Source organism: Streptomyces sp. NBC_00461 (assembly GCF_036013935.1).
Lineage (GTDB): Bacteria > Actinomycetota > Actinomycetes > Streptomycetales > Streptomycetaceae > Streptomyces.
Window position 1 is genome coordinate 9,706,074 of the sequence record NZ_CP107902.1, and the last position, 56,313, is coordinate 9,762,386.

Annotated in this window: 52 protein-coding genes (2 of these 52 running past the window's edge); 21 read left to right on the forward strand and 31 right to left on the reverse strand. The window is 71.1% G+C overall.

The features are described 5' to 3' along the window. Nucleotides 1-360 carry the final stretch of an L-glyceraldehyde 3-phosphate reductase gene (mgrA, locus tag OG870_RS44875; protein ID WP_266841950.1) on the forward strand. It extends 633 nt beyond the left edge of the window, so 360 of the gene's 993 nt are visible here — the last part of the coding sequence; its start codon lies beyond the left edge, outside the window; it ends in the stop codon at nt 358-360. A 171-nt stretch (nt 361-531) separates the two neighbouring features. Here the strand turns inward: mgrA and OG870_RS44880 are convergent, their stop codons facing one another. Then, complete coding sequence (locus OG870_RS44880) at nt 532-819, reverse strand: DUF1905 domain-containing protein (protein WP_266530930.1); 288 nt, start codon at nt 817-819, stop codon at nt 532-534. 71 nt (nt 820-890) lie between these two features. Further along, nucleotides 891-1,277 (reverse strand): nuclear transport factor 2 family protein, encoded by a 387-nt coding sequence (locus OG870_RS44885; protein WP_266587701.1) that lies wholly within the window; start codon nt 1,275-1,277, stop codon nt 891-893. A gap of 321 nt (nt 1,278-1,598) precedes the next feature. Here OG870_RS44885 and OG870_RS44890 point away from each other — a divergent pair, with 321 nt between their 5' ends. Genes OG870_RS44890 through OG870_RS44905 form a run of 4 tightly spaced genes read left to right on the forward strand, consistent with a single transcriptional unit; the run spans nt 1,599 to nt 5,950 of the window. Further along, complete coding sequence (locus tag OG870_RS44890; RefSeq protein WP_266587703.1) at nt 1,599-2,009, forward strand: hypothetical protein; 411 nt, start codon at nt 1,599-1,601, stop codon at nt 2,007-2,009. Between the two features lie 59 nt (nt 2,010-2,068). Next, nucleotides 2,069-4,417, forward strand: a complete 2,349-nt coding sequence (locus tag OG870_RS44895) for an ABC transporter ATP-binding protein/permease (RefSeq protein ID WP_266530936.1) — start codon at nt 2,069-2,071, stop codon at nt 4,415-4,417. Between the two features lie 8 nt (nt 4,418-4,425). Next, a complete protein-coding gene (locus tag OG870_RS44900; protein WP_266530940.1) occupies nt 4,426-4,971 on the forward strand; it encodes a hypothetical protein in 546 nt (181 codons plus the stop codon). After that, the gene (locus tag OG870_RS44905) at nt 4,961-5,950 is read left to right on the forward strand and encodes a serine/threonine-protein kinase (protein ID WP_266587705.1); all 990 of its coding nucleotides are present in this window, start codon (nt 4,961-4,963) and stop codon (nt 5,948-5,950) included. Before OG870_RS44900 ends, OG870_RS44905 begins: the two co-directional genes overlap by 11 nt. Here the strand turns inward: OG870_RS44905 and OG870_RS44910 are convergent. Beyond that, nucleotides 5,947-6,096 (reverse strand): hypothetical protein, encoded by a 150-nt coding sequence (locus OG870_RS44910; RefSeq protein ID WP_266587707.1) that lies wholly within the window; start codon nt 6,094-6,096, stop codon nt 5,947-5,949. The genes OG870_RS44905 and OG870_RS44910 overlap by 4 nt on opposite strands. Then, on the reverse strand, nt 6,096-7,373 hold the full coding sequence (locus tag OG870_RS44915) for a streptophobe family protein (protein WP_266587708.1): 1,278 nt from the start codon (nt 7,371-7,373) through the stop codon (nt 6,096-6,098). Before OG870_RS44915 ends, OG870_RS44910 begins: the two co-directional genes overlap by 1 nt. A 162-nt stretch (nt 7,374-7,535) precedes the next feature. Here OG870_RS44915 and OG870_RS44920 point away from each other — a divergent pair, with 162 nt between their 5' ends. Both OG870_RS44920 and OG870_RS44925 read left to right on the forward strand, forming a co-directional pair. Then, complete coding sequence (locus tag OG870_RS44920) at nt 7,536-8,717, forward strand: DUF6777 domain-containing protein (RefSeq protein ID WP_266587710.1); 1,182 nt, start codon at nt 7,536-7,538, stop codon at nt 8,715-8,717. Between the two features lie 145 nt (nt 8,718-8,862). Further along, nucleotides 8,863-9,318, forward strand: a complete 456-nt coding sequence (locus OG870_RS44925) for an ATP-binding protein (RefSeq protein WP_266587712.1) — start codon at nt 8,863-8,865, stop codon at nt 9,316-9,318. A gap of 54 nt (nt 9,319-9,372) precedes the next feature. Here the strand turns inward: OG870_RS44925 and OG870_RS44930 are convergent, their stop codons facing one another. Next, entirely contained in the window at nt 9,373-10,260 is an 888-nt protein-coding gene (locus OG870_RS44930) for an RNA polymerase sigma factor SigF (RefSeq protein ID WP_266530949.1), read from the reverse strand. A gap of 116 nt (nt 10,261-10,376) precedes the next feature. After that, on the reverse strand, nt 10,377-11,162 hold the full coding sequence (locus OG870_RS44935) for a class I SAM-dependent methyltransferase (protein ID WP_266587714.1): 786 nt from the start codon (nt 11,160-11,162) through the stop codon (nt 10,377-10,379). A gap of 81 nt (nt 11,163-11,243) precedes the next feature. Here OG870_RS44935 and OG870_RS44940 point away from each other — a divergent pair, with 81 nt between their 5' ends. Continuing rightward, complete coding sequence (locus OG870_RS44940) at nt 11,244-11,669, forward strand: helix-turn-helix domain-containing protein (RefSeq protein ID WP_266530953.1); 426 nt, start codon at nt 11,244-11,246, stop codon at nt 11,667-11,669. Nucleotides 11,670-11,690: 21 nt separating this feature from the next. Here OG870_RS44940 and OG870_RS44945 read toward each other — a convergent pair whose 3' ends face one another. The 3 genes from OG870_RS44945 to OG870_RS44955 form a co-directional block, all read right to left on the reverse strand. Then, nucleotides 11,691-12,293 carry a ClpP family protease gene (locus OG870_RS44945; protein ID WP_266530955.1) on the reverse strand — a complete coding sequence of 201 codons (603 nt, stop codon included), beginning with the start codon at nt 12,291-12,293 and terminating at the stop codon, nt 11,691-11,693. A gap of 1 nt (nt 12,294) precedes the next feature. Further along, entirely contained in the window at nt 12,295-12,933 is a 639-nt protein-coding gene (locus tag OG870_RS44950; protein WP_266587716.1) for a ClpP family protease, read from the reverse strand. A 108-nt stretch (nt 12,934-13,041) separates the two neighbouring features. After that, entirely contained in the window at nt 13,042-14,322 is a 1,281-nt protein-coding gene (locus OG870_RS44955) for an epoxide hydrolase family protein (RefSeq protein ID WP_266841956.1), read from the reverse strand. A 124-nt stretch (nt 14,323-14,446) separates the two neighbouring features. Between OG870_RS44955 and OG870_RS44960 the strand changes: the two genes are divergently transcribed. After that, entirely contained in the window at nt 14,447-14,929 is a 483-nt protein-coding gene (locus tag OG870_RS44960; RefSeq protein WP_266587720.1) for a VOC family protein, read from the forward strand. A gap of 52 nt (nt 14,930-14,981) precedes the next feature. On the opposite strand, the gene OG870_RS44965 is transcribed toward OG870_RS44960, so the two are convergent. The 6 genes from OG870_RS44965 to OG870_RS44990 all read right to left on the reverse strand — a co-directional run bounded on the left by OG870_RS44965 (nt 14,982) and on the right by OG870_RS44990 (nt 23,634). Continuing rightward, on the reverse strand, nt 14,982-17,510 hold the full coding sequence (locus tag OG870_RS44965) for a beta-L-arabinofuranosidase domain-containing protein (RefSeq protein WP_327692154.1): 2,529 nt from the start codon (nt 17,508-17,510) through the stop codon (nt 14,982-14,984). 222 nt (nt 17,511-17,732) lie between these two features. Continuing rightward, nucleotides 17,733-18,647 (reverse strand): SGNH/GDSL hydrolase family protein, encoded by a 915-nt coding sequence (locus tag OG870_RS44970; protein WP_327692155.1) that lies wholly within the window; start codon nt 18,645-18,647, stop codon nt 17,733-17,735. A gap of 232 nt (nt 18,648-18,879) precedes the next feature. Beyond that, nucleotides 18,880-19,761 carry a geranyl diphosphate 2-C-methyltransferase gene (locus tag OG870_RS44975; RefSeq protein ID WP_327692156.1) on the reverse strand — a complete coding sequence of 294 codons (882 nt, stop codon included), beginning with the start codon at nt 19,759-19,761 and terminating at the stop codon, nt 18,880-18,882. 57 nt (nt 19,762-19,818) lie between these two features. Beyond that, complete coding sequence (locus OG870_RS44980) at nt 19,819-20,868, reverse strand: family 2 encapsulin nanocompartment cargo protein terpene cyclase (RefSeq protein ID WP_266530969.1); 1,050 nt, start codon at nt 20,866-20,868, stop codon at nt 19,819-19,821. 14 nt (nt 20,869-20,882) lie between these two features. Continuing rightward, nucleotides 20,883-22,325 (reverse strand): family 2B encapsulin nanocompartment shell protein, encoded by a 1,443-nt coding sequence (locus OG870_RS44985; protein ID WP_266530971.1) that lies wholly within the window; start codon nt 22,323-22,325, stop codon nt 20,883-20,885. A gap of 295 nt (nt 22,326-22,620) precedes the next feature. Next, nucleotides 22,621-23,634: a zinc-binding alcohol dehydrogenase family protein gene (locus OG870_RS44990; protein ID WP_266531010.1), complete on the reverse strand. Its 1,014-nt coding sequence runs from the start codon at nt 23,632-23,634 to the stop codon at nt 22,621-22,623. Between the two features lie 152 nt (nt 23,635-23,786). Here OG870_RS44990 and OG870_RS44995 point away from each other — a divergent pair, with 152 nt between their 5' ends. Together OG870_RS44995 and OG870_RS45000 are read left to right on the forward strand one after the other, a co-directional pair. Then, nucleotides 23,787-24,581: a VOC family protein gene (locus OG870_RS44995; protein ID WP_327692158.1), complete on the forward strand. Its 795-nt coding sequence runs from the start codon at nt 23,787-23,789 to the stop codon at nt 24,579-24,581. A 77-nt stretch (nt 24,582-24,658) separates the two neighbouring features. Further along, entirely contained in the window at nt 24,659-25,354 is a 696-nt protein-coding gene (locus tag OG870_RS45000; protein ID WP_266530974.1) for a ribonuclease H family protein, read from the forward strand. A gap of 44 nt (nt 25,355-25,398) precedes the next feature. Here the strand turns inward: OG870_RS45000 and OG870_RS45005 are convergent, their stop codons facing one another. Beyond that, nucleotides 25,399-25,851: an SRPBCC family protein gene (locus tag OG870_RS45005; protein ID WP_266530975.1), complete on the reverse strand. Its 453-nt coding sequence runs from the start codon at nt 25,849-25,851 to the stop codon at nt 25,399-25,401. Between the two features lie 195 nt (nt 25,852-26,046). Here OG870_RS45005 and OG870_RS45010 point away from each other — a divergent pair, with 195 nt between their 5' ends. Beyond that, the gene (locus OG870_RS45010) at nt 26,047-27,528 is read left to right on the forward strand and encodes an MFS transporter (RefSeq protein ID WP_266530977.1); all 1,482 of its coding nucleotides are present in this window, start codon (nt 26,047-26,049) and stop codon (nt 27,526-27,528) included. Further along, nucleotides 27,525-28,178, forward strand: coding sequence for a TetR/AcrR family transcriptional regulator (locus OG870_RS45015; protein ID WP_327692159.1), 654 nt, complete (start codon nt 27,525-27,527; stop codon nt 28,176-28,178). The genes OG870_RS45010 and OG870_RS45015 overlap by 4 nt, the downstream gene beginning before the upstream one ends. On the opposite strand, the gene OG870_RS45020 is transcribed toward OG870_RS45015, so the two are convergent. Both OG870_RS45020 and OG870_RS45025 read right to left on the reverse strand, forming a co-directional pair. Further along, nucleotides 28,147-28,995 carry an alpha/beta fold hydrolase gene (locus tag OG870_RS45020; protein WP_327692160.1) on the reverse strand — a complete coding sequence of 283 codons (849 nt, stop codon included), beginning with the start codon at nt 28,993-28,995 and terminating at the stop codon, nt 28,147-28,149. The genes OG870_RS45015 and OG870_RS45020 overlap by 32 nt on opposite strands. A gap of 40 nt (nt 28,996-29,035) precedes the next feature. After that, nucleotides 29,036-30,754, reverse strand: coding sequence for a cholesterol oxidase substrate-binding domain-containing protein (locus tag OG870_RS45025; protein ID WP_266842296.1), 1,719 nt, complete (start codon nt 30,752-30,754; stop codon nt 29,036-29,038). Nucleotides 30,755-30,905: 151 nt separating this feature from the next. Between OG870_RS45025 and OG870_RS45030 the strand changes: the two genes are divergently transcribed. After that, nucleotides 30,906-31,889: an aldo/keto reductase gene (locus tag OG870_RS45030; RefSeq protein WP_266530985.1), complete on the forward strand. Its 984-nt coding sequence runs from the start codon at nt 30,906-30,908 to the stop codon at nt 31,887-31,889. A gap of 15 nt (nt 31,890-31,904) precedes the next feature. On the opposite strand, the gene OG870_RS45035 is transcribed toward OG870_RS45030, so the two are convergent. Beyond that, nucleotides 31,905-32,267: a hypothetical protein gene (locus OG870_RS45035; protein WP_266841970.1), complete on the reverse strand. Its 363-nt coding sequence runs from the start codon at nt 32,265-32,267 to the stop codon at nt 31,905-31,907. Nucleotides 32,268-32,410: 143 nt separating this feature from the next. Here OG870_RS45035 and OG870_RS45040 point away from each other — a divergent pair, with 143 nt between their 5' ends. Then, nucleotides 32,411-32,926 carry a DUF6328 family protein gene (locus OG870_RS45040; protein ID WP_266531012.1) on the forward strand — a complete coding sequence of 172 codons (516 nt, stop codon included), beginning with the start codon at nt 32,411-32,413 and terminating at the stop codon, nt 32,924-32,926. Here the strand turns inward: OG870_RS45040 and OG870_RS45045 are convergent. The 3 genes from OG870_RS45045 to OG870_RS45055 form a co-directional block, all read right to left on the reverse strand. Continuing rightward, nucleotides 32,850-33,557: a DUF2238 domain-containing protein gene (locus tag OG870_RS45045; RefSeq protein ID WP_266841971.1), complete on the reverse strand. Its 708-nt coding sequence runs from the start codon at nt 33,555-33,557 to the stop codon at nt 32,850-32,852. The two genes, OG870_RS45040 and OG870_RS45045, sit on opposite strands and share 77 nt — an antisense overlap. A 91-nt stretch (nt 33,558-33,648) precedes the next feature. Next, a complete protein-coding gene (locus OG870_RS45050) occupies nt 33,649-34,674 on the reverse strand; it encodes a hypothetical protein (protein ID WP_266841972.1) in 1,026 nt (341 codons plus the stop codon). Nucleotides 34,675-34,782: 108 nt separating this feature from the next. After that, the gene (locus OG870_RS45055) at nt 34,783-35,754 is read right to left on the reverse strand and encodes an LLM class F420-dependent oxidoreductase (protein WP_266841974.1); all 972 of its coding nucleotides are present in this window, start codon (nt 35,752-35,754) and stop codon (nt 34,783-34,785) included. Nucleotides 35,755-35,829: 75 nt separating this feature from the next. Between OG870_RS45055 and OG870_RS45060 the strand changes: the two genes are divergently transcribed. Next, complete coding sequence (locus OG870_RS45060) at nt 35,830-37,269, forward strand: serine hydrolase domain-containing protein (RefSeq protein ID WP_327692161.1); 1,440 nt, start codon at nt 35,830-35,832, stop codon at nt 37,267-37,269. Here the strand turns inward: OG870_RS45060 and OG870_RS45065 are convergent. The 7 genes from OG870_RS45065 to OG870_RS45095 form a co-directional block, all read right to left on the reverse strand. Next, a complete protein-coding gene (locus tag OG870_RS45065) occupies nt 37,261-38,916 on the reverse strand; it encodes a serine/threonine protein kinase (protein ID WP_327692162.1) in 1,656 nt (551 codons plus the stop codon). The two genes, OG870_RS45060 and OG870_RS45065, sit on opposite strands and share 9 nt — an antisense overlap. A gap of 184 nt (nt 38,917-39,100) precedes the next feature. Beyond that, nucleotides 39,101-40,060, reverse strand: a complete 960-nt coding sequence (locus OG870_RS45070; RefSeq protein ID WP_327692163.1) for a threonine/serine dehydratase — start codon at nt 40,058-40,060, stop codon at nt 39,101-39,103. Between the two features lie 109 nt (nt 40,061-40,169). After that, nucleotides 40,170-41,207 carry a polyprenyl synthetase family protein gene (locus OG870_RS45075; protein ID WP_266841980.1) on the reverse strand — a complete coding sequence of 346 codons (1,038 nt, stop codon included), beginning with the start codon at nt 41,205-41,207 and terminating at the stop codon, nt 40,170-40,172. Then, entirely contained in the window at nt 41,204-42,244 is a 1,041-nt protein-coding gene (locus OG870_RS45080) for a tetratricopeptide repeat protein (RefSeq protein ID WP_266530998.1), read from the reverse strand. Before OG870_RS45080 ends, OG870_RS45075 begins: the two co-directional genes overlap by 4 nt. A gap of 237 nt (nt 42,245-42,481) precedes the next feature. Further along, nucleotides 42,482-43,159 carry an AIM24 family protein gene (locus OG870_RS45085; RefSeq protein WP_266531000.1) on the reverse strand — a complete coding sequence of 226 codons (678 nt, stop codon included), beginning with the start codon at nt 43,157-43,159 and terminating at the stop codon, nt 42,482-42,484. A 65-nt stretch (nt 43,160-43,224) separates the two neighbouring features. After that, nucleotides 43,225-44,616: a CAP domain-containing protein gene (locus tag OG870_RS45090; protein WP_266841983.1), complete on the reverse strand. Its 1,392-nt coding sequence runs from the start codon at nt 44,614-44,616 to the stop codon at nt 43,225-43,227. Nucleotides 44,617-44,702: 86 nt separating this feature from the next. Beyond that, nucleotides 44,703-45,899 (reverse strand): serine hydrolase domain-containing protein, encoded by a 1,197-nt coding sequence (locus OG870_RS45095; protein ID WP_266841985.1) that lies wholly within the window; start codon nt 45,897-45,899, stop codon nt 44,703-44,705. 286 nt (nt 45,900-46,185) lie between these two features. Between OG870_RS45095 and OG870_RS45100 the strand changes: the two genes are divergently transcribed. Then, nucleotides 46,186-47,967 carry a M4 family metallopeptidase gene (locus OG870_RS45100; RefSeq protein ID WP_405623177.1) on the forward strand — a complete coding sequence of 594 codons (1,782 nt, stop codon included), beginning with the start codon at nt 46,186-46,188 and terminating at the stop codon, nt 47,965-47,967. Nucleotides 47,968-48,048: 81 nt separating this feature from the next. Here OG870_RS45100 and OG870_RS45105 read toward each other — a convergent pair whose 3' ends face one another. Beyond that, the gene (locus OG870_RS45105; RefSeq protein ID WP_327692164.1) at nt 48,049-48,789 is read right to left on the reverse strand and encodes a hypothetical protein; all 741 of its coding nucleotides are present in this window, start codon (nt 48,787-48,789) and stop codon (nt 48,049-48,051) included. A 159-nt stretch (nt 48,790-48,948) separates the two neighbouring features. On the opposite strand from OG870_RS45105, the gene OG870_RS45110 reads away from it, so the two are divergent. Genes OG870_RS45110 through OG870_RS45125 form a run of 4 tightly spaced genes read left to right on the forward strand, consistent with a single transcriptional unit; the run spans nt 48,949 to nt 55,682 of the window. Continuing rightward, a complete protein-coding gene (locus tag OG870_RS45110; RefSeq protein WP_266531691.1) occupies nt 48,949-50,136 on the forward strand; it encodes an ROK family transcriptional regulator in 1,188 nt (395 codons plus the stop codon). 26 nt (nt 50,137-50,162) lie between these two features. Further along, nucleotides 50,163-51,998 (forward strand): alpha-galactosidase D, encoded by a 1,836-nt coding sequence (locus tag OG870_RS45115; RefSeq protein WP_327692165.1) that lies wholly within the window; start codon nt 50,163-50,165, stop codon nt 51,996-51,998. 19 nt (nt 51,999-52,017) lie between these two features. Next, nucleotides 52,018-54,384: a glycosyl hydrolase family 95 catalytic domain-containing protein gene (locus OG870_RS45120; RefSeq protein ID WP_327692166.1), complete on the forward strand. Its 2,367-nt coding sequence runs from the start codon at nt 52,018-52,020 to the stop codon at nt 54,382-54,384. Further along, nucleotides 54,381-55,682 carry an SGNH/GDSL hydrolase family protein gene (locus tag OG870_RS45125; RefSeq protein ID WP_327692167.1) on the forward strand — a complete coding sequence of 434 codons (1,302 nt, stop codon included), beginning with the start codon at nt 54,381-54,383 and terminating at the stop codon, nt 55,680-55,682. The genes OG870_RS45120 and OG870_RS45125 overlap by 4 nt, the downstream gene beginning before the upstream one ends. On the opposite strand, the gene OG870_RS45130 is transcribed toward OG870_RS45125, so the two are convergent. Beyond that, on the reverse strand, nt 55,637-56,313 hold the final stretch of the coding sequence (locus tag OG870_RS45130; RefSeq protein WP_327692168.1) for a helix-turn-helix transcriptional regulator. Its footprint extends 2,311 nt past the window's final position; only the last 677 of its 2,988 coding nucleotides appear in the window; the start codon falls outside the window, past its right edge; it ends in the stop codon at nt 55,637-55,639. The two genes, OG870_RS45125 and OG870_RS45130, sit on opposite strands and share 46 nt — an antisense overlap.

Genomic DNA, 56,313 nt, shown 5'->3' on the forward strand with positions numbered 1-56,313 from the left:
GACGAGCTGCAGGTCGGCTCGATCGTCTTCTCGCCGCTGGAGCAGGGTCTGCTCTCCTCCCGCTACCTCGACGGCATCCCGGAGGACTCGCGAGCGGCGAGCGACAGCCCCTTCCTGAACTCGGACGCGGTCACCGAGGACCTGGTGGGCAAGCTGCGCGCACTCGACGAGATCGCCAAGGGTCGTGGCCAGACCCTGGCCCAGCTGGCCCTGGCCTGGGTGCTGCGCGGCGGCCGGGTGACCTCCGCACTGGTCGGTGCGAGCAGCCCGCAGCAGATCGAGGACAGCGTCGCGGCCACGCGCAACCTGGATTTCGACGCCGACGAACTGGCCCGCATCGACGCGATCGTCACGCGGTAGGGCGCCCGCTGACGCCCCGGAGGCGGGCTGCCGCCTCCGGGGCGGCGGGGAGGGCAGTGCGCAGGGCGTCCGCACGCCCTCGTACCACGGCGGGACGCCGCCGGGACCGGCCGCCGGCTGTCGGCGCCGCACCCCGGCGCTATCCGGAGGCCGCTAGGAGCTGGTCGGCCGCTAGGAGCTGAGCCGCTCCTCCAGATGCACGGTGACCGTGTCGCCCTCGCCCTTCCCGATGGTCTTGCGGAGGTCGGCCTTCACCGGCAGCTTGTGCGTGCCGTCCCCCAGGGCCATGAACGAGCTGCGGAACGGGTGTCCGTCGATCGTGCCGCGGACCTTGACGAGTCCCCGGGTGCCGAAGAACTCGACGCTCCTCGGCCAGACGAGGTAGGTCCAACCGCCCTCGTTCGAGCTCTTCCGCAGGACGGCGGTGAACTCCTCGTCCAGCTTGGCGGTCGTGGTCATGATGGCTCCTTCGCTCGCGGTGGCCGGTCACTTCTGGAGACCACCGCGAGCGCGGAAACTCATCGCGGAACTCAGGCCCCTGCGGGCACCCGGTCCAGAAAGCCGAGCACGGACCGGATCCGGCCGTCCGCCTCCAGCGTGATCACATCGAAGCCGGCGACGGGCGCGGCGCCTGTGCCGGCCTCGCTGACCAGTTCCCAGGAGAAGCGCGCCGTGTCGTGGTGGCCGTCCACGGCGCCGGTCTGCCGGAAGGCGAACCCCGGGAACTGCTCATGCGCCGCCACGATCAGGGCGGCGATCTGCTCGTGCCCGCCGACGTCGGCGAGCGGGTCGGTGTAACTGCCGTCCGGAGTCCAGGCGGCGGCCACCGCCTTGGCCAGCTCCTCGGGCTCGCTCGCGTTCCAAGCCTCGAAGTAACGGGCGACGGCGCTTTCGTAACGGTCGGTGTTCGCGGACATGGCGATCAGCCTCCATCGAGGTCGTCATTGCTGGTCAGGTCCCGGATTCGCGCTCCGGCGACCCGGTACGCCAACCATGCCCGCAGCGCCGCGCACCGTCGATTACCCCTCGGGTAATGGCGGCACTCGCCGGAATTCGGCCAACTGCCCTGCTGAATATGCCAGGAGACTGGCCGGAAAGTTGTGGTGACAGTGTTTCAGTAGTGAACATACTCAACACTGTGGAACTTCACGGCGAGCAAAGGCGCCGTCACGCACAGCACATGAGCCGCATCGAAAGTGAGGACAGCCGACAGGCGAACGAGCAGCGGGGGAGAGAACGTGCACGACGAGTTCTTATGCCACGTCACAGCGTACGGCGCCTGCGGAGGCGAGCGTATAGGGGTGCCTTTAGGCACGTACCGGGCCCCGACCCTCGCCCTCGCCCTGTGGTGGCTGCGCGATCGCGCGAACTGGATCGCCGATCGCCTCGATCCGCAGCCGGAGGCGGAGCACTTCCCGGCGAGTTCGCTCGTGCCGGTCGCCCACACCGTGCCCGACGTGCCGGCCGTACTGCGCGCGTGGTGCACCAGTGATGACCAGCAGGAGTCAGTCGCCTACGAGTTGGCGGCCGGACGCCTGATGCGCGTGGTGACCAACGATGACACCACCGAGTACGAACTCCTCGCCGAGTCCGTCGACGCCCTGCGTATGCAGCGGACCGCACCGGGGCTCTTCCTGCCCGTCGGCTGACCGATGGCTGCGCCAGCCGCATCAGGCGCACATGTGGACGAATCGGTAGAATCCCGGTCATGACAGAGCGGCCGGTCGCACCGTCCGCGCCCGAACTCGTCGTGGAGACCGAGGCGGGCTCCACGGTGATGAGTCCGGGCCGCGACTACCGCGTCGGACGCGACCCGTTGTGCGACATCGTCATCGACGATGCGAGGGTCTCGTGGCACCACGCGGTACTGCGCCCCGACGCCGATCACTGGACCCTGGAGGACGAGAACAGTACCAACGGCACCTTCACCGACGGCCGCCGCGTCCGGGCGTGGGGCGTGGGTCCCGGCAGCGTGATCCACTTCGGCAACCCGTCCGACGGCCCGCGCGCCGTCCTGACCCGCGCTGCAACGCCGGCCCCCGAGCGCCCCTCGGCGGCTTCCGCGGTGTCGATGCCGGGCCTGACCGGCACCTTCCGGCGGCCGACCAGCGTACGGCCGCTGCCCGCCCGCACCGTCCGCATCGGCCGCGCCGCCGAGAACGACCTGGTCATCGACGACCTGGTCGTCTCACGCCGGCACGCCGAACTGCGCGCCCTGCCCGAGGGGGCGTACGAGATCGCCGACCTGGGCAGCCACAACGGCACGTTCCTCAACGGCTCGCCCGTCACCGTCGCCCCGATCGGCCCCGGCGACATCGTCGGCATCGGCCACTCGGCGTTCTGCCTGGTCGGCGACCAGCTGCAGGAGTACGTCGACACCGGCGAGGTCTCCCTGGACGTCCAGGACCTCACGGTGGCCGTCGACCGCGGCCGCAGGACCCTCCTCGACCACGTGTCCTTCCCGGTGGGGCAGAAGTGCCTGCTGGCGGTCGTGGGCCCGAGCGGCGCCGGCAAGTCCACACTCCTGAACGCCCTGACCGGCCAGCGGCCCGCCGACCACGGCACCGTCCTCTACGACGGCCGCGACCTCTACCGCGACTACGCCGAGCTGCGCCAGCGCATCGGCCTGGTCCCGCAGGACGACATCCTGCACGCCCAGCTGACCGTCCGCAGCGCCCTGTCCTACGCCGCCGAGCTGCGCTTCCCGCAGGACACAGCGAAGGCCGAGCGCCGAGCCCGGGTCGACGAGGTCATCCGCGAACTGGGCCTGGAACAGCGCGCCGGCCAACCCGTGCACAGCCTGTCCGGCGGGCAGCGCAAGCGGGTCAGCGTGGCCCTGGAACTGCTGACCAAGCCGTCGCTGCTCTTCCTCGACGAGCCGACCTCGGGTCTGGACCCGGGCATGGACCGCTCGGTGATGCACATGCTGCGCGGCCTCGCCGACGACGGCCGGACCGTCATCGTCGTCACCCACAGCGTGCTCAGCCTCGACGTCTGCGACCGGCTCCTCGTACTCGCCCCCGGCGGCAGGATCGCCTACTACGGCCCGCCCGAGGACGCCCTCGCGTTCTTCGGCTTCGAGCAGTGGCCGGAGGCCTTCGAGTCCTTCGAACGGGACCACGACCGGGACTGGGCGGGCGACTTCCGCGTCTCGCCCTTCCATCGCCACTACGTCAGCGAGGCGACGGCACAGCCCCGCGTGTCCCGCTCGGGCCCGGTCGTCATCACCGCACCGCCCCGCCCGCGCAGCCGGGGCGCCCAACTCGGCACCCTGGTGCGCCGCTACGCCAGCGCGCTCGGCGCCGACCGCACCTTCCTCGCCATCATGATCGCCCTGCCCTTCGTGATGGGCGCCATGGCCCGCGCCCTGGCCGGCAGCAAACTGACGCAGTCGACGGCCATGAACGCGTTGCTCATCCTCTGCGTCGGCGGAGTCCTCACCGGCGCCGCGAACGCCGTGCGCGAACTCGTCAAGGAACGCACCATCTACCAGCGCGAGCGGGCCGTCGGCCTGTCCAGATCGGCGTACCTGATGTCGAAGGTCGTCGTGCTGGGCACGATCACCGTGCTGCAGGCCGTGGTGCTGAGCCTGGTGGCCCTCCTCGGCGTCGACCTCAACGCGCCCGGCGGCGAAGGCGTGTTGATGCCGCCCCTTGTCGAAATCACCGTCGCGGTCGCCCTGCTGGCGTTCACCGCGATGATGCTCGGCCTGCTGGTGTCCGCGCTGGTGCGCAAGGAGGAGGTGACGATGCCGCTGCTGGTGCTGCTGGCCATCGTCCAAGTCGTCTTCTGCGGCGCCCTGTTGAAGCTCAACGGCGTGCCCGGTCTGGAGCAGCTGTCCTGGCTGGTGCCCTCGCGGTGGGCGCTCGGCGCGATGGCAGGCACGGTCGGGCTGGCGCGGATCGTGCCGGGCGACCTGACCGGCGATCCGCTGTTCAGGCACTCGGCCGGGGTGTGGCTGCTGAACATCGCCATGCTGGTGGTGCTCTCCGCGGTCTTCGGCTTCGGGGTGTCCCGGCTGCTGCGCCGGCACGAGCCCGTCGTGATGCGGAAGTAGGAGCCGCGATGACCAACCCCGGCTTCCGGCCCACCCACGTCGTCCCCCAGCACGGCATGCCCGCCTGGGAGACCCCCGATCCGGCACGGCCCGCCGTGCCCCTCGACCCGCTCCTGCCGGTCCAGCTCGTCGAGCGGCGCGGCGACTGGGGTCACGTCCTGTGCGCCAACGGCTGGTCCGCGTGGGTCGACGGCCGCTTCCTGGTCGCCGTACCGCAGGACCCGCCCGCCACCGGCGGCCCCCAGGCCCGCACCGCCGACCCCCGGCCCCTGCTCGCGGGCACGGAACAGACCCTGGCCCGCTACCGGGCCGCCGTCGAGGAACTGGCACGCGGCAGTCTCGACGGCGAGTCCTTCCGCGCCCGCACGCAGGGACTGCGCGTCGGCCTCGTCGTCGACGGCGAGTCCGTCTGGCTCTACGACACCGACCGCAGCCAGTGGGTGTACGGCGACGGGACCCGCCTGAGCACCTACGCCACCGACGACGAACCCCGCGCCGCGGCCGCGGACCCCGGCCACGCCCCCACCCAGGTCGTGACACCCGATGGCCCGTGACACGAGCCTCTTCTCGGGCCGCCCCTCCGAACTGCTCGGCAGACAGGTCGCCGGCTACCGCATCGAGCGCGAGATCGGCCGCGGCGGCATGGCCGTCGTCTACCGCGCCCGCGACCTGCGCCTGGACCGGACGGTCGCGCTCAAGCTGCTCGCGCCGGACCTCGCCCGCAACGACACCTTCCGTCTCCGCTTCACCCACGAGTCCCGGGCAGCCGCGGCGATCGACCACCCGCACATCGTGCCGGTCTTCGAGGCGGGCGAGACGGACGGCCTGCTGTACATCGCCATGCGCTACGTCGAGGGCAGCGACCTGCGTCATCTCCTCGACCGGCGGGGCCCGCTCGCGCCCGCGACCGCGCTGCGCATCGCCGCGCAGATCGCCTCCGCGCTCGACGCGGCCCACGAGCACGGGCTGGTCCACAGGGACGTGAAGCCCGGCAACATCCTGGTCGCCCGCGGCACCGACAGCGACCACCCCGAGCACGCCTACCTCACCGACTTCGGCCTGACGAAGAAGTCGCTGTCCCTGACCGGCTTCACCAGCGTCGGCCAGTTCGTCGGCACCCTCGACTACGTGGCTCCCGAGCAGATCTCCGGGCGGCCCGTCGACGGACGCTGTGACGTCTACGGTTTCGCCTGTGTCGTGTACGAGTGCCTGGCGGGCCGTCCGCCCTTCCTGCGCGACGACGACATGGCCCTGCTGTGGGCCCACCAGTACGACGAGCCGCCCCGGCTGACGGAGTCCCGCCCCGACCTCGCTCCTGAGGCCGACGCCGTGTTCACCCGGGCCCTGGCCAAGACCCCGGACGACCGCCACGACTCCTGCCTGGCGTTCGTCGCCGCCCTGCGCACCGCCGTGACCGGCACGCCGGGCACCGGCCATCCGCCGACGGAGGTCGACCTGCGGGTGGCCCGCGCGGGCGAGGGCCGCCCCGAACCGCCACCGCACTGGGCGGAACCGGTCTTCCCGAGCCGCTAGCTCTCCCGGCCGAGCCCGCCGAGCAGCAGGCGGCGTGGCACGGCCTTGCGCCGGCCGACGCGCCGGCCCACGGCGACTCGTGCGACGACGTCCTCGTACGTGACGGATCCGCACGAGCCTTCCGCCCTGACTCCCATGTACGGCATCACGCTTCCCCCTTCTCTTCAGTCGCCCCCCGCCGCCGCACCGGCCTCGCCAGCAGCGCACCGAGGAAGCCGGTCACCAGCCCCCACAGCACGGCGAAACCCAGCGCGGTCCACACCTTCGGCTGCAGAGACAGGTCCCCGCCCAGATCTCCGCCCAGGTCCCCGATGCCGAGGACGGACAGCCCGTAGTGGGCGGAGATGCGGCCCACCAGGCAGATCATGAGCACCGTCAGCACGAGGGCGACGGCCATGTGCAGGGCGTGCTGCCAGGCCTTCGTCCGGGCCGGGGAGCGGGCCGCCATCACGAACGCGGCGGCCAGCAGCAGCACCGCGTCCACGGCCAGGAGCCACCACACCCGGCCGTCGTGCTCGGCGAGCGTGCGGAGGTTGAGCGTGGAGACGTCCTTGGTGCGCAGCACCTCGTCGAGCACATGCGGCATGGGCAGCCCGAACGGCCCCTGCACCCGCCCGGTCCAGGTGGCGCCGAGCCCGAGCGTGAGCGCCAGCCATGTCAGGTTCGGCATGCCCAGCAGGATGACCGCGAAGGTCTCCGCGGCGTGGCCGCGGGTCACCATGACGACCAGCGCGATGACGACGCCCAGGGCGACGAACGCGAGCAGCAGGACGACCATGGCGTACGCGGCCGGCCGCACCGACTCCTGGAAGCGCAGCAGACGGCCCGGCAGCGGTGCCCCGCGCGAGACCAGCAGCGCCAGCACCAGCACACCCGCCAGCCACAGCAGGCCGAAGACGAGGGTCAGCGGCACGTCCGTCCGGAAGCCGACTTTCGGGGACACCCCGAACAGGTCGCCGAGATCGCTGATGGTCCCCTCACCGAGGGAGAGCGAGAAGGTCTGCCGGGCTCCGAAGGCCAGGCCGAGCAACGCGAGCAGCCAGAGGGCCGCGACCCTGGCGGCCCAGCCCGCCAGCTCCGGGGCGCCGGCGACCGCCCGGTGGCGCAGCGGACGCAGGAACGCCGCCGCGAGGACGAGGGCCCCGGTCAGCGTGACCGACAGCGGGATCACGGTCAGTCCGGCCGCGGACTCGGCGAGCGCGCCGGCGTTCCCGGAGAGCTCGATCGTGCCGCCGACGGCCGTGACGACGGTCGCCGCGACGACCCTGGGGAACGCGCCGTCCGGGAGGTCGCCCGCGCCCGCCGCCCACAGCCCGAGGGCGGCCACCACCCCCATGGCGATGAGCGCGGCCAGTACGGCTGCGAGGGCCTGCACCCAGCCGTGGCGGGCGGCGACGGAGGCGGAGGGGGGTCGCGGGCTCACCCTCGCCACGCTAAGCAGCGCCCGCACGCCCCGCCCGCCGGGAGGGCCGTCCGCGTCGGCTTGCGGGCGGCACGGAACCGGAGCACACAATGGTTCTTCAGGTAGGGAAGCGGTGTAAAGCGGAACAAACCGCCAGGAAATCCGCGTCGGGAAGAAGAGCTCGTGAGCGTCGAACCGCCGTCCTCCGGCCGCCCCACAGGCCCGCCCTCCGGCCCGCTCTCGGGTCCCTCCCAGCCGCCCACGGGCCCGCCCTCGCAGCCACCGGGCAGCAGCGGCGGCACGCCGTCGCCGCCACCCCGCCGCCCCTGGTGGAAGTCGGCGCCGCGCGTCGCCGTCCTCACCACGCTGGTGGTCGCCGCCGTGGTCCTTGCGGTCGTGTTCACCCGGCCCGGCGGCGGCAGCTCGGCCAAGGGCGGCGAGGTCTTCCTGCAGGCGGCGGGCAAGACCGGCCCCGAGCCGTTCACGGAGTCGACGGCCGAGGACAGCTCCACCCCGTCCGTCTCCGCCTCGCCGGCCACCGAATCGGCACCGGCGAACGCGGTACGAGGCGTCGACGGCGACGCGCCCGGGCTGTACGGCGGCACCCGCAACGTCTCCAGCTGCGATGTGGAAAAGCAGATCAAGGCGCTCCAGGCGACCCCGGCGAAGAACAAGGCGTTCGCCTCGGTCGCAGGCAGGCCCCCCGCCCAGGTCCCGTCCTACCTGCGCTCGCTCACCCCCGTACAGCTGCGCATGGACACCCGCGTCACCAACCACGGCTACCGCAACGGCGCCGCCACCAGCTACCAGGCCGTCCTGCAGGCGGGCACGGCCGTCCTCGTCGACGGCCACGGAGTGCCCCGGGTGCGCTGCGCCTGCGGCAACCCGCTGACACCACCCGTCGCCCTCCAGACCACACCGAGGCGCACCGGCGACACATGGTCCTCGTACCGGCCCTCGAACGTCGTAGTGGTGACTCCCGCACCGCAGATCATCAACATCTTCGTGATCTACGACCCCGACACCGGGGAATGGATCGCACGGCACAGGGGCGACACCGGCCGGCACGACCACCGGACCGAGCCGCCGGCGAAGCCCTCCCCGTCGGTGAGCACGACCACGCCGAAGACACCGTCATCGCCGTCGTCCCCGTGCGCCTCCTCGCCCGGCACGGACAAGGGCACCCCGACCACCTGCCCGCCGACGTCCACCGCCCCGTCCTCCTCCACGCCGAGCGCCGAGCCGCCCTCCGGCGAGCCCGGGACGAGCGAGCCCGAGTCGCCTCCGTCCTCGTCGTCCGAGGCACCCCTCGGCTCCGGTACGACGACCGCTCGGACGCCGCCGAACCAGGCCGTCGGCGCGTAAAATGCTGCGAGGCCGACCTGTACATCACCGGCGCTGTACGCCGAAGCGGACAGATCGGCCCGCAAGGGGGACTGCCGGGCGTGGCTCGGGGTACGAGCACTGATGCAGCAGCGTCCGGCCAGGCCGGCTTCCGAGAGAGACATGCATGATCGAGCACGTGGGCGGGGCAGTGATACCGACTGGTTTCGACGTGCCCGTCGAACCGCTACGGCGGGCGGCGCACTACACAGGCGAACCGGGATCCATCGCCGAGGCACGGTCCTTGGCCGCGCACTTCGTGGACCAGCTCAGGACCGAGTGGTGCGCCAAGATCGCGGACCGGGCCGAGGAGGAGGTGCTGCTCGTGGTCAGCGAGCTGGTCACCAACGCCGACCGTCACAGCAACGGCCCGTACATCCTGGAACTCGAAGGCACGGACGTCTCGGTGACGGTGTGCGTCTACGACAGCAGCGCGGCCCTGCCGCGCCGCTTCCCGCGGGACCCCGAGCGCGTCGGCCGGCACGGTCTGGAGATCGTCCACGTGCTGGCGACGAGGGTCACCGTGGAGCGGGTGCCGGTCGGCAAGCGGGTGTGCGCCGTGGTGGCCCTGAACGGCGAATGATCGCCGAAGTCGCCTACGACGACTTCGGCGGCCATGAGCCGATGTCCCGGTCACTCACGCGTAGTCGAGTTCGCCCAGCATTCCCTCGCGCAGTCGCGCGATGATCCGCTTGATCAGGCGGGACACATGCATCTGCGAGCAGCCGAGCCGTTCGCCGATCTCCGCCTGGGTGGCCTCCTCCACGAACCGCATGTGGATGATCTGCCGGTCGCGTTCGCCGAGTTCCGCCATGAGCGGGGCGAGCGACTGGAAGTCCTCGACGAGCCGCAACCCGTCCTCCTCCACACCGATGAAGTCGGCGAGCACCGCCTCGCCGCCCTCCGGACCGTCGCCGGTGAGCGCGGCGTCCAGCGACGAGGAGTTGTATCCGTTGGAGGCTATCTGCGCCTCGATCACCTCCTGCTCGGAGATGTTCATCAAGGTGGCGAGCTCGGGGACCGTGGGGTCACGGTCCAGCCGGCTGGCCAGCTCCTCGCGCGCCTTGGCCAGCTCCACCCGCAGCTCCTGCAGCCGGCGCGGCACGTGCACCGCCCAGGTGGTGTCACGGAAGAAGCGCTTGATCTCGCCGACGATGTACGGCAGGGCGAACGAGGTGAACTCGACCTCGCGGGACAGCTCGAACCGGTCGATCGCCTTGATCAGGCCGATCATCCCGGTCTGGACGAGGTCCTCCATGTCGTCGCCGCGCCCGCGGAAACGTCCGGCGGCGAACCGCACCAGCGAGATGTTCATCTCGATGAGCGTGTTGCGCGCGTACTGGTACTCGTGCGTGCCCTCCTCGAGTTCCGAGAGGCGCTGGAAGAACTGGCGGGACAGTTCCCGTGCGTCACGCGGAGCCACCGAGCGTGGCTGCGTGATCCCCGGCAGTGGTCCATCACTCGTGCAGGTTTCGGCGGCCTTCTCGACGACCCTTGCCTCCGACCGTTCCACGGCGGTGTCCATTTTCCCTCTCCCACGAAAGTCACGGTTCGACGTCTGTCTGTCTGCGGCGTCTGACTGCGGCGAGTCCTTCGTGGTGCGGGTACCCTGCCTCCGCCCGAGCATGCACGCCGTTTGTGTCACTCCCCGACGCGGGTGGCCACGATCAGGTCGTGGAGGTAGCGCTTGGTGACGGTCCCGCCGTGCCGCGTCTCGATCAGCCGGCGCAGACACGTGAGCAGACCCTGCCGTGCCGTCTCCTCCAGCGCACGGTGGCCCGAGTAGGTGAGCAGTACGTCGATGTACTGGTCGGTCGTGTAGGTGATGTCCTGGATGTGGCGGGTCGCCACGACCCGCTCGAAGTGCGGGGAGCGCTCCAGCTCCCCGGAGTCCGTGGGGATTTCGGACGCCGGCAGCAGGCGCAGCCCGGGAGGTGTGGCCGGATCCCAGCGCTCGTAACAGCTCTGTGCCTGCGTGAAGAACTCCGTGGTGCCGCCGGCCACGTGGTCCGTGACGACGAGGGCGAGACGCCCGCCGGGACGCAGCGCCCGGGCCGCCTTGACCACCCGTACCGCCGGGTCGATCCAGTGGAAGGCCGTTGCGCACACCACGAGGTCGAAGGGCTCTTCGGGCAGCTCCCAGGCCTCGAACTCCGCCACCCGCACCTCCACGCGCGGGAACGCGCTCAGCCGCTGCCGGGCCACTTCCGCCATCGCGTCACCCAGCTCCACCGCGATGACACGGCAGCCGAACTCCGCCAGCGAGACGGTGAGCTGGCCGGTACCCGGGCCGATCTCCAGGACCCGGCTGCCCGGGCCGAGCCCGGTCGCACGGGTCAGTTCGTCGACCAGGGCGCGGGGATACCGCGGCCGAGCCCGGTCGTACAGCTCGGCATCCTCGTTGAACGTTTTCCGCAACGCCGTCACCGCGTCCTCCGCCTCAGCGATTCCACCCAGGGCAGAATGCCGATCTCTTCCCTTCGGGGCGAGGGAATTTAGGCTGAGGAGGTGAGCAGCCAAGCGCCGAACGAAGCCCGAGTCATTGAGCTGCGCCGCCCGCAGGGCGCGCGCCCGGTCGCCCCTCTCCCCGCGCGCCCGGCCCCCACGGCCCCCGTGCCCCCAGCGCCCAGGGAACCCCTGTGGCGTGACCTGGTCGGCGATGTCCTGCGGCGCGAACGCCTCGCCCAGGAGCGCACCCTGAAGGACGTGGCCGACGAGGCCCGGATCTCCATGCCGTACCTCTCCGAGGTGGAGCGCGGCCGCAAGGAGGCCTCCTCGGAGGTCCTCGCGGCCGCCGCCCACGCCCTGGGACTCGGCCTGGCCGACCTGTTGTCGCTCGCCCAGGGAGAGCTCACCCGGATCACTGACCGGTCGGCCAACAGGAGCCACCGGACGTCCACTTCGCCGTACAACGGACTGTGCCTGGTCGCCTGACGACCGGTCCCGGCCGGCGCCTCAGACCGCCACGAGGCGCCGGCTCAGCACCTCGTCGGCCAGCCCGTACGCCACCGCCTCCTCGGCGGTGAACACCTTGTCGCGGTCCATGTCCGCGCGCAGCGTCGGGATGTCCTGGCGGGTGTGCCGCGACAGCACCTCCTCCACCTGGGCGCGGATCCGGACCATCTCCTTTGCCTGCAGGGCGAGGTCGGAGATCATGCCCCGGCTGCCACCGCTGGCCGGCTGCCCGAGGAGTACGCGCGCGTGCTCCAGCACGAACCGTCGCCCCGGATCCCCGCCGGCCAGCAGTACGGCAGCCGTGGAGGCCGCCTGCCCGACGCAGAACGTCGAGATCGGCGCCTGCACGAACGTCATCGTGTCGTAGATCGCCATCAGCGAAGTGAACGAGCCGCCGGGGGAGTTGAGGTAGATCGCGATCTCGTTCTCGGGGGCCGACGACTCCAGATGGAGGAGTTGCGCGATGACGACGTTGGCGACGCCGTCGTCGATCTCGGTGCCGAGGAAGATGATCCGCTCGGACAGCAGCCGGCTGAACACGTCGGAGGACCGCTCGCCGTTCGCGGTCCTCTCGACGACGTACGGAATCGTGTAGTTCCCCATGTCACAGCCCCATCCGTCGCTTCGAGGCGGCCGGGCGGACGTCGGCGAGCGACTCCAGCACCCGGTCCACCATGCCGTACTGCCTGGCTTCCTCGGCCGTGAACCAGCGGTCGCGGTCGCCGTCCCGGGCGATGGTCTCCGGGGTCTGGCCCGTGTTCTCGGCGATGAGCCGCTCCATCGTCTGCTTGGTGTGCTCCAGGTTCTCCGCCTGGATCTCGATGTCGGCGGTGGTGCCGCCGATGCCCGCCGAACCCTGGTGCATCATGATCCGCGCGTTCGGCAGGGCGTACCGCTTGCCCGGCGTGCCGCCGCAGAGCAGGAACTGGCCCATGCTGGCCGCGAAGCCCATGGCGAGCGTGGAGACGTCGTTCGGGATCAGCCGCATCGTGTCGTAGATGGCGAGGCCCGCGTGCACGGATCCGCCCGGGCTGTTGATGTACAGGCTGATGTCGGTGCGCGGGTCCTCGGCGGACAGCAGGAGCAGCTGCGCGCAGACCCGGGTCGCGGACACCTCGTCGACCTGGGTGGCGAGGAACACGATGCGCTGGCCGAGGAGTTGGGCCGCGAGATGCTCGTCGAACCGGCCGGGTGGAGTGTCGCCCTCCTCGGCGCGGGGCGAAAGCGTGGTCAGTGGAGTCATGGTCTCTCCTGTCGAGTGGTGATGCCGTCGACTCCACTCTTGGCCCGGGGCCGCGCCCCGATGCGGTTTCTCTGCCCGCGGCAGATTCGCCACGGGCAGAGCCCGCGCTCAGCCCTTCTCGCGCAGCTGCCGGAAGAAGGCCCGCACATCGCCCACCAGCAGGTCCGGCTCCTCCATCGCCGGGAAGTGTCCGCCCCGGTCGAACTCCGTCCAGCGGACCAGATTCTCCGTGCGCTGCGCCTTGTGCCGCAGGGGGAGCTGCGGCTCCGCCGGGAAGAGGGCGAGCGCGGTCGGCGCGGCCGAGGGCTCGGTGGGCTGGGCGGCGCGGCCCGTGGTGTGCGCCCGCTCGTAGTAGATGCGGGCGGCGGAACCCGCGGTCCCGGTCAGCCAGTACAGCATCACGTTCGTGAGCATCCGGTCCCGGTCCACGGCTTCCTCGGGCAGCAGCTCCGAGTCCGTCCACTCCTGGAACTTCTCGACGATCCAGGCGAGTTGGCCGACGGGGGAGTCGGTGAGCGCGTACGCCGGAGTCTGCGGCCGGGTGGCCTGAAGGACGGCGTACCCCGTGCCCTCGCGCGACCACTCGCTCCACCGGCGCCACGACAGCAGCGCCCGCTCCTGCTCCTCCGTGCCGAGCGCGTCCAGTTCCTCCGGCGTCGGTTCGGTGGCCTGCTGCCCGCCCGGCAGCAGGTTGAGATGGACGCCGGTCACCCGGTCGGGGTGGGCGCGTCCCAGCTCGCGGGAGATGGCGGCACCCCAGTCGCCGCCCTGAGCACCGAACCGCTCGTAGCCGAGCCGGCGCATCAGCTCGGCCCACGCGTCGGCGACCCGGCCCGCCTCCCAGCCCGTGTCCGCGGCGGGACCGGACAGGCCGAACCCGGGGATGCTCGGCACGACGACGTGGAACGCGTCAGCCGGGTCCCCGCCGTGCGCAGCGGGGTCGGTGAGCGGCCCGACCACGTCCAGGAACTCCACGATCGACCCCGGCCAGCCGTGGGTGATGATCAGTGGGGTGGCGTCCGGCTCGGGGGAGCGGACATGGGCGAAGTGCACGGTCGAGCCGTCGATCGTGGTCGTGAACTGCGGCCACTGGTTGAGCTGCGCCTCGGCGGCCCGCCAGTCGTACGAGTGGCGCCAGTACCGGGCCAGCTCGCGCAGGTAGCCGCCGGGTACGCCGTACGCCCATCCGGTGCCGGCCAGCTCGTCCGGCCAGCGGGTGCGGTCGAGACGGTCGTGCAGGTCGTCGAGCTCGCTCTGCGGGATGTCGAGGCGGAAGGGGCGAATGCCGTCGGCGTTCTCGGCGTTCCCTGCGTTTCCTGCGTGATCTGTGCTCTCTGTGCTCCCTGTGCTCTCTGGGTTCTCAGCGTTCCCTGCGGGCGAAGACGTCATGACCGCGAGCCTATTGCGGTCGGTGGCGGGGCCGTCCGGATTAATCCGCGGCGCGACCGATGAGTTCCGCGGCGAGGATCGGTCGACAGAAGTGACCGCGTACCAAGCCCCAGGAGGAGAACACATGAGCACCGACGGATTCACCACGTGTCTCTGGTTCGACGGCCAGGCCGAGGAGGCCGCGCACTACTACGTCTCGGTCTTCAAGAACTCCAGCATCGGCAGGGTGACCCACTACACCGAGGGTGCCATGCAGCCTGCCGGCACCGTGCTGACCGTCGAGTTCACGGTCAACGGCCACAAATTCGTCGCCCTGAACGGCGGCCCCCAGTTCAAGTTCACCGAGGCGATCTCCTTCCAGATGTTCTGCCGGAACCAGGAGGAGATCGACCACTACTGGACCAAGCTCACCGAGGGCGGCGGCGAGCCCGGCCCCTGCGGTTGGCTGAAGGACCGCTTCGGAGTGTCCTGGCAGGTCATCCCTGAGGGCCTCGACGAGATGATCAGCGACCCGGACACGTCGAAGTCGAGCCGTGCGATGCAGGCGATGCTGAAGATGCACAAGCTCGACATCGCCGCCCTGGAGAAGGCATACGAGGGAGAGTGACGGCCGGCCCATCTCCCGCCCGGCGGGCGGACCGGCCGCGACCGCTCGTCGCCTACGAGGTGGAGGCCTGCGCCAGCGTCGCCACCTCGGCGGCGCTCAGCGTCCTGCCGTACACCCGGAAGTCGTCGACCGCTCCCTTGAGGTAGGGATCGGCATACTGCGACCTGCCGACGTACCCGGTGCGGATGTGGTTGCCGAAGTGGCGCGGCTCCACGGAGACGCTCGCGTTCCGGCCGGCCTCGGCGCCGTCGACGTAGAGGACGGCGGTCCCGGCGCCGTAGCTCACCGCCACGTGCACCCATCGGTCGGCGGGCAGCGGGTCGGCGTCGATGCGCTGCTCGCCGCCCGCCCCGCCGGCGGTGATCGCGTACCTCAGGGTGCCGTCGCCGCTGAGCGGGGTCAGGAACAGGTTGGCGGTGACGCCCGTGCCGACGTCGAAGATCCGGCTCCAGGCGCCCGGCCGACCGTCCAGCCGTACCCATGCGGCCAGGGAGTAGGCGGAGGCACCCGCCAACAGGTCCTCGGCGAGGGCGACATGGCCGTCCGTGCCGTCCAGTGCCACCGCTCCGCCGATGCGTCCGGATGCCGACCACGAAGCCCCACCGACCAGTTGGGCCGCCCTGCCGTTGCCGGTCGCGTCGGTCGCGGTGGTGCCCGACGTCTCGTCGAAGCGGTGCCAGGCGACGAACTCAGGGGGAGGGGGCGGGGGTTCGCCGGTGAGCCAGTACACCGAGTAGTGCTGGTGATGGACGCGGGCGATCGGCAGCAGGGTCACGTCCTCGTCGTCGGCGCGGGCGGTGAACCGCAGCGACTTCGACGATTCCTGCCGGACGGACGTGACGTCGAGGCGCGGCAGCGAGGCGTTCGCCCGGTCGCCGTAGGCTCCCGCCAGGACCACCGGGCCGTGCAGCACGGCCTGGACGTCGGGGTCGTCGGGCGTGGCCTCGACGACCGTGCGCATCGGCAGGGACACCTCCACCCGGTCGCCGGTGCGCCATGCGCGCTCCAGGGTGAGCCAACTGCCGGGCTTCGGACGGTCGGGCAGCGCACGGCCGTTGAGGGTGGCACGGGCGCCAAGGGCCCAGGACGGGATGCGCACGCGCAGTCCGTGCGTGGCGCGCCCGGCGGTCACCGTCAGCGTGGTGGTGGGGCTGTCGGGGAAGCCGGTGGTCTGCCGCCAGGTGACGCCCTGTTCCCGCCAGACGACCTGCGAGGGGATGAACAGGTTGACCAGCAGGTCGCGGTCGTCGTGCGTGTAGACGGTGTCGGCGAACTTGGCGTGCGTCTCCATGCCGGTGCCGTGGTCGCAGGAGAAGTTGTCGTAGTCGGTGGAGTACGCGTTCGGGTCGGTGCCCATGAAGGACGGCTGACGTTTGAAGGAACCGGGCGCCAGACCGGTGTAGTAGATGTTGAAGCCGTGGGCGGAGACCGGGTCCTGTTCGCCCAGCATCTGGTTGAAGAGCGTGCGCTCGTAGTGGTCCAGCAGGTCGGTGCGGTCCGGAGCGTGGAAGTGCAGCAGCCGGGTCAGCTTCAGCATGTTGTAGCTGTTGCAGTTCTCGCAGGTGCTGTCGGACAACTGGCCCGCGACGACGTCCGGTTCGTGGAAGGCCTCGCCGTTGCTGTTGCCGCCGATGACGTACGAGTGGTGGCCTGTGACGATCTGCCAGAAGTTCGCGGCGACGGTGCGGTAGCGCTCGGGCCGCCCCTCCTCCCACAGCCGCAGGGCGCCGACCATCTTCGGGATCTGCGTGTTCGCGTGCAATCCCGCCAGCCGGTCCTCGCCCCGGGCCAGCGGGTCGAAGACACGGGCGTGGGTGAAACGCTCGGCGACGTCGAGCCACTTGCCGTCACCGGTGAGGGCGTGCAGATCGGCGAGCACGTCGTTCATCCCGCCGAACTCGGTCTCCAGCACGCGCTGCATCTGCTCGTACGTCAGTCCGGCGGTGCGCGTGTCGACCCATCCCGCCTGCCGGAGCACGACGTCGAGGGCCTGGTCGTTCCCGGACAGCCGGTACTGCTCGACCAGTCCGGCCATGATCTTGTGGATCGTGTAGTACGGCGCCCACACTCCCGTGCCGGCCTCCAGCCGGTCGAAGAAACTCTCCGGGAAGGCGGACAGATAGCCCTTGCCGAACCCGGCGGCGGGGGAGGCGGCCTGGCATGCGGCGAGCTCGGCGACGAGGGCGCGGCCCTTGTCGCGCAGGGCCGTGTCGCCTGTGCCCGCGTGGGCGAGGGCGAGCCCGGAGAGCAGATGGCCGGTGGAGTGGCCGCGCAGCTCGACGTTCGGCCCCTCCCAGCCGCCGCAGGGCTGGGCGGTGCTGGGCAGGCCGACGTTGGTCCGGAAGGTGTGCAGCAACCGGTCGATGTCGACGAAGTGCAGATAGGCCGAGTTACGGCGCTGGTTGTCCCGGAAGGGACTGTCCAGCAGGGTCACCGCAGTGAGCGGGAAGGGCCGCGCCCGGGCGGTGGCGGCCGAGGGGGCGGTGGCGGCGTCCGCCGTCCCCCCGCCCGCGATGGCGAGGGCCGCGGAAGCGGTACCGGTGGCCGCGAGGAACTGACGTCTGCCGAGAGGTGGGGTCATCACCAAGTCCTCCGCATGTCGGGGAGACGGGACGACGGTGTCCCTCCGCCGCTCCGCTCATGTTCGATATGTCGAATGACGTGCGACATGCTGTGCGCGGGACACGCTATGCGTCCCCCGTGTGATGTCAACAGTGCCGGAAGGGACGGAAGTTGCCCGCGATGGTGTCAGTCCTCGCCGGCCGGCGGAGCACGGCGGAGGCCCGACGCCACCCCAACCGGCTCATCGAGCGCGAACCCGGCCCGCGATCACCCGCGTGATCTCCCGGGCGATCCGCAGGATGCCGGGGGAGCGTGCCGGGCACGGCTTCGGTGTGGAGGTGGTGGGCGCCAGGCAGAAGTGCAGGTAGTCCGCGTCGAGGTGGAGGGCGGTGCGGTCGCGGCCCGGCTGGGTGCAGTAGTCGGCGTGTTCCCGCTCGTAGCCGGTGCACGGCAGGTACTGGGCCCAGGTGTAGCGGGCCCCGGCGGGGCTCACCGCGGCGCCCGCGTCGGCGACGAGATCGCGCGAGGCGGCGGCCTGCCGCTCGTACATCTCGTTCACACGCCGGACCCGGTCGGGCGTGATCGGGTCCGGCCCCTGCAGCACCCACACGATCTTCGGCCGTCGGTCCCCGCCGGCCGCGGCGATCTGCTCGGTGAGCCGGCGCAGATCGGCCCGGTAGCGCGTGAAGTACCTCTGCTGCGAGGCGTTGTAGGTGATCCCGTCCATGCACCAGGTGTAGCCCCACGCGTTGCCCCAGAACTGCAGCACCACATAGTCCGGATGCCGCGAGCGGACCAGCGCGGCCGCCTTGTCCGCGTCCGGCACGAGCGAACGCTTCCCCGTCCCCTCCAGGTAGTCGCACAGCGTGGTTCCCGAGTACGGGGCGCTCGTGTACGTCGCTTCGAGGCTCCCGCGGAGTTGCTGCCCGAGGACGTTCTGCGCCTCCATCGCGAGCGAGTCGCCGAGGTACAGCACCCGCGGTGCCACCGCGGGCACGCCGGGGGAGGCCGGTGCCCGCTGGTGGGTCATCGTGGCGGACGCCCCCGGCACGACGGGGGAGGGCGGCGACGTCTCCGGCCCGGACGACGGGTCGCCGCACGCGCCGAGCAGCAGCACCCCGGTCAGCAGCACCCCCACGAACCACGGCTTCCGCATACGGCAACTCCAGCCCCGGCAAGCGAGAACGGCTCCCCAGGCAAGCACAGCCCGGCCCAAGGCGGAAGACACAGAGGTGAGTTCACTCGCCGTCCGGCCGCGCGCGTACGGCATGGGCGCCCGGGGGAGTTCCGGCACGGGCCCGTGCGATGCGGGATGACGAAGACACCGCGAGCCCGCGCCGGAACGTGCGCCCCGGCGCGGGCGGGTACCTACGACGTGACCGTGTGCGTCAGACCCGGTCCGCGGCGATCAGCAGGTACTGGAAGCTGCCGTTCTTGTACGCGGTCAGGAACGTGTCCTCGATGCCCGTGACCAGGTGCTCGGCCTGCCGGCGCAACTCCCAGTAAGGGATGGTGGCCGCGGTGAGGTCCTCCACATGGACGGGTACGAGACGGTGGCGGGCCATCGCCCGGAAGTACTCCGAGCGCGGGTGGATGTCGCAGATGTAGTGGGCGTTGATGAGGGACACCTCGCGGGACGCCTGTCCGTAGGTGTCGTTGTAGCAGCCGGTGACCACCACATAGCGTCCGCCGCGGCGCAGCAGCCGGGAGTGCTCGGCGAACAGCTGGTCCAGCTCGACGTACATGGTCGACTCGTTGTTCCACGACGCCGCGTAGGAGCCGGTCGTGAAGCCGGTGTCGAGCATGTTGCGGTGGTGGTAACGCACCTGGCCGTCGATGTCCCGCCTGCGCGCCTGCTCGTTGGCGAACGCGGCCTGCTTGGCCGAGATCGTCACGCCGTCGGCCTGGCAGCCGTAGCGCAGATGCGCGACGACACTGCCGCCGCCGCGCCCGCAGCCGGCGTCGAAGACCCGGTCGGTCGGGGCGAGCGGGCCGAGGCGGGTCGTGAGGAGTTCCGCCTGGGCGTGCTCCAGGCGGTGCAGTTCGGTGGTGATCCGTTCCCGCCGCAGCGCGGGCTCGGGCTCCTCCAGCACGGTCCAGTCGACGTCGCCGATGCCGTAGTGATGGTGGTAGAGGTCGTCGATTCGGCCGAGTTCGAGGTTGACCGGATTCTCCTCGGCGTTCCAGTAGTCCGCGACGCGGGTCTGGTACGTGGACTGGGTCGGCACCGGTGCCGCCGTCGTGATGTCGGCGTCGGGGGCGATGGTCAACGAAGACTCCTCGTGATGCGTGTGACGGTACGTCAGCAGAGCGGGCTGGAGCGGGTGTTACCAGTAGTTGGGCAGGTGGTAGCGGTGGGTGTTGGTGGAGTGCCACTCGTGGTTGCCGGCCACCCAGTCGGACAGGCCCCGGGCGTAGCGCTCCACGAGGGGTGAGGTGGCGGACAGGAGGGCGGACTCGTCCTCGAACGCGGCCATGATCTCGTTGTGGATCTCGACGGCCTTGAGATAGGCGGCCTTCAGCCCGCACCGCTCGTTGGCGGCGACGACCTGCGGCAGATTGAGGTGGGTGGGGTCGCTCGCCAGCTCCTTGGTGAAGGAGTACAGGTCGTTGACGATGGTGGTGGCGTTGCAGGCGAGCGCGGTGATGCGCTGGATCTCCGGACGGGCGTAGACAGCCTCGGGCAGCTCGTAGCCGTCGACGGCGTCGACGATCGACAGACAGGGGCGGAAGTTGTTGAACTGCCGCATCACCAGGTACTCCCACACCTGCGGTACGTGCCGGATCTCCGCCCAGGCGGCCTCGGCGAGATAGCCGAGGTGCAGCCGTGCGATGTCGTGCACGAACCGGTCGGTCTGGCTGGGGGTGGCGAGGACGGCGTAGTCCTTGAGCGCCCAGTGGTACGAGCGCAGCGGCCCGTCGGCCTGCACTCCGTGCAGCCACTGCTCCTGGAGGGCGGGTGGGCCGTGGAAGGGATCCAGCGCCGACTGGGCCAGGATCAGCCGGCCGCCGAGGCCACGACGGGCCCCGCCCCGGCCCTCGTCCTCCTCGCAGTAGCAGTTGTCGACGAGGTTCTCGGCCAGCAGCAGCTTGCCCGCGACGGTGAGGCGCTCCAGGTCGGCCGCCGCCGGATGCTGGAGTACGACGGCCCGGCCGAACTGGAAACCCGAGAAGTCCCCCGACCAGGCCTTCGGGAACAGGTCGAGGCCGTGGGCCCAGGCCTCCAGCCTGCGGTCGACCTCCTCGGCCTTCGCCGGGTCGGCGGGGGCCACGGACCGGTGTCTGAGCCCGGGAACCGCCCCGCCGCGCCGGGTGCGCACGGTGCGGGCCAGGTCGGGCGGCCCCGGCAGCGGATGTGAGGAAGCGGGCGCGCTCATTGCGTACTCCACCCTCAGTCGGCCGTCCGGCCGAGCTGGACGTTCTCCAGGATCCCGGCCGCGTCCGGCACGAGGATGGCCAACGAGTAGTAGGCGGTGACCAGGTAGCGGATGATCGCGGCCGTGTCGATGCCCATGAACCGTACGTTCAGGCCCGGCTGGTACTCGTCCGGGATGCCCGTCTGGTACAGGCCGACCACACCCTGGTCGCCCTCCCCGGTGCGCAGCGCGATGATGCTGCTGGTGTGCTCACGGCTGACCGGGATCTTGTTGCAGGGAAAGATCGGCACCCCGCGCCAGGCGGGAATCTCGTGCCCCTCGACATTCGCCGTGCCCGGCACCAGACCACGCCGGTTGCACTGCCGGAAGAAAGCGGCGATCGCCTTCGGATGGGCGAGGAACACCTTGGTCTTACGGCGCATCGCCAGCAGCTCGTCCATGTCGTCCGGGGTGGGCGGGCCGGTGAAGGTGCTGACGCGCTGGCTGTAGTCGACGTTGTGCAGCAGCCCGAACTCCCGGTTGTTGACCAGCTCCCACTCCTGACGCTCGCGGATCTCCTCGATGGTCAGCCGCAGTTGCTGCTCGGTCTGGTTCATCGGGTTGTTGTAGAGGTCGGCGACCCGGGTGTGGACCCGCAGCACCGTCTGGGTGAGCGACAACTCGTACTCGCGCGGGGCGAGTTCGTAGTTCACGAAGCCGCCGTTCAGCGTCGGTTCACCGACGTGGCCGGCCTGTACGGGGACGTCGGCCTCGCCCTTGCGGTTCATGGGCAGCTTCTGCCGCGCGGCGAACTCCTCCAGATGCGCGGCGAGGGACGGCACCCGGTCGGTGAACTCCCTGACGACGTCCCAGGGCAGCACCAGCAGCACGCCGGCCGTCTCCGCACGTACCGAGCTCAGCCACAGCGGGTCGGACTGCCCGATGGCCTCGTCGCCCATCTGGTCGCCGCCGGAGACGACCCCGATGATCTCCTCTTCGCCGTACTTGCCCGCCGCGTAACGGGTGAACCTGCCGTGCACGACGAGGTAGGCCTCCGTGACCGGCTGCCCCGCCTCGAACAGCACCTGCCCCGCCCGCACCTCCCGTACCCGGAACCGGGTGGCGACCTCCTTGAGGACGTCGGGGTCGGAGTAGCCGCGCAGGACCGGCAGTTCGGTGAGGGTCTGGGGGATGACCTTGATGTCGTCGGCGCCGTTCTGCTCGAACTGCACACGCCCGCGCCCGATCGACAACTGCAGACGCCGGTTGACCCGGTAGGCGCCGCCCTTGACGTCCACCCACGGCAGGGTCCGCAGCAGCCAGCGCGAGCTGATGGCCTGCATCTGCGGTTCGGACTTGGTCGTCGTGGCGAGCTGGCGCGCCGCCTGGGTGCTGAGACTGCTCAGCTGCCCCTCGGAGTCGGGTTCGGGGGCGGGGTCGTCGGTGGCGGGTCCGGGGGCGCTTTCGGGGGCGGACACATTCCCTCCCTGGGGATGTACATGGCGATGTACAGGGGTGATCAGGGGTGAGCGCGGTGGTCGGAGACGTGGTCGACGTCGCGATGGGCTGACAGTCAGGCACCGCATGTACAAGGCAAACAGCCACGTGGGGGCCCCGGTACGGCGCGAAGGGGGCGGCTTCACGTCCACGGTGTGCAAACGCGCCGATCGAGGCGGAGCACCGACGGTCTCTTGATCGCACGCCGGTCGCCACGCCTCTGGCTCCGGCGCACAGGCGGCACGGGCGGCACACATGAGGGCCCGCCGCCCCGGCTCACGACACGTCGTTCACCAGCACCGCCGCTCCGTCGAAGCGCCCCGCCTTGAGGTCGCGCAGTGCCCTGTCGGCCTGTGTCAGGGGGTAGGCGTGGGCCGTCGCGTGGATGTCGTGCCGGGCGGCGAGGGCGAGGAACTCCCGGCCGTCCTGACGGGTGTTGGAGGTGACGCTGCGCAGCTGCTTCTCGTAGAACAGCTCGGTCTCGTAGTGCAGTGCCGGTGTGTCACTGAGGTGGATGCCGGCGATCGAGAGGGTGCCGCCGCGGTCGAGGGCCCGCAGGGCGACCGGTACCAGGTCCCCGACCGGCGCGAACAGGATCGCGCTGTCCAGCGGTTCCGGCGGCATGGCGTACGCGTCCTGCGCGGAGGCGGCACCCAGACCGAGCGCCAGCCGCCGCGCGGCCGCCCCGCGCGTCAGGACGTGCACCGTGGCGCCCTCGGCCAGCGCCAGCTGCGCACACAGGTGGGCACTGCCCCCGAACCCGTACAGACCGAGCCGTCCGCCCGGTGGCAGAGCCGCCCGCCGCAGCGCGCGGTAGCCGATGATCCCGGCGCACAGCAGCGGCGCGAGAGCCACTTCGTCGACGGGGCCGGCCTCCGGCAGCCGGTACGCGAACCCTGCGGGCACGGTGGTGTACTCCGCGTAACCGCCGTCCGCGTCCCAGCCGGTGTACCGCGAGGACGGGCACAGGTTCTCGGCCCCGCGCGCGCAGTAGCCGCAGGTGCCGTCCGTGCCGCGCAGCCATGCCACGCCCACCCGGTCACCCACGGCGAAGCCGCCGACCCCCGCCCCGAACCCGGCCACCAGGCCCACGACCTCGTGCCCGGGCGTGACCCGCGCCCGGTGCACCGGCAGATCGCCCTCCGCGACGTGCAGATCCGTCCGGCACACCCCGCACGCGCGTACGTGCACGAGGAGTTCGTCCTCGGCGGGCACCGGCACCGGTTTCCCGACGCACCGCAGGCCCTCCTCCTCGACCGGCCCCGGCGTCACCACCGACCACGCGAGCATCGTCCCGTCCGCCATCCCGCACCCCGTCCGCAGCGTCGAAACCCCCTCCCTTCCAGTCTGAAACGGACCGAGGCGTTCGGCGCGCGCTTCGGCGGGCGGATGACTAGCGTGAGGAAACGGACCATCCACCGATTCGGGAGAGGGCCGCTGTCATGGCCGTACAACCTGAGGGAACCCCCTGTTGGGCCGACGCGATGTTCGGCGACGTCGAGGGAGCGAAGAACTTCTACGGTGACGTACTCGGCTGGACCTTCGGCGAGGCGTCGTCGGAGTACGGCAACTACACCCAGGCCTACGTGGACGGCAAGGCGGTCGCCGCCGTGGTGCCGCCGATGCCCGGCCAGGAGGGCCACTCACAGTGGTGCCTGTACTTCGCGTCGCCGGACGCCGCCGCCACCGCCGCGAGAATCCGGGAGAACGGCGGCCAGGTGCTGATGGAGCCGATGCAGGTCGGCGAGTTCGGCACCATGTGCATCGCCAGCGAGCCCAGCGGCGCCGTCTTCGGCGTGTGGCAGGGCGGCACCCACGAGGGCTTCGAGGTGACCGCAGTGCCGGGCGCCTACGGCTGGGCCGAGGTCTTCACCCGCGAACCGGAGAAAGCGGACGCCTTCTTCACTGCCGTCTTCGGGTACTCGGCGCAGCAGGTCGTCGACGACGCGGTCGACTTCCGTATGTTCAACCTCGGTGACACCACGGTCCTGGGCCGGATGAAGATGGGCGACGAGTTCCCGCCCCAGGTGCCCTCCTACATCAATCTGTACTTCGTCGTCCCGGACTGCGACGACGCCGTGGCCAAGGCGACCAAGCTCGGCGGCGTCCTGCGCTTCGGACCGATGGACAGCCCGTACGGCAGGTTCGCGGCACTCAGCGACCCGCAGGGCGCGAACTTCTCGGTGATCGACCTCACGCGGTCCGAGGGAGAGCTGCCGAAGACCGAGGACGTCTGACCACGTCTGACCGCGGACGTCTGCCTACGTCCTCGGACGTCTCCAGGAGGGTGCTGGAGGCCCCGTCCGCCCGTGGGATGATCGAGCCCATGGGTGAACGTGTGGTGGCCGCGTGCGACGGGGCCTCGAAGGGAAATCCGGGACCGGCGGGCTGGGCGTGGGTGGTCTCCGACGACTCCGAGACACCGGCCCGCTGGGAGGCGGGGCCGCTCGGCAAGGCCACCAACAACGTCGCCGAACTCACCGCGCTGGAACGCCTGTTGGCGGCGACCGACCCCGGCGTCCCGCTGGAGGTCCGCATGGACTCCCAGTACGCCATGAAGGCGGTCACCACCTGGCTGCCCGGCTGGAAGCGCAACGGCTGGAAGACGTCCGCCGGCAAGCCGGTCGCCAACCAGGAACTGGTCGTGCGCATCGACGAACTGCTCGACGGCCGCTCGGTCGACTTCCGTTACGTACCCGCCCACCAGGTCGACGGCGACCCGCTCAACGACTTCGCCGACCGCGCCGCCAGCCAGGCCGCGAAGGTGCAGGAGCCCGCGGGCAGCGCACTGGGTTCGGCCGAGCCGCCGCCCTCCGCGGACACTCCGAAGGCGAGCGCCCCGCGCCGCAAGCCCGCCGCGTCCCGGCAGCGCGGCGACTCGTCCCGCACCCTGAAGGCGAAGTTCCCCGGCCGCTGTCTGTGCGGCCGTTCCTACGCGGCAGGCGAGACCATCGCCAAGAACGCGCAGGGCTGGGGGCACCCGGAGTGCCGTACGGCGGAGGCCGGTTAGGGCCTCCGCCGTACGGCAAGGTGCCGGTCGGGATGCGGCGTCGGTCAGACGATCACGCCGCGCCACTCCCCGGACTCCTGGCCGCGCTCCTCGATGAACTTCTTGAAGCGCTCGAGGTCGCCCTTGGTCTGCCGCTTCACGAACCCGAGCCTGTCGCCGACCTGCTCGGTGAGGCTGTCCGGATGGAAGTCCAGCTGCAACATGACCTTGGTGTGGCTGTCGTCGAGACGGTGGAACGTCACCGCTCCGGCCTGCCGGGCCTGGCCCGCGACGGTCGTCCAGGCGACCCGCTCGTCCGGGATCTGCTCGGTGATCTCCGCGTCGAACTCACGGTGCACACCGTTCACGCTGGTCACCCAGTGGGTGAGCGTGTCGGTGCGCTGTTCGATGCGATCGACGCCGTTCATGAACTCGGGGAACGTCTCGAACTGAGTCCACTGGTTGTAGGCGGTGTGCACCGGGACGCCGACCTCGATGGATTCCTCGACCTGCGACACGGGTGAACCCCTCCTTCTCATCGGTTGCGTCCGGCGCGGGTACCCGTGACCTGCGGAGCAAACCACCCTCGCACCCGTCCCGTGCCCGCACGGGACGGGTGCTCCGCGTTCGGTCGCCACTTGGGTGAATGGCTATTCACCGGCTATGGTGAATAGCCATTCACCCGTTCCTTTCCGTGCCGTGATGGAGTGCCGATGGACCAGCCGGGCCCGATACCCCGCACCCCGGAAACGGGAGCCCTGCGCGACCGGCTCACCATTCCGGTGCTGGCGTTCGGTGGCATCCTCATGGCCGTCATGCAGACCGTCGTCGTACCGCTCCTGCCCGACCTGCCCCGGCTGACGAACTCCTCGCCGGGCGCGGTGTCCTGGATGGTCACGGCGACCCTGCTGTCGGGTGCCGTGCTCACGCCCGTGCTCGGCCGGGCCGGCGACATGTACGGCAAGCGCAGGGTGCTGACGGCGGCCCTCGTCCTGATGACCGTCGGCTCGGTGATGTGCGCCCTGTCGTCCGACATCGTCGTACTCATCACGGCCCGCGCGCTGCAGGGCGCCGCCGCCGCCGTGGTGCCGTTGTCGATCAGCATCCTGCGCGACGAACTGCCCCCGGAACGCCGGGGCTCCGCGGTCGCCCTGATGAGCTCCACCGTCGGCATCGGCGCCGCCCTGGGCCTGCCGCTGGCCGCCCTGGTCGTGCAGTACGCCGACTGGCACACCATGTTCTGGCTGACCAGCGGCCTCGGCGTGCTCGGCGTGACGGCCGTGTGGTGGGCGGTCAAGGAGTCGCCGGTGCGCGAGCCGGGCCGGTTCGACGTGGCGGGCACGCTGGGGCTGGCCGTCGGACTGGTGTGCCTCCTGCTCGGGGTGTCGCAGGGTGGCCAGTGGGGCTGGGGGAGCCCGCGGGTCCTGGGACTGTTCGCCGCCGCCGTCGTCGTCATGGCCCTGTGGTGGTGGCAGCAACTGCGCACCGAACGGCCGCTGGTCGACCTGCGGCTGGTCGCACGGCCCCGCGTCGGCCTGTCCCACGTGGCGGCGCTGCTCACCGGGTTCGCCTTCTACGCCAACTCCCTGGTGACGGCCCAGCTGGTGCAGGCACCGAAGGCCACCGGGTACGGGCTCGGCCTTTCGATCGTGGAAACCGGCCTGTGCCTGCTGCCCGGCGGTGTCACCATGCTGGTGTTCTCGCCCCTTTCGGCCCGGATCTCCGCGGCCCGCGGCCCGCGGATCACGCTCGCCCTCGGGGCAGCGGTCATCGCCTGCGGCTACGCGGTGCGCATCGCCGACAGCCGCGACCTGTGGATGATCATCCTGGGTGCGACGGTGGTGGCGACCGGAACCACCCTCGCCTACTCGGCCCTGCCCACCCTGATCCTGCGCGCCGTCCCGGCCGAGCAGACCGCCTCCGCCAACGGCGTCAACGTCCTGATGCGCACGATCGGCCAGGCAGTCTCCAGCGCCGCCGTGGCCGCTGTCCTGGTACACCACACCAGCCTGGTCGGCGGGGCCCCCGTGCCCACCCTGCACGGCTATCTGCTCGCCTTCGGGATCGCCGGCGTGATCGCCCTGGCGGCCGGCGTCGCGGCCCTGACGATTCCCGGCGACCCGCCGACGGGCGGGACACGCCGGGCCCGCGGCCGCACCCGGGACAGCCGCGACGAGGCCCTGGAGGGAGCATGAGTGCCGTGAGCACTCCTCCCACCGAGTCCGGGTCCGAGTCCGGGTCCGAGTCCGGGTCCGAGTCCGAGTCCGGGTCCGCGCCCGTCCGCCGGGACGCCGAGGCGACCAAGGCGGCCATCCTCAAGGCGGCCCGGCATCTGCTGGCCCGGCACGCCCACGCCGACATCACGCTCAAGGCGGTCGCCGAACGCGCCGGTGTGAGCCCGCCGTTGGTCCTGAAGTACTTCGGCAACAAGGACGCCCTCTTCGCCCGCGTCATGTCCTTCGAGACCGATGCCGACGCCCTGTTGGACGCCCCGCTGGACCGGCTCGGCCGGCACATGGTGCGGCACGTGCTGGTCAGCCAGTCGCAGCAGGGTGCCGATCCCGTCCTGCGGATCGTGTTCGCCCCCCTGCAGGGCGCCCAGGGCGACATCCTGCGCGCCAACTTCCGCACCCAGGTGACCGACCGCCTCACCGAGCGCCTCGACGGCCCCGACGCGGGCCTGCGCGCTGAGCTGGCCGTGGCCAACCTGCTCGGCCTGGGCGTGATGTACGGCATCGCGCGCGGCACGCGTGTGCGCGCTGCCGCGCTGGAGGACGTCGTGGACCGGTACGCGCCCGCGGTTCAGGCGCACCTCACTCCAGGCGGAGGAATCCAGCCGTCGTAGCCACGAACCGCTCGGGGTCGTCGAGCCACGGGAAATGCCCGGCGCCCGGCTGCACCACGAGCTCGGCGCTCGGGAAGAGCCCGGCGAACTCGGTCACCGCAGGCACGGGCGAATTGAGATCGAACTGCCCCGCCAGCACGCACACCGGCGCCTCGAACCGCGCCAGCGCCGCACGCGTGGCACCCGGTTCGAAGGCTCCCTCGGCGCCGAAGACCGCCGCGGCCTCCTCGTTCCGCTGCTCGCCACCCGCGACATGGTGTGCCTGGGCCGCCGCGTCCCAACGGCCGTACAGGAAAGGCGCGATGGCCTCCCAGCTGCCGGCCGTCGCCCGGCCGGCGGTGATGTCCTCCAGCGCGGCGAACGCCTCCGCGAACCACGGTTCGTCGTGGCGAAGCAGCGCCGTCTCACGCCGCACCTCCCCGGGGACGGCGATCCCGACGGCCGTCACGCTCGGCGTGATCAGCGCGAGCCGGCGCACCCGCTTCGGGTGACGGACCGTGTACAGCACCGCCGGATTGGTGCCGGCCGAGTGTCCGAGCAGATCCACGGTGTCGAGGCCGAGGTGCTCGCGCAGGGCCTCCACGTCGTCGACCAGGCGGTCACAGCGGTACGTGGCGGGGTCCTTCGGCGCTTCGGACGAACCGGTGCCCCGAAGGTCCGGCAGGATCAGCCGCCGGTGCGCGGACAGACCGCCGAGCTCGCCCAGGTAGGCGGACGCCTGCATCGGACCGCCCGGCAGGCAGATCACCGGGGGCCCGTCCTCCCCGAACACGTGGTAGGCGAGCTTGGTCCCGTCGTATGCGGAGAAGGCAGGCATGGTGCAGACCCTGTCAGCGGCACCCCGCGGCGGCAACCGCTTATCGGAGCAGCCGGTCGAGGAACCCGTTCCCGAAGACACGATGCGGGTCGAGCCGGTCCAGGACCCCGGCCGCCCGCCCCCACACCGCCTCGCCGAACGAGGCGGGAATCGCGGTGCCCAGCACCTCCTCGTCGCTCCAGACGGCCTCGTCCGTGTAGGCCCAGCCCTTGGACCACTCGACGCGGGTGAGCGCGTGCTCCCCGTCGTAGGTGCGCAGCAGGAACTGCTCCAGCTCCCGCAGGAAGGCCTCCGCGTGCGGGGTGCCGGGCAGGGTCAGGACGTCCAGCCACACCGCCGTGTCCCACTCCGGGTGCGTCTCGCTCTGCCGCAGCGCGGACAGCAACGGGGCGCGGGCGCCGTCGAGTTCGGCGTCCGCCGGGTCGTCGAGGCCGGTCACCCTGATCTCGACCGAGCCGTTGACCGGGAAGCGGCCCAGTGCCGCGTACGCGTTCAGCCGCTCCCGGTAGAAGGACGTGAACTCGGCGACGACGCGCTGCACCTGGGCCCGGGTGGTGAGGACGGCGTAGCCGTTGGCGTTGATCCGCAATGTGGTGGGCCGGAGGTAGAGCAGCGTGTTCTTGGAGGGGCCCCAGATGTCGGCGGACAGCGTCGCCACGAGTCCGAGAGCCGCCGCGTCGAACTGCGCGTTGCCCAGCACCGGAGCCAGATACCAGGCCGCCTCCGATGCCATCCGCCCGACCAGGTCCGCCACGACGGTCGGAACACTGTCCGAGAACGGGTAGTTGTACGGCGTCGACACCCGCCGCGAGGTGAGCGGCCGGGTCGGCGACACGCTCCACACCTTGAGCCAGGGGAACTCGGTGAAGGCGAACCAGATCGCCTCGACGCGTCCCGACCGGTCCAGGTGGCTCGCGACGGTGCGTCCGTCGGTGCCGGGCGCCGCGAAGAGTTCGGCGGCCGGAATGTCCGTACGGCTCACGCACCGCAGATTGACGTTCGCGCCCACCCGCAGCACGACCTCGGTCACCAGGGCGCGGCCGAGGTGGGTGAGCAGAGCCGCACAGTCCGCCTCGTCGCGGCCGTATGTCCGCAGCACGTACGCGGCTGCGTCCTCGTCCCACACGACAGCGGTGAGGGAGAGCACCAGATTGCTGAGCGATCCGTATGTGTGTCCGGGCAGCGGCTGCTCGCCCTGTGCGGGTACGGCGGTGCCGTGCGCGTCGACGGCGAGCGCGCCGCCCAGGGTCAGATCGCCGGGAGCGGGTGCGGCGGTGACGCCCAGGCCGTGCTCCTCCAGGTAGGTGAGCAGGGCTTCCAGGGTGACGCCGGTTCCGGCGCGCACCGCGGACGCCGAGTCCAGTGACAGGCCGGTGAGATGACGGGCGGTGTCGACGAGGAGGACGGGGGCGTCCGACTCGGTTCCCGCGGTGATCGTCAGTGGCGACCAGCCGTGCGCCGAACCCCGGGCGCGGACTCTCCAGCCGTGCCGCCAGGCCCAGTTGACGACGGCGATCACCTGGTCCGGGCCCGCCGGGGCGCAGGCCCACAGTCCGTCGGCGGTGATCTCGCCGACCCAGTTGCGGTAGGCAGAGCGGTAGAGGTCGACGCCCTCGGGGAAGTCCGGCAACTCCCGTGCCGCCACCGCCGGATCGGCGGCGATCAGGACGGGCGCGGCGGCCAGTGCGGCGGCCGAGAACAGGAAACCGCGACGGGTCCAGGACGGGTCTTGCGCCGCGCCGGACGCTAAGTTGCTCATTGAACTGTCGGTCACGCGCTCACGCTAGAGGCCTGTTGACACGCGCCGCCTTGCTGTCGAGTCACGTCACTCATGTGAGTGAATGATGTGCAGGTAGCGCCCCGGATCGATCGGTTCCGCGTAAGGGCGTGACGGATGGGAGACTGACGCCATGGACGAGCGCACATTCGGTAGGTCGGGTCAGCACGCATCCGTCGTCGGTCTCGGGACGTGGCAGCTGGGCGCCGACTGGGGAGACGTCGACGACAAGGAAGCCCTCGCGGTGCTGGAGGCGGCGGCCGAGTCGGGGGTGACCTTCTTCGACACCGCCGACGTGTACGGCGACGGGCGCAGCGAGCAGACCGTCGCGGCGTTCCTCGCCGGCCGGCCGGACCTGCATGTGCTGGTCGCCACGAAGATGGGCCGCCGCGTCGACCAGATCCCCGAGAACTACGTCCTCGACAACTTCCGTGCCTGGAACGACCGTTCGCGGCGCAACCTCGGCGTCGACCGCATCGACCTCGTACAGCTGCACTGCCCGCCCACGTCCGTCTACTCCACGGACGAGGTGTTCGACGCCCTCGACACCCTGGTCGAGGAGGAGCGCATCGCGGCGTACGGAGTCAGCGTGGAGACCTGCGCGGAGGCGCTGACCGCGATCGCCCGCCCGAACGTGGCGAGCGTGCAGATCATCCTCAACGCCTTCCGCATGAAGCCGCTGCGCGAGGTCCTGCCGGCCGCCCAGCAGGCCGGCGTCGGCGTCATCGCCCGGGTCCCGCTCGCCTCCGGCCTGCTGTCGGGCAAGTACACCAAGGACACCGTCTTCCCCGAGAACGACCACCGCACCTACAACCGGCACGGCGAGGCCTTCGACGTGGGCGAGACCTTCTCCGGCGTCGACTACACGACGGGTGTAGAGGCCGCCGCCGAGTTCTCCGCGCTCGCCCCCGAGGGATACACCCCGGCCCAGCTCGCCCTGCGCTGGATCGTCGAGCAGCCGGGAGTCACCACCGTGATCCCCGGCGCCCGCTCGCCCGAGCAGGCCCGTGCCAACGCGGCCGCGGCCAGGCTCCCGCAGCCCGGCGACGCGACACTCACCGCGATCCGGGACCTCTACGACCGCCGGATCAAGGACCAGGTGGAAGGCCGCTGGTAGGGGCGAAGGACCCGCTCACGGTTCCAGGAGCAGTTGCCACTCCTGCTCCTGGTCGCCGGAGACCGAGCCCTGGTCCTGCGCCGTGAAGGTGTGGAGGAGCGTTTCGCGTGCCGTCGACACGGCCTGCGGCGTGCCCTGGACGGTCAGGGTCACCGCACCGGACAGATGGCAGGTGGCGGCGGGACCGGACTCGGGCGCCGGGGCCGGGGCCGGGGCCGCCGGACCGTGCTCGAACCTCGCCGTGTGGACCGTGACACCCTCGTCGGCGGGCGGTCCCTCCCGCGCCGTCCCGAAAGCGGGCTCCAGGGCCCGTACCACCGCGCGCGCGTCAGCGGTGGTGCCGCCGCTGACGGTGATCGTCAGTTCAGTGCCGGACATGGTCGTCGGACTCCTCAGGTGATCGTCGTACGCCATGCGCTCCGTGTAACCGCCTGGTCATCACCCAAACAGCTCCCGATTCCCGCACGGCGCGGTCAAGGGTGCGCGAATCGGGAACCCGGGTGGGGAAGACATCCGGGGCGATGGAGCCGGGAGGAAGCGTGCCGGCCACGAAAAGCGGTGGAGAGCTGAACGAGTGGGGGCGCAACGAGACCAAGGATGAGAGAGCCGACCGGAAGTGGAGCGACCTGATCCAGGAGGTCAGGGTCGCCCAGACCGGTGTGCAGATCCTGTTCGGTTTCCTGCTCACCGTCGTGTTCCAGCAGAAGTACGCCACGCTGGAGGACACCGACAAGACCATCTACATCGTCACGGTCGTCCTGGGCGCCGCCACGACCGGCGCACTCATCGGGCCGGTCTCGCTGCACCGCGTGGTGGCCGGGCGGCGGATCAAGACGGAGGCCGTCGAATGGGCCTCCCGGATGACCTTCGTCGGCCTGGTGCTCCTGCTCGCCACCATGTCCTCCTCCCTCCTGCTCGTCCTTCGGGTCGCGACCCACAACGCGGCCGTGCCCTGGATCGTCACGGGCGTCGTCGCGTGGTACCTGCTGTGCTGGGTCGTCGTGCCGCTGTGGACACTGCACCGCCATACGGAGTGAGGCCCGGGGCGTCGAGCTGCCGGTCGTGCAGCCGGGAGAGCACCAGTACCGAGACCGTGGCACCGATCAGCGCGCAGAACATGTCCCACTGCGTGTCCCACACATCGCCCTGAGTGGCCAGGAACGCGTCCGCGGAATGCCCTCCGACCACCGCGGCCAGCCACTCCAGCATCTCGAAGACGGCCGAGAAGGCGAGGCACGCGCACACCGTCAGCGGACCCAGCCAGCGACTGCCCCGCAGCGGCGAGGTACGGCTGAGCAGCTCCCGCACCAGCACCGCCGGAACGAAGCCCTGCATGAGATGCCCGAAGCGGTCGTACGGATTGCGGTCCAGACCGAACGTGTCCCGCACCCAGTCGCCCAGGGGCACCTGCGCGTAGGTGTAGTGGCCGCCCACCGCCAGCACGAGCGCGTGCACGGCCAGCAGACAGCACAGCAGGTTCGTCAGCGGGAAACGCCGCCAGGTGAGCACCCCCAGCGGTAGCCCCACCAGCACCCACACCGTCTCCAGGAACCAGGTCGTGCGATCGTGCGGGGCCCAGGCTGACAGCGCCAGCCCCGCGACCACGACGGCGGCCAGCGCGGCGGGCAGCTGCCGTCGCCGGACGGCGGAGTGCACAACAGCAGTCATGGGGACTCCTTCTCGTGGGAGCCCCCATGCTGGCCGAGCGGGTGGGCGGCGGCATGAGTACGGCTACTCAGCCCCGCCCGGGTCGAGATCCTCAGCCCTTGTCGCCCTTGTCGCCGCGCAGCGCGCTCAGACACGTGACGATGGCCTGCTGAAGGTCCTCCAGCCGCTGGACCATGTCGTCCTCGACGAACTCCTGCACATCGTCGAAGGTCAACTCCTCGAACGCCTTCGTCGCCTTCTGCAGGCTGCTGTAGAACTTCGTCCGCCGTTCCTGGACACGCAGTTCGGGATCGGCCTCCACCGTCTCGGCGACGAGGGACTTCAGGGTGTCGTAGGCCTCGGTGGCCCACTCGCCGGTGTCCTCGTCGTCCTCGAGCTCGTCAATCAGCGACAGGTGCCGCTCGGCCTCCTGGCGCAGGTCGACCGGCGCGTCGATGGTCTGCCCCGCCGGAGTTCTGACCTGGCCCGACTCGGCGATCTGGCGCACGTAACCGATCCGGTCGGCCGACCTGCTCTCGGTGGCGACGGCCTTCTTGAGATCATCGGTGCGTACGACGTCACGCGCCAACTCGGCCTGCAGATCCGGGTCTTCACGGACCCTGTCGAGAAGTGCCTGGCGCGCCGCCCGGGCGGTGGAGGGGTCGGCGAGGATCGCGGCCCGCAGTGCGGTCGGGTTCTCGGCGACCTCCAGTGCCTTGGTGGGCCGGATGCCCTCGGCGTCGGCCGCCTCGGCGATGGCGGTGCCGCGCTCGGAGGTGGCGCTGTTGCGGGAGACGTAGTAGCCCAGCCACACGTCGGCGTCCGGCAGTTCCACCTCCTGGCCCGGCGCGAGTGCCTCGAAGTGCGGCACGAGACCGTCGTCGGCGGCCCGGTCCCAGGCCTTGTAGTAGCGCATGACGCGCTCCGGAGAGCAGCCGGCCAGGTCCGCGAACTCCTTCGCGGACACCTTCGGCGTCTCCTCCGCGCCCTGACCGCCGGGCCGTACGCTGCGGGCCACCATCAGGCCGAAGGCCCAGCCTCCGGTGCGCGCGTAGACGCCGAACTCACGCGCGTCGCGCGCCACGAGGTCGGACAGGGGCGCGGGGGACGTCTCGGACGGGTCGATCGCCAGTGTCACCGATGACTCTCCTGTGCAAAGCTGGTCGGACTGCAGAAGTGCAGAACGGCAGCCTATTGCACCCATTGACGGTGCTTTGACGGGCCTCGGTGGCCGGCCAGGACGGCCTCAGCCGAACGCGTCCCGCAGTGCCGGCAGCAGCGTCTTCTCCGCCCAGTCCAGATAGGCGGGCTGTGACTCGCCGCCGATCTGCACGAGGGCGACCTCGCCGAATCCCGCATCCGCGTAGGGGCGTACGGCCTCGACGAAGTCGTCGGGGTCGTCGCCGCAGGGGATCGACGCCGCCACGTCGTCGGGAGTGACGAACTGGGTCGCCGACTCGAACGAATCGGGGTGCGGCAACTCGGCGTTGACCTTCCAGCCGTTGCCGAACCAGCGGAACTGGGCGTGCGCGCGCTTCACGGCCGTGTCCCGGTCCGGGTCGTAACAGACCGGCAGCTGGCCCACGCGCGGCTTGCCCTCGCCGCCGTGCCGGTCGAACGCCCTCAGCAGCCCGGCCTCGGGCTCCGTGGCGATGACCAGATCGGCCAGCCTGCCCGCCAGCGCGCAGGACTGCTCGCCGGAGACGGCGATGCCGATGGGCGGCGGCCGGTCCGGGAGGTCCCACAGCCGGGCCGACTCCACGTCGAAGTGGGTGCCGCGACGGTTGACATGGCCGCCCTCGAAGAGCGCCCGGATGATCTCCACCGCCTCCTCAAGCATCTCGTGACGTACGTCGACAGACGGCCAACCGCCGCCCACCACATGCTCGTTGAGGTTCTCCCCGGAGCCGAGCCCGAGCCGGAACCGCCCCTCGGACAGCAGTTGCATCGTCGCCGCCTTCTGTGCGACGACCGCCGGGTGGTAGCGGACGGTCGGACAGGTCACATAGGTCATCAGCGGAATGCGCGAGGTCGCCTGCGCCGCCGCGCCCAGCACGCTCCACGCGTACGGCGAGTGGCCCTGTGAGCGCAGCCACGGAAAGTAGTGGTCCGAGGACACCGAGAAGTCGAAGCCCGCCTCCTCGGCCCGCACCACATGGTCGATCAACTCACGGGGGCCGGCCTGCTCGGTCATCATCGTGTATCCGATTTGCACCATAACCGCCGGGTCCCCCGCGCCGGCGACGGAAAACGGCCTCTCGATTCACGGCGGATCACCGGGGAGGATGCCCTCATGAGTGCCCGCCCGCTGCCCTCCAGCACCCCCGCCGCCCAGGGCGTCGACGCCGCCGGTGTCCACGCCTTCCTCGACGCCCTCGAAGCCGCCCCCGACATCGAACCGCACAGCCTGATGATCATGAGGCACGGACATCTCGTCGCCTCCGGCTGGTGGGCCCCGTACACCCCCGAGCGCCCGCACCTGCTGTACTCCCTCAGCAAGAGCTTCACTGCGACGGCCGCCGGGATCGCCTTGGGTGAGGGGCTGCTCCGGCTCGACGACCCGGTGATCTCCCATTTCCCGGAGTTCGAGGCCGACATCACCGACCCGCGCAGCCGCGCGATGCTGGTGCGGCACGTGGCGTCCATGGCCAGTGGCCACGAGGCCGAGACCTTCGACCGGGCGCTCGCCGCCGACCGCGCGGACCTGGTGCGCGGCTTCCTGCTGCTGCCTCCGGAGCGGGACCCCGGGACCGTCTTCGCCTACAACCAGCCCACGACGTACACCCTTGCCGCGATCGTGCAGCGCGTCACGGGGCAGCCGCTGACCGCCTACCTCGGCCCGCGCCTGCTGGAGCCGCTGGGCATCGGCAGGACGGCCTGGCAGCGCGACCGGGCCGGCCGCGAACTGGGCTTCAGCGGGCTGCACGCCACCACCGACGCCATCGCCCGGCTCGGGCAGCTGTATCTGCAGGACGGGGTGTGGGAGGGCGAGCGGCTGCTGCCGGAGGGGTGGGTGGCCGAGGCCACGCGCCCGCACATCGCCAACGGCGACGGTACGGCCGAGGAGGCATGGCCGGACTGGCAGCAGGGCTACGGCTTCCAGTTCTGGAAGTCCCGGCACGGCTATCGCGGCGACGGCGCGTACGGCCAGTTCTGCCTGGTGCTGCCCGAGCACGACGCCGTGATCGCGACGACGGCGGCGACCGAACAGCTGCAGGAGGTGCTCGATCTGGTCTGGCGGCACCTGCTGCCCGCCTTCGGGCCCGAGCCGCTCCCGGACCGGCAGGACGAGGACGCCGCCCTGCGGGAGCGGCTGGCGCGACTCGCGCTGCCTCCGGCACCGGGCAAGTCCGCACCGCCGGAGCAGCCGCAGAACTGGTCCGGCGTCGAGTTCACCCCGTACGGCGGTGTGTGCGCGGACCAGCCGAAGCTGACCGGCCTCGCCGTGACCGCGGACGGCTGGGCACTGCGGCTCACCGAGGACGGACACGACCTGGACCTGCGGGTCGGGGAGGACGGGTGGGCCGTCACCGACGAGCCGTTGCCCACCGCGGTGAGCGGCGGATGGGCCGACCCGGACACCCTCGCCGTCGACATCGTGTTCCTGGAGACACCGCACCGCCTGACCCTGGCCTGCTCACTGCCCGACCGGACGTTCACTGTTCGGTGGCACACGACTCCATTGGGCAGCACACCGCTGCGCGCGATGCGGGCGCCCCGCAGCTCAGCCTGACGACGACCGGAAGGTCCGCAGGAAGGTGTCCAGGGCCTGCCGGTTCGCGGAGTCGTTCCAGTCGGCGGCCGGAGTCGTCCAGCGCAGCGAGAAGCTGCGGCCACCGCCGAGCAGGAACCCGCGTCCGAAGGTGCGCACCTGAGTGCCGTCGACGTTGGAGAGCCACTCCATGTCGGCGGCCTTGTGGCCCTGGTACGTCGTCGCCTTGATCTCGCCGATCCGCTGGAAGCCGTCGTCCTTCTCGAGCTCGGGCTCGACGTCGTCGCGCCAGACGGCGACGGGGTCGGGGCCCGCGACCGTGCTGTAGGTGACCGCGAGGGTGCGGGGATCGTCGTCCGCGCCGAAGGTGACGCGGTACGACAGGTCACGGACGCGCGAGGTCTGCACGCGTGTCCAGTCCTTGGGGAGGGCCACGGAGAAGCCCTCGGGGGAGGTGTAGCGGTGGAACCCCGCCGGCAGTGCGGTGGTCGGCGGTGAGGACGAGGGCGGCGGTGAGGACGTCGGTGATGCCGTGGCTGTGGCCGTGGCTGTGGCAGCCGTGGCCGGGGGCGGTGCGGGCGCTTTTGACTGCCGGCCGTCGGGGCGGCTGTCCGGCGCGGTCGCGGACGCGGTGGCGGACACCGGCGGCTGGGGCGCGGCGCCGGTCGAGGACGTACCGGTGCCGGGCAGCCGGCCGGTGACGGCGAGTGCCGCGCCTGCCACGGTGACGACGGCCAGGGCGGTGCCGAAGGCCATGGTGCGTCTGCTCCACCCGGGGCCGACATGAAGGGCGGCGGCGTAGACACCGCGCAACCGGGGCCGGGGCACGGATGCGTTCGTCGTGTCGGGGTCCTCGGTGAGGACGCGGGTGAGGGACTCGCGGACCACCTGCCGGGTCAGCCGCTCCCTGGAGTTCTTCCGCAGCAGGCCCTGCACCGTCTGGGTGAGCGGCCCCGCGTGCACCGGTGTGCGCAGCGGCAGCCGGTCCACGCCCTTCAGCGTCGCCTCGGGCCGGTCCCGGTCCCTGAAGGGCGGCCGGCCCTCGACCATCGTGTAGAGGATCGCGCCGAGCGCCCACAGGTCTGCCGCGGGCCCGATGCGCTCGTCACGGGCCTGCTCGGGGGAGGCGTACGACGGTGCGGTGAGCCGCGGCGCCAGGGTCGCGCCGGCCAGTCCGAAGCCGGTGACCACGACCGAACCCCGGTCCTGCACGAAGATCTGGCCCGGGCTGAGCTCGCCGTGCGTGATGCCCTCGCGGTGCGCCGCCTCCAGCACGTCGAGCAGCTCCAGACCGATACGCGCCGCCCGCACGTAGTTGAACGTGCCCTGCTGGGCAATGAGTTCGCCCAGTGAGGTGCCGTCGATCCAGTCGGTGACGATCCACAGGTCACCGGCCTGCTCCGCGGTGTCGACGACCGTCGCGACCGCGCCCGGGCACATCAGCCCCATGGTCTCGGACATGCGGATGATGCGGGCGGTCGCACGGGGCGCGGCCTCACCGTCGGGGTCGTCGGGGAGCGCGATCTGGGTGAGGAGATGGGCGCGCCCGACGCTGACGTCCTTGCCGTACCAGCAGACCCGGTTCGTCTCGCGTTGGACGACATCGACGAGCCGGTACCTCCCAGCGACCAACTCATGCGTGAAGACATGCGCCTTGACCATGGTCATCCCTCGTCGAACCCCTGGGTCTCACCTTTCACAGAGGTACGGGGAGCGCGACGGTGTGTGTTCAAAGGATCCACAAATCATTGGCGGCCGCCGCCATTTGTTCACGTGCCGTCGGGGAATCTCGCGGAATTCCCCTTTACCTGACCGGATTTCAACGGAGTGCTCTCCGGACGCTGCCACGGACTCAGCGCAGCCCGAAGCGTTCCGCCCAGTCCATGACGTCGCCGGTCGTCACGTTGCCCCCGCACACGACCAGACCGAGCCGAGCGCCCTCGCCGACCCGCTCCAGGACCCGCCGGGCCGCGGGCAGCAGACAGCCGGCCGCGGGTTCGGCCCACACCTTGGCGTGCGCGGCGAGGTCGAGCGTGCCCCGCACCGCCTCCCGGTCCGGCACCACGAGCACCTCCTGGACCAGCGCGGAGACATGGTCGTAGGTCAGTTGCGAGACGGAGGGCGCGCTGAGCGTGGACACGATGGAGGACAGGGCGACCGGCACCGGGCCGCCCGCCGCGAGCGCCTCCGACATGGCCTCGGCGCCCTCGGTCTCCACACCCCAGATCCGCACGCCCGGCCGCCGGTCCCGCAGCGCCGCCGCGACACCGGAGATCAGTCCGCCGCCGCCGACGCTGACGAGGACGTCGGTGAGGTCGCCCGCGTCCGCGGCCAGCTCCAGGCCGACGGTGCCCTGGCCGGCGACGACCACCGGATCGTCGAAGGGGTGCACCAGCGTCAGCCCCTCCTCCCGCAACCGCGTCGCGAGCGCGAACGCCCCGGCCATGTCGTCGGTCAGCCGCACCGACGCACCGGCTGCCTCCGCCATCTCGACCGACCGCGCGGGCGCCGAGCGCGGCATGACCACCGTGGCCTTCACATGGAGGGCCGCGGCCATGACCGCGAGGGCGATCCCGTGATTGCCGCCGCTGACCGCCACGACTCCGGCGGCCCGCTCGCCTTCGCTCAGCGAGAGCAGCTTGGCCGTCGCCCCGCGGGCCTTGAACGAGCCGGTGCGCTGGAGCAGTTCGAGCTTGACCGTGACCGGCGCGCCGAGCAGCGCGGTCAGTCCCGGGCTCGGCAGCGTCGGGGTACGCACCACGTGCGTGGCGATGTGCTCGGCCGCGGCTTCGACCTCGGAGATCCCGATCAAGACAGCCACCTTTCCCGCACGGGAGCGACGACCCGCGCCGCTCGACCCTTGCGTGCGAGACGGCCTGGGTCAAACGGATTCGGAACCGGCGGGGGAGGGCGGCGGTCTCTCAGACGTCCCGCCGCACCAGATACCCCAGCAGCGACCGCAGCTCGTCCACCGCCTCCGTCTCCAGGGCCGCCTCGGCGAGAGCCGTCTCCGCCGCGGTGATGTGATGCCGTGCCTCGGCCATTGCAGCCGACCGGCCTCCCAGGGCATCGATCAGCGCGGCCGCCTCCTCGGGGTCCCCGCCCGCGGCCAGCACCGCGGCGAGTCGCCGGGCCCCGGGGCCGTCGGAGTCGAGCGCGGCCAGTACCGGAAACGTCTTCTTCCGTTCCCGCAGATCGCCGTGCACGGGCTTGCCGGTGACCGCTGGGTCGCCCCAGATGCCCAGGACGTCGTCGACGGTCTGGAAGGCGATCCCGAGGTGGCGCCCCGCACGGTCGAGGGCGTCGACCACCGAGGGCGCGGCGCCGCCGAGCAGGGCGCCGAGCGCCGCCGCGCAGCCCAGCAGCGAACCCGTCTTGTGCTCGGCCATCGCCCGGTACTCCTCCGGCGGCACCCGGTCCGGTCCCGTCCACGGACGGGAGGCGAACAGCAGGTCGTCCGCCTGACCGCGCACCAGGTCACCCAGCGCCACCGACAGCACCCGCACGGCCTGCGGGCCGGCCGGCGCCGCAGCGAGGGTCTCGACGGCCAGTGCGAACAGGGCGTCGCCCGCGAGGACCGCGGGCCCGGTGCCGTAGGCCTTCCACACGGTGGGCCGGCGTCGCCGGGCCGCGTCGCCGTCCATGATGTCGTCGTGGAGCAGGGAGAAGGTGTGCACCAGCTCCACCGCGACCGCCGCGGGTACGCCCGCCCGCCCGGGTGCCCCCGCCGCCTCGGCCCCGAGCACGGCCAGTGCCTGCCGAACGCCCTTCCCACCGGACGCGACGGCCGGCGCACCGCCCACCTCGCACCAGCCGAACGAGTACGCCGCCATCTCACCCACCCAGGGATGCATCCGCGCGACGGCCTCCACCAGCGCGGGCCGCACCAACTCGCGGCAGCGGTCGAGGACGTGAGGAGCGTCGACGGGCGCCCGCAGCGCCGAAGGAAGGGCCGTCATCGTGCGACCTCCGCCACGATCCCGAACTCCTCCTGCGCCCGCGCCACCATCTCCCGTGCGTGCCGCAGCCCGATCCGTTCCAACTCACGTGCCAGTTCGGTCAGTTCCGCCGCCGTCTCGGTTCGGTCGCGGCCCAGCCGGGCCAAGGACTTGGCCAGCCCCAGCCGCGCCAGCGCCTCCCCGCGCGGCTCGCTCATCGCGCGGAACTCATCGAGCGCCTGCTCGTACAGGTCACGGGACTCGGCGTAACGTCCCGCCCGGTACAGGACGTTGCCGCGCATCTTGTGGTTGTAGGCCAGCGCGCTGGACAGCTTCATCGCACGGCACGTCGTCTCCGCCTCGGACAGCAGCGCGAGCGCCCGCTCGACGTCCTTGTCCCGCACGGAGACGATGTCGGCCAGCCCGCGCAGCGCCCAGGCGTGACCGCGCCGGTCGTCGGCGCCCGCGGCTATCCCGGCCGCCTCCTCGAACAGGGCGTACGCCGTGTCGTACTCACCCGTGTTGCGGTGGATCTGCGCGATGCCCTCCAGCGCCCACACCGTGTGCCGCGCCTCGCCGCGCCGCCGGGCCTCGGCCAGCAGCTGCTCGTGCAGCCTGCGTACGGCCTCGTAGTCGCCCTGGATGCGGCCGGTCTCGGCAAGTCCCGCGAGCGAATAGCCGCGTACGACCACGTCGCCGCCCTGTTCGCCGAGTTCGGCCGCGAGCCCCAGCAGCCGCCAGGCCAGCGGGAAGGCGCCCCGCTGTCGGGCCAGGGTGCCGCCGCTCCACAGCGCCCACGCCATCGCAGCGGTGTCCCCGGCCTCCCGCGCCGCGCGGTAACTCGCCTTCCATGCCCGCTCGGCGTCCCTGACCTGCCCCAGCCTGCGGTGTGCCTCGGCGACCGCGAGTCCGGAGCGGGCCGCCTCTCCCTGCTTCCCGGCCTGCTCGGCAGCTCTCAACTCCCGTGTGCCGGCGGCCAGTACGTCGGTCAGCGAGGAGTTCACGGAGAGGGTGGTGAGGGCGCCCTGGTACTCCGGGGCGAATGCCTTGCCGTACATGGATCCCTTTCGTTCCGTATACACAGCATCTCTGTGCGTTGTGTATACATGTCGGGTATACGTGCCGTGTATACATGCTGCGTATACATGACGTGCATAGCGTTTCGAAAATGGGCCCTGGCCCCTGCGGGCCAGGGCATCACCTGTTGCGGATCAAGACGTCGTTGCCGCCGTGAAGGTTGCGCGTGATACGCAGATCACATCAGCGGACCGGTCCAGAGGCTCGTTTCCCGGGCCTCAGTGCTGCTGCGCCTTCTGCGGCGTCGCCTCACTCGGCCGCACGACCACGTACCCCTCGCCCTGCAACATCAACTGCACGGCCTCCCCGGAACCGCCGCGCAGCATCGAACCTATGGACTGCGAACGGTGCAGTGAGGTCTGCAGGCCCGCCGTCCAGCCGACGACCGCGTCCGTGTCGACGTACACCGGGAACTGTGCCGAGACCGGGATGACCAGCGGATTGCCCTCGCACACCAGGCCCAGCCTGCCCTGCCCCGTGAAGACGCTGTTGAAGAGGCCGCCGCCGGCGATGCCCGCGCCCTTGACCGTCGAGATCCGGTACGACAACGAGGCGTCGAAACACAGGACGTTGCGGCCGTTGACGGTGAACTCGTCGCCGGGGTCGACGTCGACGATGAAACAGTTCTGGGCCTCGTGCGCGAACCAGGCCTCGCCCTGTCCGCGCACCGCCATCAGTGGCAGCCCCTCTCCGGTGACCGCGCGCTTGAGCATGCCGCCCACGCCCTGGCCCTTGCGCTCGAACTGGAGGTTGCCGCGGTAGGCGACCATCGCGCCCTGGCGGGCGAGCATCTCGCCGTTCACCGCGTACTTGACGCATTTGGCGTTCTCGACGGTCATGCCCGCTTCGGTGGCCGGCTGGACCATGTACTCACTGGAAAAGAGGGAACCCTTCATGCGCGCATCCTGTCCCGGAGCGTTCCGTTCCGCCAAGATCGCGGATGCGGCGAGCTCTTCGGTGCTCAGGCGCCGAACAACTGGGTCCAGTACGTGCCTGCCGGGCCGCCGCCCGCAAAACCGATCCCTATGTGAGTGAAGTCGGGTTTGAGGATGTTGGCGCGGTGGCCGGGGCTGTTCATCCAGCCGTCCACCACCTCGGCGGGGGAGCGTTGGCCGCAGGCGATGTTCTCGCCGATCGAGCGTCGGCGCGCGCCCGCGGCGGCGGCCCGGTCCCAGGGCTGGGTGCCCTCCGGCGAGGTGTGCGAGTAGAAGGAGCGGGCCACCATGTCCGCGCTGTGCGCCTGCGCCGCGGTGGCGAGCAGGGGGTCGCCGGCCAGGGGAGGCAGACCGGCCCGGGCGCGCTGCCGGTTGGTGAGGTCGACGACCTCGGCCGCCGTCCGCGTCAGGTCGCCCGGCGTGAGGGGCCTCGCCCACAGCGCGGTCCAGTACATGTCGCCCGAGCGCCCGTCGCCGACGTACGCCACGCCCGCCTGCGTGCAGGCCGGGTCGCACAGGGTGCGCCGGGACCGCTCGTCGCCCAGGCAGTACCGGACGGACTCGGAGGGTGTGCGCGGGCCGGAGACCAGGTGCTCGCCGATGGTGAGGTACGCGTACCCGGCGGCCGTGACGCGCTGGTGGACGGAGACGCCGTCCCGGCCCTCGGCGCCGAGGCGCCCTGCCGCCGCCATGGCACCGGCGTGGGCGTGCGCCGCGGACGTGAGACGGGCGTCGAGGACGACGGGCGGTGAACCGGCCGCGGCGCGGGCGGAGTTGACCAGCCCGAGGAAGCCGCCCGGATCGGGGGAGGGCGGTGGCGCGGTGGGTACGGCGGGTGCGGGCGGAAGGGAGAGGGAGGAGGAACCGGAGCGGGTTGCCGGGATCGGTGCTGTCGGGATCGGCGGTGTCGGGGACGGCGGTGTCGGGGATGGGGCCGGTTCGTCGATGACGTCCACGCCGAAGTCCCGCGCGAGACCGGCGAGTCCGTCGGCGTACCCCTGGCCCAGGGCTCGAAGTTTCCAGCCGCCCGCCCGCTGATAGATCTCCGCGAGCAGCAGCACTGTCTCCTGCCGCGGGGGCGGCGGGGCGAACCGGGCGAGTCGGCGGCCGCCCGGAGCCGTGACGAGGAGCGTGGGCGCCGGGAGGCGGCCCAGGGGAGTGCCGGGCTCGGCGGAGCTGACGACGACGGTGATCCTGGTGGCGCCGGCGCGCAGTCTCGGCGGTTCCACGGTGAGGGTGTCGCCGTCCAGTCGGGCGCCCGGAGCGGACGGCTGGTTGTAGAACACGAAGTCGGCGTCGCCCCGGACCTTTCCCCCGTCGTCCGTGATGAGCGCGGACACGTCGAACGGGCCGGGTACCCGGACGGTCACGACGCCGCCCGGAAGGGGCATGTTGCCGCCGGGGACCAACTCGCTCATCGCGCCGCCCTGGTGTCGTCGTACTCGCCTCGGTGGGCTCGTCCGGACAACGTCCACCGGGGCGGCGCGGTTCCCACCGGATCAGCTCAGTCCCGCGCGACTCCCGGAGCGACGTCCTCGTGGCGGTCGACGGCCGGGACGGCACGCCGCACCTTCGCCTGCTTGCCGCAGAACGCCGACTCCAGCGTGCCGAGCATCGTGCCGAGCACGGCACCGTTGTTGGACGTGGTGGCGAGCGCGGTGAGGCTGCGCCTGCCGTCCTTCGAGGCGAACGCGTATGTGTAGTAGCCCTGGACAGCGCCCGTGTGCCCGTACACCGAGACCCCGCACGACAGATCACGGCGCCGCAGCCCCAGCCCGTACGCCTGGGTGCTGTCGACCCGCACCATGCGCTCCATCTGCTTCAGCTGTGCGGACGACATCAGCCGGCCGCCGAGCAGGGCGGACAGGAAGGTGTTGAGATCCCGGGTGCTGGAGATGACCGCGCCCGCGCTCTGCGCCCAGGACACCGTCTGCTCCGTGGCGTCGACCAGGGGCGCGCCCGTCTCGTCCGGCGTGAGATAGCCCTGGGCGTGCCGCCCGGGAATCTTCGTGCCGGGGTGGAGGTAGAACGTGTCGCGCAGTTTCAGCGGCTTGAAGATGCGGTTCTCGTACTCCGTCCGTACGGAGTGGCCGGACAGCTTCTCGATGAGCATCCCGGCGACGACGAAGTTGGTGTTGGAGTACGCGTACGCTGCGCCCGGAGCGTTGGTGCGCGCGTGCCGCAGTGAACCGTCCAGCAGTTGACGGTAGGTGAAGACCTTGGTGCGGACCGCCTCGAAGCCTGGGACCGTCTTCGTGAACATGTCGTTGGTGTAGTCGTACAGACCGCTGCGGTGCCCCAGAACCTGACGCACCGTGATCCGGCTGTCGGGGAGCAGCCCCGGCAGATAGTGGTCGACGGAGGCGTCGAGCTCCAGCTTGCCCTCGTCCGCCAACTGCATCAGCACCACGGCCGAGAAGGTCTTGGTGACGCTGCCGATGCGGAACCGGTCGGCGGTGCCGAGCGCTCGTCCACTCGTGCGATCGGCCACGCCCACGGTGGCCCAGCCGACCGAGCCGTGGTCGTCGATCCGTGCCATCGCGCCGGGCGCGCCCTGCTCGACCGCGGTGCGCAGGACGCCCTGAAGCGCGGCGAGGTCGGGCTTCGGCAGCGACTCGGACGAAGCGGCGTGCGCGGGGACCGTGAGGAGCGAGAGCAGGGCCGTTCCCAGGACCGCGCTCCTGGATGCGAGATGGGTCACATTCACCTGAGGCAACTTTCTTCCGTCTCGTCACATCTTCACAGTCGCCGCACAGTTGGTCATCCACTGATCACTGAGCGGTGTGGATTTGCAAAGTATTGCCATGTATCGCACGGAAACAGGTTTTTTAGTCTTTACATGGACATGACTCATCCGAAAGGGTTTCTTCCAGGGGCCCGACCAGCCCCTGTGGCGCTCAACGGCGCCATGCCTCAAGGCGGTTGGTGATCCCGGCCGCCTGGCAAGGAAGGAACCCTCATCAGTGCGTAGACCGCACATACGTAACGTGGCGGTCGCTGTCGCCGTGACGACGGCCGCCACCGGCCTCGCGGGCACGGCCTTCGCGGGCCCCGCCACGGGGACGGGACACACCACCTCTGCCACCGCCGGCGCCTCGGCCACGTCCGTGGTGTCCGCCGCCCGCGCCGCCGCCTTCGCCCACGCCTCGGCGACCGGCGTCTCCCACGGGGACGAACTGCAGGCCGGGGACGTCATGATCGACCCGGAGGGCGCCCGGCACGTCCGGTTCACCCGGGTCCATGAGGGCATGCCGGTCCTCGGCGGCGACCTCGTCGTCCATCTCAACGAGCAGTTGGCGTACTCGGGTGTCACCCGGGCCGCCGGACACACAGTCAAGCCCGCTGCCGCCACCGCCGCCAAGCTGTCGGCCGGCCAGGCCGAACAGAAGGCGGCCACGGTCGCCAAGGGTGAGGCCGGCACCGCCGAACTCGTCGTGGACGCCCGCGAGGGCGCGTCCGCTCTCGCCTACCAGGTGCCGGTCAGCGGCAGCGACACCGCCGAGGCCGGCGGCTCCCGGACGGTCGTCATCGACGCCGTCACCGGCAAGGTGCGCAGCAACACGCCCGACAACGACGAGTTCCTCTCGCCCCACCTGCTCGACACCCTGCGCGAACGCGGCGAGAAGCTCGACCCCCCCACGGGCACCGGCTCACAGGCCGCCGGCCTCACGGCGATGTCCTCCGCGGCCGCCGCCACCCGCTACCCGTCCACGGCGAACGGCACCGGCAAGTCCATCTTCGTCGGCAAGGTCCCGCTGACCACCACCCGCACGGCCCGCACCACCTACCTCCTCAAGGACCCCACCCGCTGGGGGACCGAGACCCGGGACGCCAAGGGCCAGGAGCTGGAGAGCTTCTCCCGCGGCAAGAAGATCACCACCACCAACGACGTCTTCGGCAACGGCGCGGTCTCCAACCGGAACAGCGCGGCCGCCGACGCCCAGTACGGCGTCACCAAGACCCTGGACTTCTACAAGAAGACCTTCGGTCGCAAGGGCATCAAGAACAACAGCAAGGGCGCCCAGGCCATGGTCCACTTCGGCAAGAAGGTGGCCAACGCGTTCTGGGACTCGGACTGCAACTGCATGCTCTACGGCGACGGCGACGGCGACATGTTCAAGAAGCCGCTGGTGGCCCTGGACGTCACCGGTCACGAGCTGACCCACGGCGTGGTCGACGCCACCGCCAAGCTGGAGCCCACCCGCGTCGACCGGCAGGGCAACCAGTACGGCGAGCCGGGCGCGCTGAACGAGTCCCTCGCCGACGTCTTCGGCTCCAACGTCGAGTTCTTCACCAACAACGCGACGGACAAGCCGGACTACCTCATCGGCGAGAAGATGGGCCTGGAGCAGAAGTTTCTGCGCCGGCTCGACCACCCGTCCCTCGACAAGCTCGAAGGCACGATCGACTACTGGTCGCCCCAGGCGTACGACGCGGAGGTGCACGCCGGCTCCGGCGTCTCCTCGCACGCGTACTACCTGCTCGCCGAGGGCAGCGGCCGGAAGACGATCGGCGGCGTCAACTACGACTCGCCGACCTTCGACGGCTCGACGGTGAAGGGCATCGGCCGCACCAAGGCCACGGCCATCTTCTACCGGGCGCTGACCCGCTACATGGTGTCCACGACCGACTTCCACGACGCGCGCGTCGCGACGCTGAAGGCGGCCACGGACCTCTACGGGGCGAACAGCACCGAGTACCTGACGGTGGACAAGGCCTGGGCCGCGGTCAACGTCACCCCGGCCAACACCCCGGCCGCGCACCGCTGAGCGCTGCCCTCCGACCGAGGGCACCGGTCCGGTCACCCCGGGCACCCCGTACAGCGGGGTGCCCGGCTCAGGCCTTCTGCTTCAGACCCACTGCTTCTCCACTTCCTGCGCCACCGAGAACACGGTGTCGCAGGAAGGGCAGCGCCCCTCGCCGAAGACATACGTCAGGGCCCGGGCCACCTCCGTCTGTCCCGCCGAGGCCGCCTCGCCGTGCAGCCTCGCGCCCAGCGCCGACAGCCGCTCGACCGGCATCGGCGTCAACTCCCCGCGGTCCCCGGCGGCCTGGCCGTCCGTCCCGCTCACGTAGTCCTCGGCCGACACGAACGTTCCGTAGCCACCGAACGCCACGTACAGCCCCTCCTCGCACGACGGGCACTCCAGCTCGAACTCCTCGCTGTTCACCCCCGCCAGCGCCTCCGGCCATACGCCGACGCCCTCGAAGGCGAGGAGGGACTGGAGGAGATTCACGAAGACCGGCGCCGGACGACCCGGCACTGCCAGCATCTCGCGGGCCACGTCGCGCAGTTCGCCGATCGCGCGGCCGTGCAGCTCACGACGCGGATCGGCCTCGTAGGAGGTGATCGCCCCCGCCAGAATCACGGCCTGGAAGGGCTCGCCCGGAGCGCGGCCCCGCGCGACGTCCGCCGGCGTCGAAAGCGACGCCCAGCTCGCGTCGTACACGGACCCCTGATGGCACAGCGCGGGCCACAGGTCGCACCACACCACGTCGTCCTCGCTGCCCCCGAGAAGGGCGAAGAGCCCGGGTATGTCCGCGGCCGAGCCGAAGGCGTGGGTCAGCTCGCGCCAGTCGATCGTCGTCATACGTGCGATTGTGCACGCCGGCGCTGGCGCGGCTGGATCAGATGTCAACCGCCTCACCTCACCCGTCATTTGAAGGCCACGGAAACCTCACAGTCAACCTTCAGGCGATTCCTGTCTCTTTCATTGACAGCGGAAAATAAGGCACCTAGGTTCCCGGCCATGCGATCCACTTCGCCTGTCGAGACGTTCCCGGCCCACACGCCGGCCGCCTCGCAGATCTTCACCACGGTTCTGTCCCAGGGGCCCCTCACCCGGCTGGAGGTTGCCCGGCGCGCCGGGCTGTCCCCGGCCGCCGTCACCAAGGCGGTCCGTCCCCTGCTGGCGGCCGGCTATCTGGTGGAGGCCGCCGACGAGGAGGCGCCCCCCGCCCTCGGGCGGCCCGCGAGCCTGGTGCGCGTCGACGGCGGGCGAGCGCTGTTCATCGGCGTCAAGGTCACCGGCGGCGAGCTCATCGGAGTGCTGACCGACCTGTGCTGCCGTATCCGCCTCGACCGGCGCGTCCCGCTGACGGACCGGTCGACCGAGGCCGTGCTGGCCCCGCTGGCGGAGCTGGTGCACGAACTGCTCGCCGAGGCCGAGGACTTCGGCGCCCCCGTCCTCGGCCTCGGCGTCGCCGTCTCCGGCGACGTCGACCGCACCGAGGGCGCCGTTCGCTATTCGCCGTTCCTGGACTGGCGGGACGTACCGCTCGCCGAACTCGCCGCCAAGACCACGGGGTTGCCGGTCACCGTCGACAACGACGTACGCGCCCTGACCGTCGCCGAGCAGTGGTTCGGGGCCGGCGTGGGATTGTCCGACTTCGCCGTGGTGACGGTCGGCGCCGGCATCGGCTGCGGCCTCGTGGTGCACGGCCGGGTGATCGCCGGTGCGCACGGCGTGGCAGGTGAGATCGGCCATGTGACCGTCGACCCGGCGGGGCCTGCCTGCCACTGCGGCAACCGCGGCTGTGTGGAGGCGATCGCGGGGGACGCCGCGATCGTCCGCCGGATCCGCGAGACCACCGGCATCGAGGTCGCCGACACCGCCGAGGCCGTGGCACTGGCCCACCGAGGAGTCGCCGGAGCCCGCGAGGCCTACGCGAGGGCGGGCGAGGCGATCGGCCGGGGCATCGCCACCGTGGCCAACCTGCTCGGCCCGGAACGCGTGATCATCTCCGGCGAGGGGCTCGCCGCCTACGACCTGTTCGCCGAGCAGATCCGCGACACCTTCGCCGCGGCCGCCTTCGGCTCCGCCGCCGACTGCGACGTACAGACCCGCCCGCTCCCCTTCGAGGAATGGGCCCGCGGGGCCGCGGCCACCGCGATCCAGTCCTTCATCGCCCCCGACGACCCACCATCGAGCCGCTGAACCAACTCCCCCTGGAGGTACGACCCATGCGGTCATCCTCGTACTCCGTCATGCCCGCACGCACCCTGAGAGCCGCGGTGGTCCTGGCCCTCGCCGCCGGTGCCGTCACGGCCGCCCCCGCAGCCCACGCCGAGTCCACGGGGACCACCCGGTCCACCGAGTCCGCCGCGCCTGCCGCCGACCCTGCCGTCGCGGCCAAGCCCTACATGGGCTGGTCGAGTTGGAGCATGCAGTCGTCCAAATACCCCGGCCTGAACCCCGACGGCGACTACAGCTACCTCACCGAGGCGAACGTCACCAAGCAGACCGGCGCCCTGGCCGCCAAACTGAAGAAGTACGGCTACGAGTACGTCAACATCGACGCCGGCTGGTGGCGCGACAACACGTGGAAGCCCGAGTACGACCGGTACGGCAGGCAGAAGGCCGACCCGAAGCGCTTCCCCAGCGGCATGAAAGCCGTCGCCGACCGCATCCACAGCAAGGGCCTCAAGGCCGGCATCTACCTGCCCGCCGGCCTGGAGAAGGAGGCGTACGGCGGCGGAAGGGCGCCCGTCTGGAACGCCGACGGCTGCACCACCGCCGACGTCGTCTACGGCGACCTGCGCACCACCAACGGCTGGGACAGCTCCTACAAGCTCGACTTCTCCCGCCCCTGTACGCAGAAGTACATAGATTCACAGGCCCAGTTGATCGCCGGCTGGGGCTATGACTTCCTCAAGCTCGACGGCGTCGGACCGGGCTCCGGAAAGAGCGGCGACCAGTACGACAACGTTGCCGACGTGGCCGCCTGGAACAAGGCGATCGCCGCCACCGGCCGCCCCGTCCACCTCGAACTGTCCTGGTCCCTCGACATCGGACACGCCACCGACTGGAAGAAGTACGCGCAGGGCTGGCGCATCGACACAGACGTCGAGTGCTACTGCAACACCCTCGTCAGCTGGGAGAACTCCGTCGACGACCGCTGGGACGACGCACCCGGCTGGACCCGCCACGCCGGCCCCGGCGGCTGGAACGACCTCGACTCCCTCGACGTCGGCAACGGCGCCATGGACGGCCTCACCCGAGCTGAACGACAGAGCTACGCCACCCTGTGGGCCATCGCCAAGTCCCCGCTCTACACCGGCGACGACCTCACCCGCCTCGACTCCTACGGTCTGTCCCTGCTCACCAACAAGGAGGTCATCGCCGTCAACCAGGGCAGCACCCCGCCCGCACGGCCCCTCACCCCCTCCGACCCGCAGCAGGTGTGGGCCGCGAAGAACCCCGACGGCAGCTACACCGTCGCCCTGTTCAATCTCGCCGACTCACCCGCCGCCGTCTCGGCCTCCTGGGCCTCCCTCGGCTTCACCGGCAAGGCCGCCGTCCGCGACCTGTGGAACCACGAGAACCTCGGCACCCACCAGGACAAGGTCACCCAGGCCCTGCCCGCTCACGGTTCCCGCCTGTTCACCGTGACCCCGCACGGCCAGGCGCTCGCCTTCACCGGCTACGAGGCCGAATCGCCGGCCAACACCCTCGCCGGCAACGCCTCCGTCGCCGACTGCTCCACCTGCTCCGGCGGCAAGAAGGTCGGCAACCTCTACCTCGGCGGCAAGCTCACCTTCAAGGACGTCGTCGTCCCCAGGGCCGGCACCTACCAGGTGAGGATCGCCTACGTCAGCGGTGACGCCCGCTCGGCCGGTGTCTCGGCCAACGGAGGTGGCGCCACCAGCCACAAGTTCCCCTCCACCGGCGACTGGGGAACGGCCGAAACGGTCAGCGTGCCGCTGACCCTCAAGGCCGGCTCCAACACGATCACCTTCGACAGCGGCAACGGCTACGCGCCGGACATCGACCGGATCGACGTACCGAAGTCGTCCTGAACGCCCTCCAGGAGCCGCCGTGAACACCGATCCGTCCCACCTGCTGCCCAGACGCAACCTCATCGCCCTCGCCGCGACGACCGGAGCGGCCCTGGCCGCTCTCCCCGCCTTCACTGCCTCCGCCGCACCGCAGCGGCCCGACAACCCGGCCTCGCAGGACAGCAGTTCGTCCCACACGCTCTGGTGGCAGGCCCCCGCCGACGACAGCTCCATGATCGAACAGGGGCTTCCGGTCGGCAACGGCCGCCTCGGCGCCCTCGCGGGCAACGACCCCGGCCGTGAACTCCTCCTCCTCACCGACGCCACCCTGTGGACCGGCGGCCTCAACGACGAGCTGGACGCAGACGGCCAGTTCCCCTACGAGCGCGACGACTTCGGTTCCCTCACCCTGCTCGGCCGGCTCACCGTCGACCTCCCCGACCACGACCTCCGCAGGGTCTCCGGCTACCGTCGCACCCTCGACCTCGGGCAGGGCCTGGTCACCACGTCGTACGTCCGCTCGGGCGTCACCTACCGGCGGCAGATCTTCGCCAGCCGCCCGGACGACGTGATCGTCCTGCACTTCACACAGAGCGGGGGCGGTCGCCACACCGGCACGATCACGCTGGAGGGCATGCACGACGAGGGCGCCTCGGTCGCCTTCGGCGCCGCCTTCCCCAACGGCCTGAAGTACGGAGCAGCCGTCACCGCGTACGGCACCGGAGGCCGCGTCACGGTCAGCGGCTCGCACATCGCCTTCGCCGGCTGCAAGGACCTCACCGTGGTGGTGAGCGGCGGCACCAACTACGCGCCGGACGCGGCCAGGGGCTACCGCGACCCCACCCTCGACCCGAAGAAGCTGGCGCGCACCAAGGTCCGCGACGCCGCCACCCACTCGGCGGACACCCTGCTGCGCACCCATGCCGCCGACCATCGCGCCCTGTTCCAGACGTTCGACCTCTCACTGGGCACGTCGTCCGCCGGGCAACGCTCCCTGGACACCTGGGAGCGGATCAAGGCACGGACGGCGACCGGCGACCCCGACCCCGAACTCGAAGCCGCCTACGTGCAGTTCGGCCGGTACCTGATGATCTCCGGGTCGCGCGGCAGCCTGCCGCTGGGACTCCAGGGGCTCTGGCTCGACGGCAACGATCCGGCCTGGATGGGCGATTACCACACCGACATCAACATCCAGATGAACTACTGGATGGCCGACCGGGCCGGCGTCTCCACGTGCTTCGACGCGTTCACCGACTACTGCGTCGCCCAGGTCCCCTCCTGGACCGACCTGACCCGCCGCCTGTTCAACGACTCCCGCAACCGCTACCGCAACTCCAGCGGCAAGAACGCCGGCTGGACGGTCGCCATCTCCACCAACCCCTATGGCGGGGGCGGCTGGTGGTGGCATCCCGCGGGCAACGCCTGGCTGTGCAACACCCTGTGGGAGCACTACGAGTTCACGGGGTCACGCTCCCACCTGAAGAAGATCTACCCACTGCTCAAGGGCGCCTGCGAGTTCTGGGAGGCACGACTGCTCACCACCACCCTCCCGGGCACCACGCGCGAGGTGCTGATCGCCGACAGTGACTGGTCACCGGAGCAGGGTCCCCTCCACGCCAAGGGCATCACCTACGCCCAGGAACTGGTGTGGGCGCTGTTCGGCAACTACTGCACTGCGGCAGCCGAACTGCAGTGGGACAATGCCTACGCGGCTACCGTTTCCGGCCTCCGCAAACAGCTGTATCTCCCGCAGGTGAGCCCGAAGACCGGCTGGCTGGAGGAGTGGATGTCCCCCGACAACCTCGGTGAAACCACCCACCGGCACCTGTCCCCGCTCGTCGGTCTCTTCCCGGGCGACCGCATCCGCCCCGACGGCTCCACCCCGGCCGACATCGTGGCCGGCGCCACCGCCCTGCTCACCGCGCGCGGCATGGAGAGCTTCGGCTGGGCCAACGCCTGGCGCAGCCTGTGCTGGGCCCGCCTGAAGAACGCCGACAACGCGTACCAGCTGATCGTCAACAACCTCCGCCCCTCGACCGACGGCAGCAACGGCACGGCCGCCAACCTCTTCGACATCTACGAACTGGGCAAGGGCAACGGCGTCTTCCAGATCGACGCCAACTTCGGCACCCCCGCGGCCGTGATCGAGATGCTCCTGTACTCCCGCCCGGGTCACCTCGAACTGCTGCCGGCGCTCCCCGACGCCTGGGCGAAGTCGGGCTCGGCGAAGGGCATCGGGGCCCGCGGCGGCTTCGTCGTCGACCTGCACTGGAAGGACGGCAAACCGACCGAGGCACGTATCCGCAGCGTCGGCGGCCGTACCACGACAGTGGCGTACGGCGACGCCTCACGGTCCGTGACCCTGGCCCCCGGCGGCTCCGTCACGCTGAAGGACCTCGCCCGGTGAGGGCCCGCCTCGCCCGAGCCGGCCGCCTCGGCGCGCTTCTGCTGCTGGCCGGTGCCTTCCAGGCCACGCCGGTGCACGCGTCCGGCGAGCAGCCCGAGTTCACCGTCGTGGGAGCGCCCGAGGACCACCGCTCCGTCGTCACCTGGGGCGCGAGCGCCGACCGCATGGGCGACTCGGCCGCCGACCGCGGCTACCGGCTGATCGTCCGCACCAGCGCGGCGGGCAGCGGCCTGCGGATCCGGCTCTCCAACGCCTTCGGGGACCGGCCGGTGACCTTCGACAGTGCCTACGCCGGCATCCGGCAGCAGGGCGCCGCACTGGTCCCCGGCAGCAACCGCCGGCTGACCTTCGGCGGCGCCCGCTCCGTCACCGTCCCCGCGGGCGCCGTCGCCCTCAGCGACGCCCTGCCAGGTCGAACCCCCGCCGCCACCGACCTGGTGGTGAGCATCCACACTCCGGACGCGGCAGGCCCCGCGACCGGTCACTGGATGGCCATGCAGACGTCCTACACGACCCAGGGCGACCACACCGCCGAGGAGAGCGCCGCCCACTGGACGGAGGCGATCGGCTCCTGGTTCTACCTGGACGCCGTCTCCGTACGTCCGCCCGCGGGCACCGCGGCCGTCGTCGCTCTCGGCGACTCCATCACCGACGGCTGGCAGTCCACCACTGACCTGGACCGCCGCTGGCCCGACTACCTCGCCCGCCGGCTGCGGACCGCCGACGGCGACGTCAAGGGCGTGGCGAACGAGGGGATCTCCGGCAACAAGGTCCTGGCGGACGACGGCGGCGGCCAGAGCGCCCTGAACCGTCTTCAGCGCGACGTCCTCTCCCAGCCCGGCGTACGTACCGTCTTCCTCTTCGAGGGTGTCAACGACATCAAGGCCCATACGGGAGTCACCGCCCAGGACCTGATAACCGGCTACCGGGAGATCGCCGAGCGGGTCCACGCCGTCGGCAAGTGTGTCGTCGCCGCCACCGTCGCCCCGTTCAAGGGCTGGTCGGAATGGGATCCGGCCGGCGAGACGGTCCGCCGGGACGTCAACGAATTCATCCGCGGCAGCGACGAGTTCGACGCCGTCACCGACTTCGACCACATCCTCCGCAGCCCCTACGACCCCGAGCGCATCCTCCCCGTCTTCGACGGCGGGGACCATCTGCACCCCAACGACAAGGGCATGCAGGCCATGGCCGACGCCGTCGACCTCAAGAGCCTCGACTGCACCGCCCGGCAACACGCCGGCGGCCGAGGTCAGCCCGATGCCGTCGGCTCCGGCGCGATCAGCCCCTCCCGGTAGGCGATGGCCACGGCCTCCGTACGGCTCGAAGCACCCAGCTTGGCCAGGATGTTGGAGACGTGGACGCTCGCCGTCTTGCCGGTGATGAACAACGCCTCGCCGATCTGCCGGTTGCTGCGGCCACGGGCGAGCAGCCGCAGCACCTCCTGCTCGCGGGCGGTGAGCGGCGAGGGGCGCTCCCCGCCCGACGACGGGGCGTCGGCGAGGCGGCCGCGGCGTATCAGGCCGTCCAGCCGCTCCAGCAGGGGCGCCGCGCCGAGCCGCTCGGCCACCGCATGCGCCTCGCGTGCCTGGGCGGCCGCCTCCGTGCGCCGCTCGCCCGCCAACAGGGCGTCCACGAAACGCACTTGGCAGCGCACCCGCTCGTACACATCGCCGTAGCCGAACGCCGTGACCGCCTTCTCCCAGGCCGCCGCGTCCGGCCCGGACACCGCCCGCAGCCACTCCGCCTCGGCGCGGGCCAGCCAGGCCAGCCCCTCCGGGCCCTGGGGAGTGCCGTCCTCGCCGCGCACGGCCGTCTCCCGGGCCAGCTCGACCAGTTCGTCCGCGGTGTCCTTCCAGCGGTCGGACGTGCCGCCGGCCGAGCGAAGGTCCACGGCCGCGTCGGCGACCGCCGACAGTGCGAGGGCCG

What these genes read in the sequence shown, in the direction of transcription:
- OG870_RS45080 (WP_266530998.1), bottom strand. Translation starts at nt 42,244, where the DNA reads ATGTACGGCAAGGCATTCGCCCCGGAGTACCAGGGCGCCCTCACCACC.
- OG870_RS45105 (WP_327692164.1), bottom strand. Translation starts at nt 48,789, where the DNA reads ATGACGACGATCGACTGGCGCGAGCTGACCCACGCCTTCGGCTCGGCC.
- OG870_RS45110 (WP_266531691.1), top strand. Translation starts at nt 48,949, where the DNA reads ATGCGATCCACTTCGCCTGTCGAGACGTTCCCGGCCCACACGCCGGCC.
- OG870_RS45075 (WP_266841980.1), bottom strand. Translation starts at nt 41,207, where the DNA reads ATGACGGCCCTTCCTTCGGCGCTGCGGGCGCCCGTCGACGCTCCTCAC.
- OG870_RS44885 (WP_266587701.1), bottom strand. Translation starts at nt 1,277, where the DNA reads ATGTCCGCGAACACCGACCGTTACGAAAGCGCCGTCGCCCGTTACTTC.
- OG870_RS44990 (WP_266531010.1), bottom strand. Translation starts at nt 23,634, where the DNA reads ATGCTCGCGTGGTCGGTGGTGACGCCGGGGCCGGTCGAGGAGGAGGGC.
- OG870_RS45060 (WP_327692161.1), top strand. Translation starts at nt 35,830, where the DNA reads ATGAGTGCCCGCCCGCTGCCCTCCAGCACCCCCGCCGCCCAGGGCGTC.
- OG870_RS44930 (WP_266530949.1), bottom strand. Translation starts at nt 10,260, where the DNA reads ATGGACACCGCCGTGGAACGGTCGGAGGCAAGGGTCGTCGAGAAGGCC.
- OG870_RS45030 (WP_266530985.1), top strand. Translation starts at nt 30,906, where the DNA reads ATGGACGAGCGCACATTCGGTAGGTCGGGTCAGCACGCATCCGTCGTC.
- OG870_RS45045 (WP_266841971.1), bottom strand. Translation starts at nt 33,557, where the DNA reads ATGACTGCTGTTGTGCACTCCGCCGTCCGGCGACGGCAGCTGCCCGCC.
- OG870_RS45015 (WP_327692159.1), top strand. Translation starts at nt 27,525, where the DNA reads ATGAGTGCCGTGAGCACTCCTCCCACCGAGTCCGGGTCCGAGTCCGGG.
- OG870_RS44995 (WP_327692158.1), top strand. Translation starts at nt 23,787, where the DNA reads ATGGCCGTACAACCTGAGGGAACCCCCTGTTGGGCCGACGCGATGTTC.
- OG870_RS44910 (WP_266587707.1), bottom strand. Translation starts at nt 6,096, where the DNA reads ATGCCGTACATGGGAGTCAGGGCGGAAGGCTCGTGCGGATCCGTCACG.
- OG870_RS45010 (WP_266530977.1), top strand. Translation starts at nt 26,047, where the DNA reads ATGGACCAGCCGGGCCCGATACCCCGCACCCCGGAAACGGGAGCCCTG.
- OG870_RS44960 (WP_266587720.1), top strand. Translation starts at nt 14,447, where the DNA reads ATGAGCACCGACGGATTCACCACGTGTCTCTGGTTCGACGGCCAGGCC.
- OG870_RS44945 (WP_266530955.1), bottom strand. Translation starts at nt 12,293, where the DNA reads ATGGGGAACTACACGATTCCGTACGTCGTCGAGAGGACCGCGAACGGC.
- OG870_RS45115 (WP_327692165.1), top strand. Translation starts at nt 50,163, where the DNA reads ATGCGGTCATCCTCGTACTCCGTCATGCCCGCACGCACCCTGAGAGCC.
- OG870_RS45020 (WP_327692160.1), bottom strand. Translation starts at nt 28,995, where the DNA reads ATGCCTGCCTTCTCCGCATACGACGGGACCAAGCTCGCCTACCACGTG.
- OG870_RS45055 (WP_266841974.1), bottom strand. Translation starts at nt 35,754, where the DNA reads ATGGTGCAAATCGGATACACGATGATGACCGAGCAGGCCGGCCCCCGT.
- OG870_RS45040 (WP_266531012.1), top strand. Translation starts at nt 32,411, where the DNA reads ATGGAGCCGGGAGGAAGCGTGCCGGCCACGAAAAGCGGTGGAGAGCTG.
- OG870_RS44905 (WP_266587705.1), top strand. Translation starts at nt 4,961, where the DNA reads ATGGCCCGTGACACGAGCCTCTTCTCGGGCCGCCCCTCCGAACTGCTC.
- OG870_RS45090 (WP_266841983.1), bottom strand. Translation starts at nt 44,616, where the DNA reads ATGAGCGAGTTGGTCCCCGGCGGCAACATGCCCCTTCCGGGCGGCGTC.
- OG870_RS45025 (WP_266842296.1), bottom strand. Translation starts at nt 30,754, where the DNA reads ATGAGCAACTTAGCGTCCGGCGCGGCGCAAGACCCGTCCTGGACCCGT.
- OG870_RS44965 (WP_327692154.1), bottom strand. Translation starts at nt 17,510, where the DNA reads ATGACCCCACCTCTCGGCAGACGTCAGTTCCTCGCGGCCACCGGTACC.
- OG870_RS45085 (WP_266531000.1), bottom strand. Translation starts at nt 43,159, where the DNA reads ATGAAGGGTTCCCTCTTTTCCAGTGAGTACATGGTCCAGCCGGCCACC.
- OG870_RS45000 (WP_266530974.1), top strand. Translation starts at nt 24,659, where the DNA reads ATGATCGAGCCCATGGGTGAACGTGTGGTGGCCGCGTGCGACGGGGCC.
- OG870_RS44950 (WP_266587716.1), bottom strand. Translation starts at nt 12,933, where the DNA reads ATGACTCCACTGACCACGCTTTCGCCCCGCGCCGAGGAGGGCGACACT.
- OG870_RS44880 (WP_266530930.1), bottom strand. Translation starts at nt 819, where the DNA reads ATGACCACGACCGCCAAGCTGGACGAGGAGTTCACCGCCGTCCTGCGG.
- OG870_RS44955 (WP_266841956.1), bottom strand. Translation starts at nt 14,322, where the DNA reads ATGACGTCTTCGCCCGCAGGGAACGCTGAGAACCCAGAGAGCACAGGG.
- OG870_RS44970 (WP_327692155.1), bottom strand. Translation starts at nt 18,647, where the DNA reads ATGCGGAAGCCGTGGTTCGTGGGGGTGCTGCTGACCGGGGTGCTGCTG.
- OG870_RS44925 (WP_266587712.1), top strand. Translation starts at nt 8,863, where the DNA reads ATGATCGAGCACGTGGGCGGGGCAGTGATACCGACTGGTTTCGACGTG.
- OG870_RS44980 (WP_266530969.1), bottom strand. Translation starts at nt 20,868, where the DNA reads ATGAGCGCGCCCGCTTCCTCACATCCGCTGCCGGGGCCGCCCGACCTG.
- OG870_RS45035 (WP_266841970.1), bottom strand. Translation starts at nt 32,267, where the DNA reads ATGTCCGGCACTGAACTGACGATCACCGTCAGCGGCGGCACCACCGCT.
- OG870_RS45065 (WP_327692162.1), bottom strand. Translation starts at nt 38,916, where the DNA reads ATGACCATGGTCAAGGCGCATGTCTTCACGCATGAGTTGGTCGCTGGG.
- OG870_RS44895 (WP_266530936.1), top strand. Translation starts at nt 2,069, where the DNA reads ATGACAGAGCGGCCGGTCGCACCGTCCGCGCCCGAACTCGTCGTGGAG.
- OG870_RS44900 (WP_266530940.1), top strand. Translation starts at nt 4,426, where the DNA reads ATGACCAACCCCGGCTTCCGGCCCACCCACGTCGTCCCCCAGCACGGC.